Source organism: Nocardiopsis sp. NRRL B-16309 (assembly GCF_001279585.1).
GTDB lineage: Bacteria > Actinomycetota > Actinomycetes > Streptosporangiales > Streptosporangiaceae > Nocardiopsis.
In genome coordinates, this window is record NZ_LGEC01000114.1 from 392262 (window position 1) to 446691 (window position 54430).

58 protein-coding genes and 1 other RNA gene (2 of these 59 only partly in view) are annotated in these 54430 nt (G+C 71.4%); 29 read left to right on the forward strand and 30 right to left on the reverse strand.

What is annotated here, in order from left to right; all coding sequences use genetic code 11:
• Both ADL05_RS26425 and ADL05_RS26430 read left to right on the forward strand, forming a co-directional pair.
• Positions 1-2809, forward strand: the 3' portion of a protein-coding gene (locus ADL05_RS26425) for a hypothetical protein (RefSeq protein ID WP_053619722.1). 23 nt of this gene lie to the left of the window's left edge; 2809 of the gene's 2832 nt are visible here — the last part of the coding sequence; its start codon lies beyond the left edge, outside the window; the stop codon is at positions 2807-2809.
• Between the two features lie 324 nt (positions 2810-3133).
• The gene (locus ADL05_RS26430) at positions 3134-5503 is read left to right on the forward strand and encodes a bifunctional SulP family inorganic anion transporter/carbonic anhydrase (protein WP_053619723.1); all 2370 of its coding nucleotides are present in this window, start codon (positions 3134-3136) and stop codon (positions 5501-5503) included.
• Here ADL05_RS26430 and ADL05_RS31355 read toward each other — a convergent pair.
• The gene (locus ADL05_RS31355) at positions 5452-5601 is read right to left on the reverse strand and encodes a hypothetical protein (protein WP_197285934.1); all 150 of its coding nucleotides are present in this window, start codon (positions 5599-5601) and stop codon (positions 5452-5454) included. The two genes, ADL05_RS26430 and ADL05_RS31355, sit on opposite strands and share 52 nt — an antisense overlap.
• A gap of 262 nt (positions 5602-5863) precedes the next feature.
• On the opposite strand from ADL05_RS31355, the gene ADL05_RS26435 reads away from it, so the two are divergent.
• Entirely contained in the window at positions 5864-6172 is a 309-nt protein-coding gene (locus ADL05_RS26435; RefSeq protein ID WP_053619724.1) for a hypothetical protein, read from the forward strand.
• Between the two features lie 14 nt (positions 6173-6186).
• On the opposite strand, the gene ADL05_RS26440 is transcribed toward ADL05_RS26435, so the two are convergent.
• A complete protein-coding gene (locus tag ADL05_RS26440) occupies positions 6187-7065 on the reverse strand; it encodes a hypothetical protein (RefSeq protein WP_053619725.1) in 879 nt (292 codons plus the stop codon).
• Positions 7066-7246: 181 nt separating this feature from the next.
• Here ADL05_RS26440 and ADL05_RS26445 point away from each other — a divergent pair, with 181 nt between their 5' ends.
• Complete coding sequence (locus ADL05_RS26445; RefSeq protein WP_053619726.1) at positions 7247-8146, forward strand: macrolide 2'-phosphotransferase; 900 nt, start codon at positions 7247-7249, stop codon at positions 8144-8146.
• A 498-nt stretch (positions 8147-8644) separates the two neighbouring features.
• Here the strand turns inward: ADL05_RS26445 and ADL05_RS32335 are convergent, their stop codons facing one another.
• Complete coding sequence (locus ADL05_RS32335) at positions 8645-9658, reverse strand: HNH endonuclease (protein ID WP_053619727.1); 1014 nt, start codon at positions 9656-9658, stop codon at positions 8645-8647.
• 363 nt (positions 9659-10021) lie between these two features.
• Between ADL05_RS32335 and ADL05_RS30880 the strand changes: the two genes are divergently transcribed.
• Complete coding sequence (locus ADL05_RS30880) at positions 10022-10621, forward strand: hypothetical protein (protein WP_156366057.1); 600 nt, start codon at positions 10022-10024, stop codon at positions 10619-10621.
• An 869-nt stretch (positions 10622-11490) separates the two neighbouring features.
• On the opposite strand, the gene ADL05_RS26455 is transcribed toward ADL05_RS30880, so the two are convergent.
• From ADL05_RS26455 to ADL05_RS26465, 3 genes are all read right to left on the reverse strand, one after another.
• The gene (locus tag ADL05_RS26455; protein WP_053619728.1) at positions 11491-11919 is read right to left on the reverse strand and encodes an NUDIX hydrolase; all 429 of its coding nucleotides are present in this window, start codon (positions 11917-11919) and stop codon (positions 11491-11493) included.
• On the reverse strand, positions 11909-12634 hold the full coding sequence (locus ADL05_RS26460) for a GntR family transcriptional regulator (RefSeq protein WP_053619729.1): 726 nt from the start codon (positions 12632-12634) through the stop codon (positions 11909-11911). Before ADL05_RS26460 ends, ADL05_RS26455 begins: the two co-directional genes overlap by 11 nt.
• Before the next feature lie 466 nt (positions 12635-13100).
• Positions 13101-13283, reverse strand: coding sequence for a hypothetical protein (locus ADL05_RS26465; protein WP_053619730.1), 183 nt, complete (start codon positions 13281-13283; stop codon positions 13101-13103).
• 127 nt (positions 13284-13410) lie between these two features.
• On the opposite strand from ADL05_RS26465, the gene ADL05_RS26470 reads away from it, so the two are divergent.
• The 12 genes from ADL05_RS26470 to ADL05_RS26520 all read left to right on the forward strand — a co-directional run bounded on the left by ADL05_RS26470 (position 13411) and on the right by ADL05_RS26520 (position 21627).
• Positions 13411-13869, forward strand: coding sequence for a hypothetical protein (locus tag ADL05_RS26470; RefSeq protein ID WP_053619731.1), 459 nt, complete (start codon positions 13411-13413; stop codon positions 13867-13869).
• A gap of 142 nt (positions 13870-14011) precedes the next feature.
• Positions 14012-14404 carry a hypothetical protein gene (locus ADL05_RS26475; RefSeq protein ID WP_053619732.1) on the forward strand — a complete coding sequence of 131 codons (393 nt, stop codon included), beginning with the start codon at positions 14012-14014 and terminating at the stop codon, positions 14402-14404.
• 77 nt (positions 14405-14481) lie between these two features.
• Positions 14482-14736: a hypothetical protein gene (locus tag ADL05_RS26480; RefSeq protein WP_053619733.1), complete on the forward strand. Its 255-nt coding sequence runs from the start codon at positions 14482-14484 to the stop codon at positions 14734-14736.
• Between the two features lie 11 nt (positions 14737-14747).
• Entirely contained in the window at positions 14748-15260 is a 513-nt protein-coding gene (locus tag ADL05_RS26485) for a hypothetical protein (RefSeq protein ID WP_053619734.1), read from the forward strand.
• A gap of 36 nt (positions 15261-15296) precedes the next feature.
• Complete coding sequence (locus ADL05_RS31360) at positions 15297-15458, forward strand: hypothetical protein (RefSeq protein ID WP_197285935.1); 162 nt, start codon at positions 15297-15299, stop codon at positions 15456-15458.
• A gap of 130 nt (positions 15459-15588) precedes the next feature.
• Positions 15589-15834, forward strand: a complete 246-nt coding sequence (locus ADL05_RS26490) for a hypothetical protein (RefSeq protein WP_053619735.1) — start codon at positions 15589-15591, stop codon at positions 15832-15834.
• Positions 15831-16028 carry a hypothetical protein gene (locus tag ADL05_RS26495; RefSeq protein WP_053619736.1) on the forward strand — a complete coding sequence of 66 codons (198 nt, stop codon included), beginning with the start codon at positions 15831-15833 and terminating at the stop codon, positions 16026-16028. Before ADL05_RS26490 ends, ADL05_RS26495 begins: the two co-directional genes overlap by 4 nt.
• On the forward strand, positions 16025-17296 hold the full coding sequence (locus tag ADL05_RS26500) for a winged helix-turn-helix domain-containing protein (RefSeq protein WP_053619737.1): 1272 nt from the start codon (positions 16025-16027) through the stop codon (positions 17294-17296). Before ADL05_RS26495 ends, ADL05_RS26500 begins: the two co-directional genes overlap by 4 nt.
• A gap of 299 nt (positions 17297-17595) precedes the next feature.
• Positions 17596-19599, forward strand: a complete 2004-nt coding sequence (locus ADL05_RS26505) for an FtsK/SpoIIIE domain-containing protein (protein WP_053619738.1) — start codon at positions 17596-17598, stop codon at positions 19597-19599.
• A 248-nt stretch (positions 19600-19847) separates the two neighbouring features.
• Complete coding sequence (locus tag ADL05_RS26510) at positions 19848-20051, forward strand: hypothetical protein (protein ID WP_053619739.1); 204 nt, start codon at positions 19848-19850, stop codon at positions 20049-20051.
• Positions 20052-20132: 81 nt separating this feature from the next.
• Positions 20133-21320: a helix-turn-helix transcriptional regulator gene (locus ADL05_RS26515; RefSeq protein ID WP_053619740.1), complete on the forward strand. Its 1188-nt coding sequence runs from the start codon at positions 20133-20135 to the stop codon at positions 21318-21320.
• A gap of 73 nt (positions 21321-21393) precedes the next feature.
• Entirely contained in the window at positions 21394-21627 is a 234-nt protein-coding gene (locus tag ADL05_RS26520; RefSeq protein ID WP_156366058.1) for a hypothetical protein, read from the forward strand.
• 417 nt (positions 21628-22044) lie between these two features.
• On the opposite strand, the gene ADL05_RS30885 is transcribed toward ADL05_RS26520, so the two are convergent.
• From ADL05_RS30885 to ADL05_RS26545, 7 genes are all read right to left on the reverse strand, one after another.
• Complete coding sequence (locus tag ADL05_RS30885; RefSeq protein ID WP_156366059.1) at positions 22045-22227, reverse strand: hypothetical protein; 183 nt, start codon at positions 22225-22227, stop codon at positions 22045-22047.
• Entirely contained in the window at positions 22214-22843 is a 630-nt protein-coding gene (locus ADL05_RS26525) for a helix-turn-helix transcriptional regulator (RefSeq protein ID WP_197285936.1), read from the reverse strand. The genes ADL05_RS30885 and ADL05_RS26525 overlap by 14 nt, the downstream gene beginning before the upstream one ends.
• 122 nt (positions 22844-22965) lie before the next feature.
• On the reverse strand, positions 22966-23700 hold the full coding sequence (locus tag ADL05_RS26530; protein ID WP_053619743.1) for a hypothetical protein: 735 nt from the start codon (positions 23698-23700) through the stop codon (positions 22966-22968).
• A gap of 9 nt (positions 23701-23709) precedes the next feature.
• Positions 23710-24003 (reverse strand): hypothetical protein, encoded by a 294-nt coding sequence (locus ADL05_RS26535; RefSeq protein ID WP_053619744.1) that lies wholly within the window; start codon positions 24001-24003, stop codon positions 23710-23712.
• Between the two features lie 236 nt (positions 24004-24239).
• Entirely contained in the window at positions 24240-25655 is a 1416-nt protein-coding gene (locus ADL05_RS26540) for a phage/plasmid primase, P4 family (RefSeq protein ID WP_053619745.1), read from the reverse strand.
• Positions 25588-26133: a DUF2742 domain-containing protein gene (locus ADL05_RS31365; protein WP_197285937.1), complete on the reverse strand. Its 546-nt coding sequence runs from the start codon at positions 26131-26133 to the stop codon at positions 25588-25590. Before ADL05_RS31365 ends, ADL05_RS26540 begins: the two co-directional genes overlap by 68 nt.
• A gap of 361 nt (positions 26134-26494) precedes the next feature.
• The gene (locus ADL05_RS26545) at positions 26495-26695 is read right to left on the reverse strand and encodes an AlpA family transcriptional regulator (protein WP_053619746.1); all 201 of its coding nucleotides are present in this window, start codon (positions 26693-26695) and stop codon (positions 26495-26497) included.
• Between the two features lie 137 nt (positions 26696-26832).
• On the opposite strand from ADL05_RS26545, the gene ADL05_RS26550 reads away from it, so the two are divergent.
• Together ADL05_RS26550 and ADL05_RS26555 are read left to right on the forward strand one after the other, a co-directional pair.
• Complete coding sequence (locus tag ADL05_RS26550; protein ID WP_156366060.1) at positions 26833-27393, forward strand: helix-turn-helix domain-containing protein; 561 nt, start codon at positions 26833-26835, stop codon at positions 27391-27393.
• 61 nt (positions 27394-27454) lie between these two features.
• Positions 27455-28480, forward strand: a complete 1026-nt coding sequence (locus tag ADL05_RS26555; protein WP_197285938.1) for a site-specific integrase — start codon at positions 27455-27457, stop codon at positions 28478-28480.
• A 61-nt stretch (positions 28481-28541) separates the two neighbouring features.
• Here ADL05_RS26555 and rnpB read toward each other — a convergent pair.
• The 4 genes from rnpB to ADL05_RS26570 all read right to left on the reverse strand — a co-directional run bounded on the left by rnpB (position 28542) and on the right by ADL05_RS26570 (position 31310).
• Positions 28542-28924, reverse strand: an RNA gene (rnpB, locus tag ADL05_RS26695) — RNase P RNA component class A.
• A 35-nt stretch (positions 28925-28959) separates the two neighbouring features.
• Complete coding sequence (locus ADL05_RS26560) at positions 28960-29598, reverse strand: histidine phosphatase family protein (protein WP_053619749.1); 639 nt, start codon at positions 29596-29598, stop codon at positions 28960-28962.
• On the reverse strand, positions 29595-30356 hold the full coding sequence (locus ADL05_RS26565; RefSeq protein ID WP_053619750.1) for a zinc ribbon domain-containing protein: 762 nt from the start codon (positions 30354-30356) through the stop codon (positions 29595-29597). Before ADL05_RS26565 ends, ADL05_RS26560 begins: the two co-directional genes overlap by 4 nt.
• Before the next feature lie 90 nt (positions 30357-30446).
• Complete coding sequence (locus ADL05_RS26570; protein ID WP_053619751.1) at positions 30447-31310, reverse strand: Nif3-like dinuclear metal center hexameric protein; 864 nt, start codon at positions 31308-31310, stop codon at positions 30447-30449.
• Positions 31311-31544: 234 nt separating this feature from the next.
• On the opposite strand from ADL05_RS26570, the gene ADL05_RS26575 reads away from it, so the two are divergent.
• Positions 31545-32408 carry a deoxyribonuclease IV gene (locus ADL05_RS26575; RefSeq protein WP_053619752.1) on the forward strand — a complete coding sequence of 288 codons (864 nt, stop codon included), beginning with the start codon at positions 31545-31547 and terminating at the stop codon, positions 32406-32408.
• A 55-nt stretch (positions 32409-32463) separates the two neighbouring features.
• Here the strand turns inward: ADL05_RS26575 and ADL05_RS26580 are convergent, their stop codons facing one another.
• On the reverse strand, positions 32464-32709 hold the full coding sequence (locus tag ADL05_RS26580) for a hypothetical protein (protein WP_053619753.1): 246 nt from the start codon (positions 32707-32709) through the stop codon (positions 32464-32466).
• Positions 32710-32887: 178 nt separating this feature from the next.
• Here ADL05_RS26580 and ADL05_RS26585 point away from each other — a divergent pair, with 178 nt between their 5' ends.
• Entirely contained in the window at positions 32888-33241 is a 354-nt protein-coding gene (locus tag ADL05_RS26585; RefSeq protein WP_053619754.1) for a hypothetical protein, read from the forward strand.
• A gap of 429 nt (positions 33242-33670) precedes the next feature.
• Positions 33671-36076 (forward strand): Tex family protein, encoded by a 2406-nt coding sequence (locus ADL05_RS26590; RefSeq protein WP_053619755.1) that lies wholly within the window; start codon positions 33671-33673, stop codon positions 36074-36076.
• A 200-nt stretch (positions 36077-36276) separates the two neighbouring features.
• Here ADL05_RS26590 and ADL05_RS26595 read toward each other — a convergent pair whose 3' ends face one another.
• The 3 genes from ADL05_RS26595 to ADL05_RS26605 form a co-directional block, all read right to left on the reverse strand.
• Positions 36277-38304, reverse strand: coding sequence for a CocE/NonD family hydrolase (locus tag ADL05_RS26595; protein WP_053619798.1), 2028 nt, complete (start codon positions 38302-38304; stop codon positions 36277-36279).
• A 16-nt stretch (positions 38305-38320) separates the two neighbouring features.
• Positions 38321-39610 (reverse strand): acetyl-CoA carboxylase biotin carboxylase subunit family protein, encoded by a 1290-nt coding sequence (locus tag ADL05_RS26600; RefSeq protein WP_053619756.1) that lies wholly within the window; start codon positions 39608-39610, stop codon positions 38321-38323.
• Between the two features lie 274 nt (positions 39611-39884).
• Positions 39885-41384, reverse strand: a complete 1500-nt coding sequence (locus ADL05_RS26605; RefSeq protein ID WP_053619757.1) for a carboxylesterase/lipase family protein — start codon at positions 41382-41384, stop codon at positions 39885-39887.
• A 194-nt stretch (positions 41385-41578) separates the two neighbouring features.
• Between ADL05_RS26605 and ADL05_RS26610 the strand changes: the two genes are divergently transcribed.
• On the forward strand, positions 41579-42535 hold the full coding sequence (locus ADL05_RS26610) for an NADPH:quinone oxidoreductase family protein (RefSeq protein WP_053619758.1): 957 nt from the start codon (positions 41579-41581) through the stop codon (positions 42533-42535).
• Positions 42536-42663: 128 nt separating this feature from the next.
• On the opposite strand, the gene ADL05_RS26615 is transcribed toward ADL05_RS26610, so the two are convergent.
• Positions 42664-43563: an LLM class flavin-dependent oxidoreductase gene (locus ADL05_RS26615; RefSeq protein WP_053619759.1), complete on the reverse strand. Its 900-nt coding sequence runs from the start codon at positions 43561-43563 to the stop codon at positions 42664-42666.
• A 15-nt stretch (positions 43564-43578) separates the two neighbouring features.
• The gene (locus ADL05_RS26620) at positions 43579-43869 is read right to left on the reverse strand and encodes a GNAT family N-acetyltransferase (protein WP_053619760.1); all 291 of its coding nucleotides are present in this window, start codon (positions 43867-43869) and stop codon (positions 43579-43581) included.
• A 147-nt stretch (positions 43870-44016) separates the two neighbouring features.
• On the opposite strand from ADL05_RS26620, the gene ADL05_RS26625 reads away from it, so the two are divergent.
• The 4 genes from ADL05_RS26625 to ADL05_RS26640 are packed head-to-tail and all read left to right on the forward strand — an operon-like array spanning position 44017 to position 47783.
• Positions 44017-44772, forward strand: coding sequence for an SDR family oxidoreductase (locus ADL05_RS26625; protein ID WP_053619761.1), 756 nt, complete (start codon positions 44017-44019; stop codon positions 44770-44772).
• 1 nt (position 44773) lies between these two features.
• The gene (locus tag ADL05_RS26630) at positions 44774-45556 is read left to right on the forward strand and encodes an SDR family oxidoreductase (protein WP_053619762.1); all 783 of its coding nucleotides are present in this window, start codon (positions 44774-44776) and stop codon (positions 45554-45556) included.
• Entirely contained in the window at positions 45553-46572 is a 1020-nt protein-coding gene (locus tag ADL05_RS26635; protein ID WP_053619763.1) for a phosphotransferase family protein, read from the forward strand. The genes ADL05_RS26630 and ADL05_RS26635 overlap by 4 nt, the downstream gene beginning before the upstream one ends.
• Positions 46572-47783, forward strand: a complete 1212-nt coding sequence (locus ADL05_RS26640; RefSeq protein WP_053619764.1) for an acyl-CoA dehydrogenase family protein — start codon at positions 46572-46574, stop codon at positions 47781-47783. Before ADL05_RS26635 ends, ADL05_RS26640 begins: the two co-directional genes overlap by 1 nt.
• A gap of 59 nt (positions 47784-47842) precedes the next feature.
• Here the strand turns inward: ADL05_RS26640 and ADL05_RS26645 are convergent, their stop codons facing one another.
• The 3 genes from ADL05_RS26645 to ADL05_RS26655 all read right to left on the reverse strand — a co-directional run bounded on the left by ADL05_RS26645 (position 47843) and on the right by ADL05_RS26655 (position 49555).
• A complete protein-coding gene (locus tag ADL05_RS26645) occupies positions 47843-48457 on the reverse strand; it encodes a TetR/AcrR family transcriptional regulator (RefSeq protein WP_053619765.1) in 615 nt (204 codons plus the stop codon).
• 162 nt (positions 48458-48619) lie between these two features.
• Entirely contained in the window at positions 48620-49075 is a 456-nt protein-coding gene (locus ADL05_RS26650) for an HD domain-containing protein (protein WP_053619799.1), read from the reverse strand.
• Positions 49076-49141: 66 nt separating this feature from the next.
• Complete coding sequence (locus ADL05_RS26655; protein WP_053619766.1) at positions 49142-49555, reverse strand: VOC family protein; 414 nt, start codon at positions 49553-49555, stop codon at positions 49142-49144.
• Positions 49556-49631: 76 nt separating this feature from the next.
• Here ADL05_RS26655 and ADL05_RS26660 point away from each other — a divergent pair, with 76 nt between their 5' ends.
• Both ADL05_RS26660 and ADL05_RS26665 read left to right on the forward strand, forming a co-directional pair.
• Positions 49632-50222 carry a TetR/AcrR family transcriptional regulator gene (locus ADL05_RS26660; protein ID WP_053619767.1) on the forward strand — a complete coding sequence of 197 codons (591 nt, stop codon included), beginning with the start codon at positions 49632-49634 and terminating at the stop codon, positions 50220-50222.
• Positions 50223-50261: 39 nt separating this feature from the next.
• Positions 50262-50762 (forward strand): GbsR/MarR family transcriptional regulator, encoded by a 501-nt coding sequence (locus tag ADL05_RS26665; RefSeq protein WP_053619768.1) that lies wholly within the window; start codon positions 50262-50264, stop codon positions 50760-50762.
• A 181-nt stretch (positions 50763-50943) separates the two neighbouring features.
• Here ADL05_RS26665 and ADL05_RS26670 read toward each other — a convergent pair whose 3' ends face one another.
• The 4 genes in view from ADL05_RS26670 to ADL05_RS26685 are tightly spaced (at most 20 nt apart) and all read right to left on the reverse strand, a layout consistent with a single transcriptional unit that may run on beyond the window.
• A complete protein-coding gene (locus tag ADL05_RS26670) occupies positions 50944-51750 on the reverse strand; it encodes an ABC transporter ATP-binding protein (RefSeq protein WP_053619769.1) in 807 nt (268 codons plus the stop codon).
• Positions 51729-52829, reverse strand: a complete 1101-nt coding sequence (locus tag ADL05_RS26675) for an iron chelate uptake ABC transporter family permease subunit (RefSeq protein ID WP_053619770.1) — start codon at positions 52827-52829, stop codon at positions 51729-51731. Before ADL05_RS26675 ends, ADL05_RS26670 begins: the two co-directional genes overlap by 22 nt.
• Entirely contained in the window at positions 52826-53842 is a 1017-nt protein-coding gene (locus tag ADL05_RS26680) for a FecCD family ABC transporter permease (protein ID WP_369800999.1), read from the reverse strand. The genes ADL05_RS26675 and ADL05_RS26680 overlap by 4 nt, the downstream gene beginning before the upstream one ends.
• A 20-nt stretch (positions 53843-53862) precedes the next feature.
• Positions 53863-54430, reverse strand: the 3' portion of a protein-coding gene (locus tag ADL05_RS26685) for an iron-siderophore ABC transporter substrate-binding protein (RefSeq protein ID WP_053619772.1). 473 nt of this gene lie beyond the right edge of the window; 568 of the gene's 1041 nt are visible here — the last part of the coding sequence; its start codon lies beyond the right edge, outside the window; its stop codon occupies positions 53863-53865.

A 54430-nucleotide genomic window follows, 5' to 3' on the forward strand; every position in this document is an offset into this window, starting at 1 on the left:
CATCGCCGTCATCGTCGTGCTCGCCGTCCTGGTGCTTCTGCTACTGGGCATGCGCGCACTGAGCCTCGGCTCGCGCAACGACGACTACGAGGACGACTACGACTACGACGAGGACGACGCGCCCGACCAGGGCGGTGATGACGACGAACGGCAGCCGCGCGGGCGCGCGCGGCGGTCGCGCGGTGACGGCGGCAGGGCCGAACGGCGCCCCAGAGCGCGGCGCCAGCGCGGGGTGGACTGGGACGACGACGATCCCGGCCTGTCCGACAACGACTTCTGGTCCAGCCTGGGTGACGGCGAGGCGGAGCCGGACCGGGGCGGGCGCGGCGGCATGGAGCCGACCGTCACGCAGTACGAGTACGAAGACGACGACGAGTACGAGGAGTACGAAGAGGAGGAGGACGACGCTCCCGAGCCCGCCCGCGGTGGAGCGCAGGCGCCCGCCCGGGCGGTCGACGCCGCCCCGGTCGCGGACGCCCTCCCCTCGACTCCCGCCGGCGCCGACCCCACGAACGACCTCGCCGTGCTCGCCAGCCTGGGCCAGGGGGGACCGACTCCACCGGCCGCACCGCGCGACGTCGATCCGCCGGAGCCGGGCCGCACGTCTGGAACGGGATCGTGGCCGGCCGGAGGGGGGTCCTCCTCGTCCGCGCGGCCGGACCCGCTGGGCGCTCCGACGGCCCGGGCGGCGGACCCGCTGGACCCGCTCGGTACGAGCGGTGGCGGCGGACTGAGTGGCAGCGGCGGGAGCGGCGGTACCGGCTCCTCCGGCACGTACGGAGCCGGATCGGGTCTCGGCACGCGGAGCGCCGACGCGGGCGGCGCGGCCGGGGCAGGCGACCCGCTGTCGGACCCGCTGGGCTACGGCGGGACGAGCGGGCGCACCGACCGCGTCGGCGGCGGCTCCGGCGGCTCGGGGTGGAGCGGCGGGACGGACCGGACGGGTTCGACCGACCCGCTCGCGCCGGACTTCAGGGCGCCCCTGCCCTCGCGGGAGTCGAGCGCGGGCTCGCCGATCTGGTCGAGCATGGACACCGGAGAGCACCGGCGCTCGGACCCGTCGGGCTCGGGCGGACTGCCGAGCGGAACGAGTGGAACGACCGGATCGGGTCTCCCGGCCGGGACAGGTGGAGTGACCGGGTCCGGACTGCCGGGCGGAACGCCCGGGACCGGGCTGCCGGGCGCCACCGGCGGTACCGCCGCCGGGCGATCGTCCTACGGCGGCCCGGGTGCACCCGATCCCCTGACCGGCGGCTACGCGTCGATGCAGCGCCCGGCCCCGTCCTTTGGGGCGGACGTCCACGGCACGGATCCCCTGGCGCGCCCCGAGTTCGACAGCGGCACGTACACCCGGAGCGGCTTCGACACGGGCGCCTCCGACTCGGGCACGCCCACGCGCCCCGAGTTCGACACGGGCAACCACACCCGGCCCTCCCACACCAGCGGCACCCACCTCCGCACGGACTTCGGCACACCCGCCGCACCCGAATTCGACACCGGCCACCACACCCGCCCCGCCTACGACCCCGGCACGCACACCCCGGGCGGCTTCGACACGGGCACACCCCCCAGAGCCGAGTTCGACACCGGCGCCCACAGTCGTTCCTCCTACGGCACCGGGTCCTTCGGGGGCCCGGAGCACGACACCGGCCACCACACGCGTAGCGAGTTCGACACGGGCAACCACACCCGGCCCTCCCACACCAGCGGCACCCACCTCCGCTCCGACTTCGGCACGCCCACCGCACCCGAATTCGACACCGGCGGTCACACGCGCCCCGAGTTCGACAGCGGCACGTACACCCGGAGCGGCTTCGACACGGGCGCCTCCGACTCGGGCACGCACACCCGCCCCGAGTTCGACACGGGCAACCACAACCGCCCCTCCCACACCAGCGGCACCCACCTCCGCACGGACTTCGGCACACCCGCCACACCCGAATTCGACACCGGCCACCACACCCGCCCCGCCTACGACCCCGGCACGCACACCCCGGGCGGCTTCGACACGGGCACACCCCCCTTCGGCTCCGGCCCGCACACACGCTCGGAGTTCGACACCGGCCAGCACTCCCGGCCCACCTACACCACCGACGCCTTCGGCCGCCCCGAGTACGACACCGGAAACCACCTCCGCTCCGCCTACGACACGGGCCGCCGAACGCCCGCCGACCAGGCGGGCAACGCGCCGCTCTGGGGCGGACCGGCCGGCGGCGACCACCCAGGCGCCGTGACCCCGCCCGGCGGTCATCCCGGTCCCGGGGCACCCGACGCGGGGACGCCCGGCCCCGGGCGTTCGCCCTACGACGGCGGCCCGACCGCGCCGCCCGCCTACCCCGGCCCCGCCTTCTCCGGCGGTCCGACCACGCCGCCGTCCTACTCGGAGCCCACCTTCCCCGGCGGCGGAACGGGTGCACCGGTCGACCATCAGGGCTACCCCGCCGGCGGCGGACCGGCCGGCGGTTCTCCTGCCGGTCCGCCCGCCGGTCCGGCCTACCCGGACGTTCCGCCCGGCTACGGCGGCTTCCCCCCTCCGACCGATCCCTACGGGCACCCGGTCGCCCCGCCCGCCCCGCCCGGCGGCGGCCACCCCGACGTGCTGAGCGGCGGCTATCCGGCCCCCCAGCCCGACTACGGCTATCCGCCCGTGGACGGCTGGAACCCCGAGGCGGGCGGCCCCCACGCACCCGGCCCCCAGGCGCCGGGGCCGCGGCCCCAGGGTTTCCCCCCGGCCGAGCCGCCCGGCGAGCAGCGCGGCTACCCCCAGGAGTACTACGAAGGCGGTTACGAGGACGGCCGCTTCCGGTGAGCCGCGACATCTAGCGACCGCCCGACCCGGCCGGGGCCACGACCGGGTCACCGCTTCACACCACCGAGGTGGCGGGGAACTCCCCCGCCACCTCGGTGTTCTTGTGTCCCGATCTGTCCCTACCGGATGTGAACACAGGGCAACGGTTACCGAAAGGACCACAGTGAGTAACACTGCGTCACGAATATTGGCTACAGTTAGTCACAGTCGTGGCACTCTTCGCAGTTCTCGCGAGGATTCGAGCCGCGCCCATCCCCCCTTCGGACACCGACGTCCCCGCGCGCCCATGCCCGCCTTGCCTGGTCCAACCCGAACGGAGCCACCATGCGCAACGACGCCCAGGGAGCACACCCCGCACCTCCGCCGACGCCCGCGGAGCCCACCGGGATCCACGCCGACCGCAAGGGGATCGCCGCCGACGTCGGCGCCTCCTTCGTGGTCTTCCTGGTCGCCGTCCCCATGTCCCTGGGGATCGCCGTCGCCTCCGGCGCCCCACTCATGGCCGGCCTCGTGGCCGCCGCCGTCGGCGGCATCGTCGCCGGCCTCGTCGGCGGATCGATGGTGCAGGTCAGCGGCCCCGCGGCCGGACAGACCATCATCATCGCCGACCTCCTGCTGACCTACGGGTGGCGGGTGACCTGCCTGATCACCGTGCTCGCCGGCCTGGTCCAACTCGCCCTCGGCGCCTTCCGGATCGCCCGCGCCGCCCTGGCCGTCTCCCCCGCCGTGATGCACGGCCTGCTCGCCGGAGTCGGCATCACCATCGCCCTCGCCCAGCTGCACGTGGTGCTGGGCGGCGACCCGCAGAGCTCGGCGCTGGCCAACCTGATCGACCTGCCCGACCAGATCGCCCACAACCACACCGCCGCCGTCGCGGTCGGCGTCATCACGATCGCCATCATGTTCGGGTGGAACCGGCTTCCGTCGCTGGGCCGCCTGCGGCCGTCGATGATCCCGGCGGCCCTGGTCGCCGTGGGCACGGCGACCACCATCGCCGCCCTGGGCGGCTGGCGGGTCGAGACCGTCTCCCTGCCCGACTCCCTGGCCGCCGCCTGGAGCCTGCCGCAGCTGCCCGAGGCCGGGCAGTGGGACGGCATCGCCCTCGCCGTGGCCGCCGTCGCGATGGTCGCCAGCGTCGAGTCCCTGGTCTCCGCGATCGCCATCGACCGCCGCCACAACGGGCGCCGGGTGATGCTCAACCGCGAACTCATGGGCCAGGGAGCGGCCAACACCGTCAGCGGGGCCCTGGGCGGCCTGCCCGTGGCGGGCGCGATCGTGCGCAGCACCGCCAACGTCCGCGCGGGCGGGCACAGTCCGCTGTCCACGATCCTGCACGGGGTGTGGATCCTGCTGTTCGTCGCACTGTTCGCGCACGTGGTCGAACTCATCCCGATGGCCGCCCTGGCCGCACTGCTCGTCTTCATCGGCGTACAGATGGTCTCCGTGGCCCACCTGCGCGACCTGCGCCGGCACCACGAGGCCAGCGTCTACCTCGTCACCATGGGCGGCGTGGTGTTCCTCGGCCTCCTGGAGGGGGTCTTCCTCGGCTTCGCCCTGGCGATGGTGGTGTCCCTGCGGCGCCTGACCAAGCTCACCGTGACCACGGAGGAGTCCGGCGACCGCGTGCACGTCACCGTGCACGGGTCGCTCACCTTCCTGGGCGTGCCCCGGCTCGCACACGTGCTGCGCACCGTTCCCGCGGGGTGCCGCGTGGACCTCGACCTGCACGTCGACTTCATGGACCACGCCGCCTTCGAGGCCATCCACGCCTGGCGGGTCGACCACGAGCGCACCGGCGGCAGCGTCGACATCGACGAAGTCCACGAGCAGTGGTACGCGCGCAGCTCCACACGGTCGGCCCCGGCCGCCAAGACCGCACCCGGGGGCATGGCGCGCAGCTGGGCGCCCTGGGACATGCGCGGCGACGCCGACCGGGAGGTGGACCCGCTCGCACTGCTGGCCGCCGGCGCCCGCGAGTACCACGCCAGCACCGCCGACCGGATGCGGTCGGTCATGAGCCGCCTCGCCCACGGCCAGCACCCCACGGCGCTGTTCATCACCTGCGCCGACTCCCGCGTCGTGCCCAACCTCATCACCGCGAGCGGCCCGGGCGACCTCTTCACCGTCCGCAACATGGGCAACCTGGTCCCCGCCCCGAGCGACACAGGTGACGGCTCGGTGGGCGCCGCGATCGAGTACGCCGTGAACGTCCTGCGGGTGCCCTCCATCGTCGTGTGCGGCCACTCGCACTGCGGCGCGATGCAGGCGCTGCTGGACCGGGCCCACCTGGAGCAGGGCGACGCCGCCACCGCGTACATGCGCCGGTGGCTGGCGACCGGCGAGGCGAGCCTGGCCCACGCCGGCGCCTACTCCGGCGCGCTGGCGGGGCTGCCCACCGCCGAAGCGCTGCGCCGCCTGGCCCAGGCGAACGTGGAGCAGCAGATCGGCCACCTGCTCGACTACCCGCTGGTGCGCGAGCGGGTGGAGTCGGGGGCGCTGGAGCTGACGGGGATGTACTACGACCTGGAGTCGGCCCGGGTACACCTGCTGGACACCGGGACCGGGCGGTTCACACCCGTTCTCGGCGTCCAGGACGTCGAGGCCCCTGTGCCGCACCCGCGCGCGGACGCGGCCGGACAGGATCAGCCGGCGGACGAGTCGTCGTCGGGCATGTCGTCACGCTCGTCCTGTTGAACACCTGAGGCCTGGTAGGCGGCGAGCGCGACGATCACCCCGATCGCCGCGAGCGGAAGGCCGAACAGGACCACCCAGAACATGGTGGAGTCGAACAAGAGTCACCCATTCCCGTAACCGCGTATGCCCGCTGGGCCGTCGACCCCGGACGCCGGCCCACGGGCGGACGCGCCCCGGGACTCTCCGGGGGTACGGAGCGCAGGGCCAATCTACCGGTGCGAGTGGGACGCGGGCCATCACCACGGCGCTGTAGCGCCGTACCCGATCGCGTGCCGCGCCCGACCTGCTGTACGTTGCGTGCTGCCGGGGGGAGGGCGTGCCCTCGCCCCGGCGGCCATGCCCGCAGCGGAGGGGACACCGATGACCAGCACCACCGGAGCCGACTGGACGACCCGGACCCTGCCCACCGGACGGCAGTACACGAGCACGCGCCTGGGCAGCGTATCCGTCGGCGGCACCACCGCCGACGTGGTCGTCTACCTCGACCCGGGGTGGTTCACCCGGGGCCGCGCCAGGGGACGCGCGGAGGAGGTCCTGCACGGCGCGAACCTGACCACCGGGCCGGGGTTCACGGAGATCGGCTACCGCGTGGAGCACCAGGAGATCGACCCGGACGCCTTCCTGTCCCGGGCTCCCGCCGACCTGGCCCGCCTGCGCCCGGGAACCTGAGGGCGGCACCGGGATCACCCACCCGGAACGCGGTGAGCGGGCCGCCAGGCGGACTCCGGTTGCTCGGCCGCGCGCCCCTCGTCCCGGAAGAGCCGCGTCACGGCCGCCCGCACCGCCGGGTCACGGGCGCGCTCCACGAACGCCTCGGGCGTGGTCCCGCACAGACCGCGGAGCGCGGCCGACTCGGCCAGCAGGGCGCGGATCAGCGTCGCCTGGTCGGTCAGCCTCCTCGGTCGGCCGGCCTCGTCCACCAGGCGGCCATGCCTGCCGACGTAGACGAAGCAGGACCGCAGCCGGACGCCGGACGCGAGCGTGACGGAGTGCCGGTCCACGGGCAGGAGCCGCCGCCGGTAGTTGGGCTCGGTGGCGTCCAGCGCCGCCAGCTCGGTGCCGTCCGGCCACAGGACGAACAGGCGGCTCCGCCCCGGGAGGGCGACGGGGGTCGCCGGGACGTAGCCGGGCCGGCTCACGTGCGCGGACACGCCCGCGGTGATGCCGTCCACGTCCGCCGACGTCATGGGCAGGACCGCTGCCAGTGACCGGGCGCGGAGCTTGCGGCGCATCTGGGCGGGCGCGGCGTTCGAGCCCACCGCCAGCACCGGGTACCGGTCCGCCATGGGGGCGCGTCCCAGACGTGCCAGCAGAGCGGCCGCGGTCGTCCGCTCCCCCGCGCCCTCCACACACCAGTCGGCGACGGGATCGCCGTCGTCAGGCCCGCTCGGGGGCCCGCTGACCGGGGGCTCGCCGTGCGGGGGCTCACCGTGCGGGGGCCGCATCGGGAGCCAGGCGTCGTCCAGGAGGACACCCGAGGCTTCGGGGACCGTGCCCGGGTACGTCAGGGGCCGCGCCGCGGGGTCGTCTCGGAACGGTTCGACCGCCTCGCCGCCACGCACCGGATCGCCTCCCCAGGCTGTGCCGTCGGCCTGCCACGGCCAACGCTACGCCGCAGACCATGACAAGGCACCATCATCAGGCCCTGTGATCATGGACGAGGCGATGTACCACGCCGGCAAGCGACACGGCTGGGGAGGGGCAGCGCTGGAAGTGGTGCGGCGCGGGTGAGAGCTTGGCTCCATGAGCACGATCGATGACGTCATCGCCCTGGCCGCCGCCCACGGCCCGCGCCTGTCCGCGCAGGACGCCACAGTGAACGAGGCGGGCCTGGACTACCTCGTAGTCATGGCCTCCGACACGACCGGCCGGAGGTGGGTGCTACGCGTACCGCGCCGCACCGACGTCTCCGAGGGCATGGCCGCCGAGAAGCGCATCCTCGACCTGGTCGCCCCCGTCCTGGCCGAGGACGGCGTCGCGGTCCCCGACTGGCGGATCCGCTCCCCCGAGCTGATCGCCTATCCGGCCCTGCCCGGTACCCCGGGCCTGACCCTGACCGACGCCGGGGAGCCCGCATGGCACATGGACCCCGCCAGCCCCGACTACGCGGAGCGTCTGGGGCGCCTTCTGGCCCGGCTGCACTCCATCACCCCGGAGCAGGCCGAGGCCGCGGGCGTCGAGGTCCGCACCCCCGCCCGGGTACGCCAGGCGTGGCGGGACGACGTCGCCCGTGTGAGCGAGGCCTTCACCGTCCTCCCCGCCCTGGCCGAGGCCTGGCAGGCCTGGCTCGAGGACGACACCTGCTGGCCCGAGCGGACCGTGATGACCCACGGCGAGATCTACCCCGCGCACCTGCTGTTCGACGAGCAGGGCACGATCACCGGAGTCCTGGACTGGACCACCGCCCGCGTGGACGACCCCGCCCGTGACCTGTCCGCCCAGTACGGCGCCGCGGGCGACGAGATGCTGCAGGCGACCCTCGCCGCGTACGAGCGGGCGGGCGGACATGTCCGTCCCGGTCTGGCGGCCCAGGCGAAGCACCTGTGGGACGCCTCCCCGATCGGATACGCCCTGTACGCGCTGACCACCGGAGGCGAGACCGAGCTTGCCACCGCGGCGGCGATGCTGAACCCCGGGACCTGATGCCGCGCACAGCCCGCCGACGGCGCACCTCACCGGGGCCGGAACACGCGCCGTCGTCGTCACCGCAGCCCGCACGGCAGGCGGAGGACGGGACGGTCGATCCCCTCCTGCTCGGGACCTGCCTCAGACCGCGGGGCAGATCCTTCCGCCCGAAGCCCTGGTTCCGCCGCTGACGGCGTCGCCTTCCGGTGCCCGGAGCACGAGGAACTGGGAAGCGGGCCGATCGGCCTGCTGCTTGGCGCTCCCAGCTGATCCGTCATCCGGAACAGAACCGGAACACGGCCGACTCTCACTCGCTACGGCGCAGGTCACAGGGGTGTGAGGGAGGGAGTCGGCCGGTAAGCCGGATTCCACCACGCCGGTCCCCCTGACCTCGAACGATACCCACAGAAGCCGCGCCACCTGCGATGACAGGTCTCGCGGCTTCTCGCTGTTCCTCGGTGCTGCCCGCGCCGTTCCGGAACACAGCCGGAACAAGCGCCCCGGCCTCCCGACAGATCAGCCCACGGTAAGACCGGTGCCCGTCCCGCTCTGCTCCTCCACCAGCTTCCGCAGCTGTTCCGGGGTGAGCCAGTGCTTGCTGCGGTGAATCATCCTGTGGCAGTTCGAGCACAGCAGCGCCAGGTCGGCCACGCGCGTCTCGCTCTCACCGACGTGGTGCAGGGGAACGACGTGGTGGCACTCGATGTACCCCGCACCGTGCGGACCGTAGAACCGCCCGAAGTCGAACGCGCACACCTCGCAAGCGATCGGCAGCCCCTTGCGGCGCACCTGGGCTAGCTTCGCCTTCTTGAGCTTCGGGTTGCGCTCACGAACCTTGTGCGCCCGGAGGAGGAGACCTCCCTCCACCGCGCTGACCTCCTCGGTCTCTTCTGAGTCGTCAACCGGGAGCAGTTCCTCAAACTCCCCCGCCAGCGCTCGGATACGGGCCGCGGCCGCCATCATCCTCTCTGGCTTCTCCCAGAAGGCGAGAACGACCTCGGTGTCCAGCTTGCCGCCCTTGGTCTTCGCCCCCTCGTAGGCGGGACAGCGGGTGGCCAAGTCGGTGGTCTTGCGGGAGACGCTGTTGACCCCGCGGAACGCCTCGGACCTGACGTTCTGCGGGTGCAGGGGAAGCCCACGGAGGAAGGAGGACAGCTCGGCCACTCCTGGGTCTCCAGGACGGAGTTCCTTCCAACCGTTGCCCACCACCAGTGCGCAGGCAAGGATGATCTCGTCCCGCTTCCACGGAGGATCACGAACGAACCGGACCTCGAAGCCCAGGTCACGGAGAAGGTGTCCGACGTGTTGGTCACCGCCGGAGAACTCAGAGGACTTCAGGGGACGGCCAGACACGAACTTGTGAGCGACTCCGGCGATCGCCTTGGAGTCATAGGTTCGGCCCTCGTACTCCAGTAAGTACGATCTGGCCTCCTTGAAGCCGTAGCGCCGAAGGAAGGCGTCCTTGCCAAGGGTGTCGTACTCCTGGATCGCTTGAAGGACAGCGGATCGGGTGATGTCAGACAGGCTCATGCGAGAAGCGTAGGCAACCCTGCCGACATCCGAACGCCCGTCGCTCCACAGCGCTCGAGACCTCAAAGCAGGAAGCACGCCCGATGCAACCCTTCACCTACAGGCGTGGAAGTGAATCAGGGGAGTCGCCTACCTGGGGTTCTCAGCCCGAACAGCCGGTGAACTGAGCCTTCGTCCACTCACCGGTTCTCGCCGTTTCCCGGCCCCGCCCAGTCCTGTGTGCGCTCTAGGAGGTGAGATGCTCTCGTGCTGTTGCATGTCCTGGAATTCTACAAGACACTTAGCTAGAATTTTTTGGATAGGATCTGTGCCCAAAAATAATCCAGAATATTTACTTGGGAGTGATGATTCATGGAGCCAGCCGTGGCCACTGCCCTGATTGCAGGCTTGGCGTCCCTTTTTGGCGGGATACTGGGGGCTACATCAACAATCCTCATCGAGTCCATAAGGTTGCGTGGACAAAGGAAGTTGGAAAGCGAAGCGAGGAAGATCCAAGAAAAAGAAAAGATTGATGACATGATTTCGGTGCGCCTGTCGAAGCTTCATTCTCTGTGCTTCGCCTTCATTGAAAAAATATACAGACTCTCAGCGGAGTCAAAAAGTGGTAGCGCACACAGGGCTAGCGTTGCACTAGATGATGCCAGGGCTGCCTATTTTTCTGCGCTGACGGCTGCCGAGGAGCTGCGCGGCGCTAGCTCAAGCGGGGCTCTGCGCAGGGCAATTGAGCGACTGGTTGTGCAATTGGATCTAATGGGCAAAGCTATGATTTCTGGAGAGCTGGAGATCGAAGATTCGGAAAGGAGTTTGAGGATGTCACTCGTGGCTTGCACACTATCATTTAATCCAACGATCAAGAGGAGCGAGGAGGAAGAGGCGTACGGTCGCTCGCTCATGCATCTAAAGGAAACGCGCGAAGGGATAGCAAGACAGGCGTCCGAAGAGAGGAGTGGGCGCGCAGATTAGAATTTCGCTGATCGTCTAATTTCCTTGCTCTGCTTGTAGTTCTCCGATCCCGGCCCCGGCCTGATTCGTCTGGAATCCCGCTCTCGGTCCTGCTTCCGGTGATCGGTTCATGCCCCCTTGGCTGGTCCTGGACTGTCGTAGCCCCTGGTTCGCTTCTCTCTTGTGAACGAACGCAGTGCCCGCTCCTCTTGGGCTCGGCGGGGCGCGCTGGGGGCGCGCCGCGCGGAACGCTGGCGGCTGGCGCCCCTGGGCACGCCTACCGCCGGACACCCGTCCGGGTGTCCCGCAACTGCGCCTGTGCGCACTCCTGCTTGTCCGCGTACTCCAACACGCTCGCGCCCACTCCTCTCCGAGGAAACCCCTCCCGGGTCGCGATACCCCCGCACCACCCCGGCCCCGGCCTGCCCCGCGCCCCTTCCCTGCGCACACCCGCCGCCCCGACACCACCGATCGCCCCCAACCCCCGCAGCTTCCCGGGTACCGGCCGAATCCCCTTGGTTCGTCTGTCCGCGCCTCCCCTTCTTTCACCCCTCCTCCCCGCCTCTGAACCTGCCGCTGAGGTGGGGAGCAGACTTTGGGCGGTGTCCTGTCCGGGGTGGGCTGAGCCATCGCCAGGGGGCCATTACGCTTGCTCCGCCAATGGTGAGGGGGCTTGCCCCCTCACCCCGTCTTCACCCCTCCGGCCCCCTGGCGGTGGTTCAGGAGGGACCCGCTCCGGAGAGGTGCCTAAAGTCTGAGCACCACCGACCCCACCAGGACCTTCCCGCACCGCAGGTGCGGGCTTGAAGACGTAAGGAAACTTCTCATCACCGCGCCTCCGGGCATGAAGAAACCCGGAAGACTCGAAGGTCCTCCGGGCTCCCCTTGGCTCACACCAGGTTCGTACCGTCATGGCATCGGATGAATGGACCGTCATCCCGCAGAGCGTCCAAGACACGAATCAGCCTCGCTTCCGGCATTCGTTCACGAGCCTCCTCGACGCTGATCCAACGAGCGATCCTCGCCTCATCCGAAGACTGAGGTTCTCCGGATTCGACCGTGCACGCGATGGCCATGCTGACCACGCCGAGTGGCATGTTCTTGTAGACCCCGATGAGGTGTCCCGGCTTCACCTTCACCCCGGTCTCCTCGAAGACCTCGCGCACGACACCATCCCGCGGGTCCTCGTGGAGCTCCAACACGCCCCCCCCCCGCGGAACCCAACGGCCGTCGTCGTCACGCTGGATCGCGAGAACCTGACCGCTGTCGTTGAAGACCACGTCCGTCACGCTGACGGAGTGACGGGGCTCAGTGCTCATCCTGGTTCTCCTCCCACTCGTACACGAGAGACCAAGCGTAGGCATCCAGAACGTTCACGGTCGCCTCGACCAACGTTCCTTCCGCATCGATCGCGGTTCGCGTCACCACGATGACCGGAAGCCCTCCATCGACGCCAAGGAAATCCGCTTCCTCCTGAAGGGGTCGGCGAATCGTGATCTCCTCGCTGAACCGAACCGGCCTGTGGCCTCGCTCCGCAAGTCGCCCGTACATCTGCGTGGGGCCGACGTCCGGGAACGCGATGTCGATGCTCCCCGCGACGGTCATGGGGATGTGGGAGGTCGCAAACTGCACCGGACGGCCAGACGCACTCATGTGACGCTGACGAACGAGGACCTGGTCCCCTTCCGTCAACCCGAGGTGCGCTGTGATCTCGGCTGATGTTGGCTCTACCTCGCACTTCACGAGACTCGCACTCGGCTCCAGCCCGAGCTTCTCCATCTCCTGGGCGAAGGTGCTGCCTGCGCTCTTGCCCCGATCGAACGGGATTCGCCGGACACGCTGGGCTCGTCTCCACGAGCTGACGAACGTTCCCTTGCCCTGACGTCCATAGATGTCGCCAGACGTCTTGAGCGCCTGGATCGCGCTCTTGATGACGGTGGAAGAGACCCCGTACTCAGTGGCGATCTCCGCGAAGGAGGGCAGCTTGTCCCCCGGCGTCAGCTCTCCGCGCTGGATCTTCGCGCGGAGCCGCATGGGGCACGCCTCGATCACGAAGACCTTCGATACCTACGGGCACCTGTTCCCGGAGCACGAGGAACTGGGACGCGGAGCGATCGGCCTGCTGCTGCACTCCGCACGCTGAACGGCCGGAGCAGACGAGGAGCGAACACGGCCGACTCTCGCTCGCTGCACCGCAGGTCACAGGGGTGTGAGGGGAGGGAGTCGGCCGGTAAGCCGGATAACGACGGTACACCCTCTCCCACCTGCGCAGATACCAACCGCATAGCGGTTGACCTGCGCTTTCGCATTCCTGCTTAGACCCGGCTTGACCGGGCAAGTCTGGGGTTCATCCGGGATGGTTCCGGGACGGGCGTGACGGCCGACCGCTCCTCTCGGAAGGCGCGCGGCCGATGCCCGACCACTCCCCCACACCTGACACAGAACGGCCCCGGTTCGGTGGTGCGTCCACCGGCCGGGGCCGTTGTGCTCTGTGGGGGTTCTACTTCTCTGCGGGCTCAGGCCGCTCGGGCATCTTCGCGCCGGCCTCTCCGACGTACCAGCGGGCGAACGACCGGATGACCTTGGACCGGTCTAGCTCCCGGTCCACCCTCTTGGCCGCTCTGTCGAGTTCTTCCCAGAGCTCGTCGGACATCACGATGCGTCGGGCTTTCGTGGGTGCCATGGCATGGCCTTCCTATGGGTGCTGTGTGCGCTCAGAAAGATCATCGCATATGCCTCTTGCCTATGTACATAGCATGTGTCTACTATGGCCATAGGCAGTCAAGCACAGCCCCGGAAGGAACCCCCGAATGAAGCTCTTCGCCCAGGTCACCCGCATCGTCCGCGACGTCGCCCAAGCCCCGCAGGTCGCCCGACAGCTCCGACAGCTCCGCACCGAGCAGGCCACCCCGCCGGCCCCCGCTCGCAAGGTGGTCGAGGTCGAGGTGGACCCGAACAACGTCCCGGACGTCGCCGACATCGAGGCCGCGGCTCGCAAGTTCGAGCAGGCCCGCACCGAGGCGAACGCCGCCGCCCGCCTCAAGCGTCAGGCAGACCGCATCCTCAAGCGCACCCCGTCCGGTGTCCACGGGACGGTAACCGTCGAGCGGGTCGAGTCGTCCCGCCAGACCGCTGACCTCGACACCATCCGCGCGCTGTTCGCCGCTCACGGTCTCGGTGACGTCCCGATGAAGACGTGTGCCCCCTCGATCGTCGTCACGCTCGCAGACGAGCGGGCCGACGCCCCCGCCTTCCTCGTCGCCGCCTGACGCCCTCGTGAGCCGCTACCGGGCGCCCGCCGCCTGACCCGCCTGCGGCCGTCAACGCGACGGACGCAAACCTGACCGGCGACCCGCCCCCGCCGTACAGCCACCGCAGTACCCAGCAACACCCGCAGCACTGGAGGGGAACATGACCGCGATCATCGACACCGAGCCCACCACCGCGCCGGCCACCGTCAACTGGCTGACCATCACCAACGACCACGGCACCCACACCGTCGCGTTCCTCGGGGCCGTCAACGGCATCGCCGTGATGTTGAGCTTCGAGCCCGACACCAACCCGCGCATGCTCGGTTCGTTCGGTGTCGTCCGCGACCTCAACTGTGGCCGCTTGGTCATGATCGCCGGAGTCGACCACCGAGACGTCGACCCGGACGTGATGCGCGCCGTGGCCGCCCGCAACCAGGCGAACTACCTCACCGCCGCTGAGGTGGAGATGGGTGCGCGCGGCATGTACTGCCCCACCTGCGGGACCGTCCTGGACTCGGGCGTGTGCGAGTACGCCGACGTCCACCTCTTCTGACAAGCCCTCGGGCAACCGTGGCGACATGACCACGGTTACCCACCCCCGACCCGCACACCCACACGGAAGGAACCCGAATGGCAACCACCAGCGCCCACGTCCGCGGCCTCACCCCCGACGACATCAGCGTCCTGCGCGACTACCCGGACGACACGGCGCCGTTCCTGCTCAACGTCGCGGACGTGTTGATCGACGTCCGCCCCGGCTCCTTCAACCCCGACACGGCGGTTCTCATCGCCGCGTTGGAGCGCCTGGCCGAACTCGCCCTTGAGGTCGCGTCGGAGATCCGCACCGGCCAGCCCACCACCGACACCCGCACCAACAACTCCTGAGGAGGCACCCCATGCGCTACCCGAAGCCTTACGCCCGCATCGTCCGCTTCAAGCGGGTCGGTCTGCACACCGACGTCCCCGACCTCGTCGCCCAGGTCCGCACCCACGACGACGGCCGCGGCCCCTACATCACCCGTGACCTTCACATGCTGATCGGCGACCACGTCCGCCCGCTCCTCGCCCACGACGGCGACGTGACCGTGGACGCCCACCCCGACCGGCCGCACGGGTTCGTGTACGGCCGCGGCCTGACCGGCAAGGGTCCGGTGCTCGCCGAGTTCTCGGTGCACCTGGACACGGAGGAGCTGCCGCAGCGCGGTGTGGACCACGACGAGGTGCGCGACATCGCCCGCATGATCCTGCCCGCCACCAGGCAGGGCGTGACGATCCGGGCGTGCCGTACCGGGGCCGTGGTGCGCGTTGACGGCGGCTTCACCGAGCGGGTCCGTGACGTCCTGATCGGCGCCGGATACACCGCCCACATCGTCGACAACGTCGTGCTCGTCGCCGTCCCCGAGTCCTAACCACCCAACCGCAGCACCAACGAGAAGGAGCACCCGATGGACAAGAAGACCGCTGAGAAGAACTTGCAGGCCGCCCGCGAGCGTCTGGCGAAGAACTCCGACCGCACCGAGACCGACGCCTACCTGAAGGCAAACCGCGCCGTGGTCGACGCGGAAAAGGACGCGAAGAGCGCCGGCGTCCCGTGGTGGAAGCGGTAGCGGAACAGCAGCGGGGTCCCACCTGACCGGCAAGTCCGGCGGGACCCCTTCACCCCACATCCGGCGGTCCCGGGCTCGACGTACCAAAGCCCGCCCGGGACCGCCCTCACACGAAGGGATCACCTCAATCATGAGGCACAAGCAGATCAACGCGTTCCTCGCGGTCCTGGTCGCACTTCTGGCCGCTGGTATCGCCATCGACGAGGGCACCAACCCGCTTCTCCTCGCGATCTTCGCCGCTGCCTGCGGATTCACGGCCCTGGTCGCCGCGGACAGCTACCGGAAGAACCGGTCCAAGATCCGTCGCCGCATCACCCGTCTCACCGCGCCGACCGTGGCCGGACGCCGGTCCCGCCGGAAGGGAGCGCGCAAGTGAGCTCCGCTGACCTGATCCGCCGCCACGGGTTCGCCGTGGTCCTGGTGGTGCTCCTCGTCGGCCTCTCCATTGCGCTCCTGAGGGTGGTCGCCCTGCCGCTGGCCGGTGTCGCCGTGCTCCTCGATGGCGCCGCGAACAAGGCCGCGACGTCCCAGTTCCTCACCGACCTCGCCGACGAAGGGGGCACCCGATGAGCGAGAGCACCGACCCGCAGGTTCAGCGGATCCGCGACGCCGTCCGGGTCGCCGAAGGCATCCAGGAGATCGACGGCCGGGACCTGCTCGCCAGCGCTGACACCAACCCGGCACCGGCCGTGTCCGGGCTGCGGGAACGCCTGGCTACCCGTCGCCAGCGGGCCTCCCTGCGGTACCGGCACCGTGCCGCACACCGCGCCGAACGCGCCGACGACTTCGACCAGGCCATGGACGAACGAGGACACCGGGAGCTGCGGAAGCGGCAGTTGGCGACGTCGCCGGCGCGCAAGGCCGCGAACCTCGCCCGCATCCAGACCGCCGTCATCCTGGTCGCGGTGCCGGTCATCATCGCCCTCGGGGCGGCGTCCACCACCGCTGTGCACGCGTTCATGGTCAAGTACGCGTCTGCGTCCGCTGCGGTGGCGTGGGGCGTCGAACCCGCGGTCATCGCCCTGGTGTCCGGGGTCATCGTTGTGCGGGCGCTCATGCTCCGCAACGGGGCCGTACTGCCGCCGCTGGTCACCTGGATCGAACGCCTCGCCTTGGGCACGTCGGTGCTGATGTGCCTGCTCGGGTCCGGGTGGGGTGCGATCGTCGCCCCTCTCGGTGTCGCCCTGGTCGCCATCACCGTTGAGCGGATCATCGCTGGGATCGCTGACGCTGACGTCGGTGACCTGCCCGAGGTGGCACCGACCCGGAAGGGCACCCACGTTGTGGGTACCCCTCAGCGCCCGTCAGCGCGCCGCTGGGAGCGTCTGGGAGACGGCCGCCGTAGGCGTGTGGGCGGGCCCCGGTTCGAGGGGTGGGTGCCGCCCCCGGACAACCCGCTCGTGCTGCCGATCGTGGCCACCGACGACGGCGGCGACCAGGGGGTGACAGACGGCCCCGACGACGACCCTGAACCGGCGTGGGTGGGCGAGATCGAGGCGTTCGCGAACCGCCCCGAGCCTCCCGACAGCGGGATCGGGGCACGCACGGAGGGCCCGTCTGACACCCCCACGGGGGACGCGACAGGTGCCGCGTCTGTCACCGGGGGTGACAAAGGGACCGACCTGCCCACCAACGTCTCCGACGACGGAGGTGAGGCCACCGAGCGGGTCGTGTCCGCAGCCGAAGCGAAGCGCATCGAGGGCGAGGAGAACCGGCGCCGCATCAGTGACTACCTCGTGCGTCACCCCGGGGCTTCCGCGACGGAGATCGCCGAAGCGGTCGGGCTGACCGAGCGCACGGTGAAGCGCCACAGGAAGACCCTGCGCGGGGAGGGGTGACAGACGATGCCGCGACTACCGAAGCGGCTACCTCAGGAGCTGCGTAAGGCCGCTGAGAAGGCGCGCGAGGACGGGTGGACCGTGGCCGCTGGCCGTAAGGGACACATGGTGTGGACGGCCCCGTGCGGGCGCCGGTTGCAGACGTCCGGGACACCCTCGGATCCCCGCACGACGAAGAACGAGCTCGCGCGGCTACGTCGCGCCGGCCTCAACGACCGCTGACCACCAGTAGCAGAGCGGCCCGCCCCGACTTTCCAGGGACCGGGCGGGCCGCCACCCCAAAGAGAGGCACCACCACCATGCCCGAACGCATCCCGGACGACGCACCCCGCCTGGTCAACATCGGAGGCGAGGTCATCCACTTCCCGACCCGCACCACCAACCCGGACAGCGCCCCGCCCCTGCGCACACGCGATGTGCCCGGGACCGACCTTGAGCCGCACATAGAGGACGCCGAACTCGTCGACGACCAGGAGGACCAGGGCGCGGGCGCCCCGTCCGACGAGGTGGCCGTCCTGCCCCGGCTCAAGCCCAACGTGCTCGTGCCCACCAGCGTTCGTAAGGCCGGTGACCTCGCCAAGCGCCCCGACCTGGTCGCCCTCGCCATCCTCAAGCACGAGGTCGTGTACGGCACGGTCGGTACCGCCCGGGGCGCTGGCGCGGTGTGGCGTTGGATGACGGCCGCTGAGCTCGACCAGCACTTGGCCACGAACCCGAAGCTGGTGCTGGACACCCGCCGGGTCCGCCGCAACATCACCCTCGTGACCAGCGGGACCCTCGTCGGCGGGGGTATCGCGGCGTGGTTCCTCGTCGGCCCCGGCGCGGTTCTGCTGCCGGTGCTCCTGGTCCTGACCGTGGCCGGGGTGTTCGAGCGTCGCCGCCTCACCACGGCGGGTGCGGACGCCGGTCACGCCGCACTGGGACCGGCCCCCTCGGGCAAGGAGGTGAAGAAGGTGTTCGTGTCCGCGAAGCTCGCCCGTAGGGTCGATGACCTGCGCATCATCGGTCCGGTCACCCGCACCGGCAACGCGTGGGAGTCCACGGTCGAGCTCCCGCCCGGGACGACGTACAAGGCCGCTGCGAAGCGCCGTGGGGAGTTGGCCGGCGCGATCGGTGTCGATGAAGTGCAGGTGGCGATGGACCCCGTGAAGGGGCACGCCGGACGGGTCAAGCTGTGGGTGGCCGATGAGGACCCGATGCAGGGTGACCGGGTCGTGAACCCGCTGGTGCGCAGCGAGGGTCCGGTGAACTTCTGGCGTGACAAGCTGTTCGCCGGCCGGGACCCGCGCGGGCGCGCGGTCGAGACGAAGATGGTCGAGCGGTCGTACATGATCGGGGGCGAACCGGGCGGCGGTAAGTCCGTGGCCAGCAACAACGTGCTCGCCTGGTTCTTCCTCGACCCGCGGGTGAAGGTGTACCTCGCTGACGGCAAGTTCGGGTTCGACCTCATGGTGTGGGAGTCGATGGCGGCCGGGGTGCTGACCAGCAAGGACCCTGACGACATGCTCGACTTCCTCGGTGGGGTACGCGTCGAGATGGACCGCCGGTACGGGCTTCTGCGCAAGCTCGGGGTCCCGAAGGTCACCGAGGACATCGCGGAGCGGCACAACCTCCACCCCATCGTGGTGCACATCGACGAGGTCCAGTACTGGTCAGCAGGCGGGGACAAGAAGTCGAACGAGCGGTTCATGGTGATGCTCGCGGACATCGTCGGGCGGGGCCGTGCGGCCGGGATCATCACGGGTGTGATCACGCAGCGGCCCGCGGCTGAGGTGGTGCCGACCAGGTTGAGGGACATCCTGTCGATCCGGTGGGCGCTGCGGTGCACGACGCCGGCCGCTTCGGACACGATCCTCGGTTCGGGGTGGGCGGGCCGCGGCTACTCGGCTGCCCTGTTCGAGCCGGACCAGCGGGGCGCCGGCTACCTGCTCGCTGAGGGGTCGACCCCGGTTCAGACGCGGGCGGCGTTCATCGATCCGGACCGGGGCGAGTTGCAGGAGTTGGCGGACCGGGCGTATGAGCTGCGCAGGGAGGCGGGGACGCTTCCGGCGACGGCGGACCGGCCCGAGGTGCGGTTGTTGACGGCGATCCTGGACGCGATGGTGCACCCGAAGGGGGTGCACACCGCGGACCTGTTGGGGGGCCTGGCTGCCGTGTCCGACGAGTACGCGGGGTGGGACGCGGACCGGTTGGCGGCTGCGGTGAAGCCTGCCGGACTGTTCCCGGGACAGCTCAACTTGGACGGCTCGAACCGGAACGGGTACCGGCGGGAGCGTGTGCAGGACGCGTTGGACCGGGTCTAGAAGGGGGTCTGAGGGGGGTCTACGGATAGGCCCTGAGGGTCTATCAAATAGACCCTCCCTCTACCCCTGTAGGCCCTCTGTGACCTGCGATGTAGACCCGCTAGGACCCGTAGCGCGGGTGGCAGTGAACGGCCCTCAGGCACGTCCTGGGGGCCGTTCACGTGCGCCTGGTCGCACGGTCAAGCTCTGATCAGTTCAGTGGCGCACAGGCACCAGGGCGCGCACCCTGGGAGTAGGAGGTCACCACCATGAAAAGCGAGCACGACAAGCTCTATGAGCTACGCCAGAAGGTCAGGAAGTCCGTTCGCGAGCAGGTAAGCGGTGAGGCAGCAGACAAGGTGTTGCGTGAGGCAGCCGTGCAAGAAGAGACAGGTGCCATCGCGCGCGACATACAAGACCAAGCCAACCAGGACTTGGCCAACGAGGAGAAGCCCGAAGGCGACAAGGAGTAGGGGGTTCTCATGGCGTACTGACGCCAGCGAGGGCCCCGCCATACGCTGATGGTGCGACCCGATCAGCAAGGCGGAGCCCTCATGCCAAAGCCTACCCCCGCAGTACCGGCGTCCTTCGGTGAAACCGTCCGCGCCACCCTCTCCGACCACGGTCTCAGCGTCCGTGAACTCGCCCGCCGCACCCGGTTCGATCACGCCTACCTGTCCCGTGTCCTCGCCGGGAAGCAACGTCCCTCACCCGCGCTCGCGGACGCTGTCGACCAGGCGCTCAATGCTGGTGGGAACCTCGTGGCCCTGGTCGACGCGCCACCTCCGTCCGACGACCTGGCAGAGACCGGCGACGTCTTGGAGTTCATGCGGCGCGCGGAAACCTCAGAGCTCGGGGCGGGCACCCTCGACGTCCTCGGGGGCGCCGTAGACCAACTCTGCCGCGACTACCCGACCGCCCCGGGGCCGGTCCTGCGGGACCGCTCCAAGAAGCTCATGGGGCACGCCCTGGGGCTGTTGGAGCGTCGTACCACCCTCGCCGAACACCGGGAGCTCCTCGTCCACGTCGGGTGGCTGTCCGCGCTCCTGGGGTGCGTGCACTTCGACGTCGGTGACCGGCTTGCCGCGGAGACCGCCCGCAAGATGGCGCACCAGTTGGGCGAGCAGGCCGGGCACGGAGAGATCGTTGCGTGGGCGTATGAGATCACCGCGTGGTTCGCGTTGTCCGAGGGCCGGTACCAGGCGGTGGTGGCCGCTGCTGAGGCCGGGCGCGCGCACGCTGGGGTGTCCAGCGGCGGTGTGCAGCTCCTCGTTCAGCAGGCCAAGGCTGCGGCGAAGTTGGGTGACGACCAGGCGCACCGGCTGCTCGGTGAGGCCGGGAAGATGCTCGCCCAGTTGCCGACCACCGACCAGCCCGAGCACCACTTCGTGTTCGACCCGGACAAGCTCACCAGCCATGGGGCGACGGCGTACACCTGGTTGGGGTGGGACGAGGCCGCGGGCGAGTACGCGTCGGAGATGGCGGACCGGTACCAGCGCGAGTACCGGCCGATGCGGTTGGCGACGGCCCGCCTGAATCTGGGCATCCTCGCGGCGCGTCGGGGCGCGTTGGACGAGGCTGTGTCGCTGGGGGAAGCGGCGTTCGAGTCCGAACGCCGGTCTGGTGCGTTGACGTCTTGGGCGCGCGGCCTGCTCTCGGAGTTGGAGAGCCGATACGAGGGTGAGCGCCTGGTGGTGGACTACCGGGAGCGGCTGGCGTTGGAGGCGGGCGGGGACCGGTGACTGTGGTGACGGATCGGGTTGTCACCACTGGTCGTACTCGTGTCACCGGCCGCGGGCGCTGATGCTCGACGCCATGGACACCACCACGAAGCAGGATCAACAGGAGCTCGAACGGCTCCGGTCGAAGTTCGGAAACGAGTATTCGGTGTGGCGGTCTGTTGAGGGCCGCTACTGGATCGCGACGGCCCGGGACAAACGGGTCTGCTCTGAGCCGACGTTGATGGAGGAAAGCGCCGCGGCGTTGGAGGAGAAGCTGCGTGCGCCGGGGGATCGTGTCGCGGTCCCGTTCCAGCGGGAGGCGCTGTGACCCTCGAAGAACTCACACGGCTGACTGCGCCTCGACGAGCCGAGCGTCCCGTGCGCTTGGTCGATGGCGGGCCGTTGCCTCGACGTAGGCCGGATGCAACCGAGCTGTACGACGAGTTGTCCGAGGTGCTGCGGATGCGGCCCCGGCACGCAGGGGAGGCCTACGAAGCATTGCGGGATGCGGACCGGCTACTGAGTGAGCTCGATCGGCTCTTGCGCGAAGGTGCGAAGCTTCCGGAACCGTGGCGCCAGGAGAACAGTGCGGACCGTTCGGCGTGACCCTCTCGTGAGACGTCCAGCGGCATTTCCGCAGGTCAGAAGGTAGACCAATCCAGGCGTTCGGAGTGGTCTACCTTCGCCGTGCGCTATGTCCGGTTATCGACCGTTTCTGACCTCCGGTAAACGCGCTTATCGGAGGTCAGGATTCATCGGAAGCGTCCGGCTCCTCGCGCGGCCCGAGCAAGTCGACGGCGAACATCTCCATCTCCCGGTAGTTCCGCGGCTTGGCACGGCCGGCGCGCACCTTGCGCTCGTGCTCCTGGCGCTGGAACTCGCGCACCTTCTCCAAGATCTCCGCACGGGTGCGGTTACCGGTTGGCATGGTCGATGCTCCATTCAGCCCAGCGGATTCGTTGAAGGTCGAGGGGGTGTTCGGCTTCCCGTAGCCACGAGCGGGCCGCCTTGGCGCCGTGTTCGAGCCGGTCTGCCAGTGCGTTGGCCCGATCCATGCGCACGATGGCGGCGTCCATCGCTTCGGCGTCGTTGACGAACGATGCGGTGACCTCGGGCCAAGAGGCTGTGATCACTCCCAACCACGCGGAGGACATCGCCGCAGCGGCGCGGTAGACCCGGGCACGTCGGAGTTCAGCGGCCCTGAGCGCGTTGCGTAGGCGTCTGGCGTGGCGACGGCGCCCCGCTGGGGTGTCGGGGCGTAGCGAGGCGCCCGCAGCCTCTCTGAGGACCGCACACAGCGGCTCAGGGGCCTTGTGATCCAACCCGTAGGCGATCGCCTCCAACACGACCGGACGCGGCCTGCGCTCCCCCGACTCCAACCGCCTGACGGTCGACCGGGCGAGCGCGGACCGTTCGGCCAGGGCCCGTGTGGACAGGCCGCGGTCGGTGCGCATGTCCCGCAGTGCCTTGCCGAGTGTGGACGCCAGACGCTCGCGCTCGTCATCGCCGGGGACTGCCTCAGCGAAGTTCGCCCGGTCGTTCACAACATGGGCGCCTAACGCGCGCACGTGCGCGGGAGTGCTGGTGTGTTCTCGCGCGAGAACCATCGTCTGCCCCCTGGATGTTCGGCGGGCCGCCCCGGATCTCGGAGCGGCCCGTGGTGGTTCTAGGCGGCATCGTCGGGGCCTTCGATGGCATCGACGGTCAGGCCGGCCAACTGGTCAGCCATGCGGACGGCGAGGGCGCCGCCCAGGCTCCCCCTGTGCTGCTCGACGGTCGAGCGCATGGCCTTGAACGACTCCCGTGCCCCGGGGTCGAGGGAATCGGCTTCCAGGCGCGCCCGCAGGAGCGTCCGGGCGTCCCCGCTGACGTGCTCGACCAACTTCTCGTCGAGGCTGCGCATGAGCGGGGAGAAGTCGGGAGCGGTGCCCCCCAGGGGCGACACCGGCCCGTTCTGCGCACTGATCCAGGCGGGCAGCTCCGCACGCAGGGCGTGGACCGTGTCGGCGTCGGCCGCGCCCTTGATGACGCTGGTGACGGAGTGCCCGGCTTCGAGGAGTCGTCGGCTGCGCTCCCATGCGCGGCCCTGGCGCTGTTCCGTCAGGAGGGCGCTGGTGGGGTCGTCCGACGGGGCCAGGGCGCCACGGGCGTAGGCGCGGACGGTGTCCAGCGCCAGAGTGAACTCAGCCTCCAACTGGTCCATACGGGCATCGGCACGGGCGCGCGCCGCGGCGCGCTGTTCCTTGCGGCGGGTGTCGAGCCCTTCGGCGGTGAGGTGGTGGGCGTCGGGGATGGGCTGGTCCGCAGCGGCGAAGTAGTCCCTGCGGACCGCGGGCAGCTCCTCGTTGCGGATCTTGCGGATGCGGCTGAGGGCGGAGTGTGCGCCGTAGACGTTGAACATGCTGTGCTCCTAGAGGTTGCGGTAGTCGGTGTAGCGGCGAGTCGGCTCCATGGCGTCCTGCGAGTCGCCGGCGCCGTGCACGGTGGTCTCGCCCGCCATGGCAGCCGCGCGGGCGGTGTAGTCGCTGGGGGGCGTGGCGTCGTCGTCGACGGTGTAGCCCTTGCGGCCGAAGTAGGCCAGGAGCCGCGAGTCGTCAGCGACATAGGCGACGCCGTCCACGAACCAGGTGTGCGGCTCGTCGCCGAACGGGTTGAACGCGCCGTGGGCGTGGGCTCCGGCGGGTGCGGTGATCTTCTTCGTCATCAGTGGGTCCTCTCGTATGCGGGTGGTTGGTGGTCAGGGTTGGAGGGAGGTGCGCGGGTCGGTGTCATATGGCTTGCCTGTCTCTCGTAAGTTCGCTGGTCAGAGGTGTTCAGGGAGGGTTGGGGAGGGTCCGCGCGTTAGTTCTCTAGGAACGGGTTTTCTGTAATCACGTGACTACGGAAAACCTCGTCATGGTGGATATTGCTGGGACCCTCCCCAACCCTCCCTTTCGCAGGTCAGCGGCTTTCGGTCCACATCAGCCCAAGCCCCTTGAAGACCATCGCGCCGTTGCTCTTCCGCTTGTCGAACCCCCGCTGTTCAAGGGCGAGTGAGAACGCGGTCTGAGTGCCCGGGTCGATGCCCTCGGACGTGCACCACTTCATCCACGTGCTGTAGAGCTGAGTCGAGTTCACCGATGCCGTCGATACCGTCGTGCACGTGTCGTCGATGAACCGCCCGAGGACGTCGGACTCCGCCTTGTAGCTCGCGGTCGCCGCGGTGACAGCTTCGGGTTCAGCGAGCCCGTGTTCCCGCCAGTCCTGGTACCCCCGCACCAGCCACGCGAGGATGCCGTCAGCCTCAAGCCGCAGCCGCCCCGGGAGTTCGCCGTCCCGCTCCTCCTTGGGAATCACGACGTCGAAGGGGACGAGTCGCAGACGGCGCCAGATTCCCTCATCGGTGCCCCTGACGATCGGCCGGTAGTTCGATGCCAGGACGAACGTGTGCGAGGGGTCGAACTCCCAGAAGTCCTCGCGCATCCGGCGTGCCGAAATCGGATCACCACCGGTCAGCCGCTTCACCGTGCCCTCAGCGAGCCGCCGCCCCTCGTCGAACTCCTGGACGATCGCGAGCCGCGCCCCGAACAGGCTCGCGCTGGACGTGGGGTGGAACCCTCCCGACCGTTCGGCCAGGAGTTCGGGGTCCGGAGTGATGGCGTAGTCACCGAGGACATGGTCGATGGAGTTCGTCAACGTCCCCTTGCCGTTGGCGCCGACCCCGTAGAACACCGCCAACACGTGCTCCTGGACTTCCCCGAGCAGGGCGTAGCCGAAGTACCGCTGGATGAACGCGCGCGTCTTCGGGTCGGGCTGGATGCGTTGGAGGAACTTGGTGAACTCCGGAGCCTCTGCGTCAGGGTCGTAGGCCGCGGCGCACACCTTCGTAAGGTGGTTGCTCTGCTCATGCGGCATGAACTCGCTACTGCGGAGATCGAGGGTGCCGTTCGAGCAGTTCAGCAGCCACGGGTCCGCGTCGAACTCGCTCGGGTCCAACGCCACGGGCTCCTCAGTTCCGGCGAGGGTGAGGATGCCGCTGACGCCCCGAGAGGATTCGAGACGCTTCGCAGCGTTGATGGCCTTCTTCCGATCAGCTTCGTCAGCGTCGAGTTCCGCAGCCCAGTCCAGAGCGCCGCGAGCGATGGCCTTGGCCATGCGCTGTGCCTTGCCCGTCGTGTCCGGGGCCCACCGTGCTCCGTCCCAGATCATCCACTTGCGCCACACCGGGACGTGCCGGAGTTGGCTACCGAACGCGGCGACCAGGCGACGGGCGTGTCCGAGCTCGGTGTACGGTTCGGCCGGCTCCGGGTCAAACTGCGGCGGCCTGCTTGGATCGCGTCGTGTCATCGGCGATCGCCCCGTCTCGAACATGTCCATCGGTGTCCTCGTCATCCCCCCATGGCGTTCCGGTCTCCCACTCGACCGGGCCGCCCTTGTACCCGTGCGCCAGGTCGGCGCTGTAGCTGGTCTTCGCCCGGTGCTCCCGGACATTGGTGCGGTGAAGCTGATCCGCGACCATGTCCTTGCGTTCGGCGTGCACTGCTGCCCAGTACTCGTCTTCGGAGCGACGCCGGTTGTACGCCTCCTGGGCGACGTCGAAGGCGAGGTCATCGCCCTCGCGTGCCCACGTTTCGGCTGCTCGGACTGCCGCTGCGGCCTTCCTGGGGTCGTTGTCGGGGAGTTCGCACCACGCCCGGCTTCCGAACAGGGGGATGTCGCCCCGCGCCTTGCCGCGGTCGATAAGGGTCTGTGACCAGGACTGCCGGTATCGCTGCTCAGGTGTGACCCGAGGTGTGGCAGGTCCGCGCTGCCATCGGGTTGCCGCCCACTGGGAGGCGTCTTGTCCGGGGGTCACTGGTGGTCCCCCTTGAACTGGCGAGCGACCACTAGCCACACCTTCCGGCCGCACCCGGAACGTCGAACTCCGGACACGTCGGGCGTGTAGGCGAATCCGAGGTGGTGGCCTCCGCACCGAGGGCACCGATAGGACACAGCCCAGCGGCGCCGGCGCGCGCACGGGGCGAGCAGCGACGCGAACGCAGTGGGGACCCTGTCGAGGGTCGCCTGTCCGTGCTCGGGCGGGTCGGTTAGGCTGTGAGCGGCTTCCTGAGGTTCCATCTGATCCCCTGGGGTGTCCTGGCCGGTCTGCCAACCGGTCTTCGCGGCCCGTTCCTGTTGGCGCAGGGGCGGGCCGCTGTCGTTGTTGTGTGTGCGAGTCATGCGGCAGCTCCGCTCTGCTCGCGCTCCTTCATCCACGCGAGGACGGTTGCCAGCTCGTAGCGGATGCGGCCGGAACGACCGGGGGACGTCTTGATGTACTTCGGCCCGCGCCCCTCGTACCGCCACATGCTGAGGGTCTTGACCGTGTAGCCCGTCATCTCTGCTACCTGCGTCGGAGTCAGATACCTGGTGTTCATCTCCCACCTTCCAAAGTTGCACTGTTTAAGTGCAACTCCGCTTGACACGAGTGCATGTATGAACGAAGCTAGCACATAACCACAGACGCTGCCAGACAGCAAAGGAGGTCACCGGATTGCTCGTTACAGTGGCTCCCATGGCGACTCGAAAGACTAAATTCCATGGCGGAAGCACTAAGACCGTGGCGCGGAACGTCCGCCGATTCAGGGAAGCCCAGGGGCTTTCGGCCGCCAAGCTCTCGGCTCGCACGGCTGAGCTGGGCTACGAGATCCCCCGGGAAGGGGTTCAGAAGATCGAGGCTGCGGCCGATGGCCGCCCCGGAGCTCGGCACATCAACGCAGACGAACTTGTAGTCCTGGCCCTCGCCTTGAACACCACACCAGTCGCTCTACTGCTGGGAACCTCGGACCGCGCGAACGACACCGTTGAGATCACCGGCGTCGGCGAGACCACGGCTGACCAGGCATGGGCATGGGCGACCGGAGACGCCCCGGCGCTCCCACGCGACCCGCAGGAAGCGCCTGGCGAGCAGCACACCAGGCACACCCTGTACCAGGCCTACGGGCGGCCCTGGTGGCTGCCCGAGCGCCGCCACGAGGACCGTCTTCGCCGCGCAATCGAGAAGCACTACAAGGACCGCGGACAGTTCGACGAGTTCGCCGATGAGGAGATGCCCCCTGATGGCCCGAGTACGTGACATGTGGAAGAACCGCGACGGGTCGAAGTCCAGTAGGCACGGCACCGGGAAGCGATGGTGCGTGATCTGGTACGACCCGTCCGGCAACGAGAAAAATCAGTCGTTCGACCGCAAACCCCCTGCTGAGCAGTGGGCTGCCAAGGTCGAGGCTGACATGATGCGCGGCGCCTACGTGGACCCGTCGCGCGGCAAGATGACCCTGTCCGAGTACGTCGACACGAAGTGGAAGCCTGCCCAACACCACCTGGTCGACAACACGGTCGAGACCTACGACCGGCACTGGCGGAACCGGATTCAGCCCAGGTTCGGCGACCGGCCGGTTGGGAGCCTCACCCGCGGCGACATGAAGACGTTCGTCTCGGAGGTCAAGGGCACCGTGAGCGCGTCGACCCTGCACACGGCGTTCGCGACGCTGCGCATCATCATGCAGGCCGCGGTAGACGACGAGATCATCGTGGCGAACCCGTGCACGCGGGTGAAGCTCCCACAGATCGAGGACCGCGAGTTGGTCATGTTCTCGGCCGACCAGGTGCTCGCGCTCGCGGACGCGATTCAGCCCCGCTACCGGATCGCTGTGGTGTTGGCGGCCGGTGCGGGGCTGCGTCAGGGCGAGTGTCTGGGACTGGTCGAGAAGCGGGTCGAGTTCTTGAAGCGGCGCCTGGTCGTGCGTCAGCAGATGCAGAACGGCGAACTGGTCGACGTGAAGACGAAGGCCGGCCGCCGGGTGGTGCCGCTGGATGACGGAATCCTCGCGGCCCTCACGGAGCACGTCCGGGACTACCCGCCGCGGGCCGATGGGGTCCTCATCACCAACGCTGACCGGTCAGCGGTTCGACGGAACCGATTCGGGGACGTGTGGCGGGCCGCGGTGAAGAAGGCGGGGATGCCGAAGGGCACTCGCTTCCACGATTTGAGGCACTTCTATGCCTCAGCCCAGATCGCGGCGCAGGTGAACCCGAAGGCCATCCAGGTTCGTATGGGGCACGCCTCGATCACGGAGACGTTCGACACCTACGGGCACCTGTTGCCAGACCATGAGGACCTCGGTCGCGGCGCGATGGACCGGGCTCTGAACCTGGTCGCGTAGGAACCCATCCGGGATAGATCCGGGATATGGGCCTCTCACAACTGCATATGTGCAGGTGAGGGGAGGGAGTCGGCCGGTAAGCCGGATTCTGTCGGTCCCATCGGGACCGGACGGCCATCCATCTGGGGCCGCCGTTGCCGACGACCTCGGTGCGGTCTACCCGCGGACTCGGGCGGGCCGCCCTCGAACATCCGCGCGGGAGCCCGGAGGCTCCCTTTTTGACCTTGCTCCGGGTGGGGTTTACCTAGCCGACCGGATCACTCCGGCCGCTGGTGGTCTCTTACACCACCGTTTCACCCTTACCACCGCGAGCGGTGGCGGTCTGTTTTCTGTGGCACTGTCCCGCGGGTCGCCCCGGGTCGGTGTTACCGACCACCCTGCCCTGTGGAGTCCGGACTTTCCTCGAACCCGTCTGCACGGATCCGCGACCGTCTGGCCGACTCCCCCTCGCCCCGCATTCTATGCCCGTTCACGCGGGCTCAGGCCAGGTGCGCGGTGTCGTTGAGCGAGCGCACGACCATGGGACCGTCGGCGTAGCAGTCCACCTCTGTCAGGCACGCCGTGTCCAGGTGCATCCGGTACAGCGCCGACAGCGGCGCCAGCATCGCCTGCTGCACCACGACCTTGATGGGGGTCACGTGGCTGACGACCAGGACGGTGCGGCCCCGGTGGCGTTCGACCAGGGCCTCACGCGCGGCCCCCACCCGGGCGGCGACCGCCGCGAAGCTCTCGCCCCCCGGCGGTCCCGTGCCGGTGTCGGCCAGCCACCGGTCAACGTCGTCCGGGGCCAGCTCGCGCGCCTCGGCGAAGGTCATGCCCTCCCAGTCACCGAAGTCGGTCTCCACGAAGCCCTCGTCGACCTCCACCGGCAGCCCGAGCACCTCGGCGGCGTGCGCGGCGGTGTCCCTGGCCCGCGCCAGCGGCGAGGACACCACCGCGTCGATCGGCCACGACGCCAGGCGGTGCGCCACCGCGGCCGCCTGGGCGTGTCCGGCGTCGGTGAGCGGGATGTCGCCCCGGCCGGCGAAGCGCCGTTCCACCGACATCGGGGTCTGACCGTGTCTGAGCAGGACGAGTCGGGTCGGCGCCTCGTCCGGGGCGCCCCACCCCGAACTCACTGTTCGGCCTGGCCGCCCAGCCCCGACTCCGCGGTGCGCACGAGGATGCGGCGGCAGTCCTCGCAGCGCACGACCTCGTCGGCGGGGGTGGCCCGGATGTCGTTGAGTTCCACGGTGCTCAGGGAGAGCTTGCAGCCGCCGCAGCGCCCGTAGCGCAGGGGCGCGGCCGCCACGCCGTCGTACTGGGCGCGCAGCTTGTCGTAGAGCGCCAGCAGATCGGCGGGGATCTCCGCGGCCACGCGCTCGCGGTCCCGGACCATGGTGTCGCGGTCCATCGCGATGCCCGCCGCCGCGGTGTCGCGGCGGGCGGTCACCTCGGTGTACTTCGCGACCGTCTCCTCGCGCTCGGCGGTCAGGCGGCCGACCCGCTCGTTCAGCTCCTCGGCGCGCTCCATGACCTCCAGCACCACCTCTTCCAGCTCGGCCTGGCGGCGGGCGAGCGAGGCGATCTCCGACTGCAGGTTCTGCAGTTCCTTGGAGTTGGTGATCTGGCCCGACTCCAGGCGCTTGGCGTCGCGGTCGGCCCGGCTGCGGACCTGGTCGACGTCGCGCTCGGCCTTGCGCTGCTCCCGCTCGATGTCGGAGACCTTCGTCTGCGCGGTCACCAGCTCGCTGTCGATCTGCTCCACGCGCTCCTTGAGCGCGGCCGCCTCGGCCGTCTCGGGCAGCGTACGGGCCCGGTGCTCCACGCGCTGGAGTCCGGTGTCCAGCTCCTGGAGGTCGAGCAGTCTGGCCTGTGCCTCGGGTTCGGCTTTCACGTATGGCTCCTGAAGTGGCTGGGAAAGGCAGTGACGCCGCCCGCGCCGGTCGCTGTGCAGTTGGGGGCCGCCCTGGTCGGGGCGTGGTGGTCAGACGTGCGTGAACGCCCGTGACCAGGCATCCGTCACCGTCGTCGACACGCGGGTCTCCACGTTAGCCCCATTTGGGCCACCGGCGCGCCCGAGGGCCCCCACCAGGTGGTCCGCCCCGTCCTGGAGCCAGGGCCACTCGCTGGCGAAGTGGGGGGTGTCGATGAGGGCCGGGGCGCCGGGGAGCGCCACGAACTCCGTCGCCGGGTGGTGGCGCAGGTCGGAGGTGACGAACACGTCCGCCCCGGCGGTCCGCGCGGCGTCGAGCAGGGAGTCGCCCGCTCCCCCCGAGACCGCCACGGTGCTCACCGTGCGGTCCAGGTCCCCGGCCGCGCGGATCCCGGCCGGGGTGTCGGGCAGGCCGTCGCGGACCCGCGCGGCGAAGTCCCCGAGCGTCATGGGCTCGTCCAGGGTGCCCACGCGCCCGATCCCGCGGCGGCCCTCGGGGTCGGTGGAGTCCGGGTCGAGCGGCCGCAGCGGACCGGTGAGCCCCACCGCCCGGGCCAGTGCGTCGGACACTCCGGGCGCGGCGGTGTCGGCGTTGGTGTGCGCGGTGTACAGGGCGACGCCCGCGCGGATGAGACGGTGCACGACACGGCCCTTCGGGGTGTGGGCGGCCACGCTCGTCACCCCGCGCAGCATGAGCGGGTGGTGCGTGATGATGAGGTCGGCGCCCCAGTCGAGTGCCTCGTCGACGACGGCCTCGACCGGGTCGACGGCGAACAGGACGCGACCCACGCCCTGGGCGGGATCGCCGCAGACCAGACCGACCGCGTCCCAGGAGGCGGCCCACCGCGGAGGGTAGACCTCCTCGAAGGCTGCGGTGACGTCGGACAGGCTGGGGTGCGGGTTCGCGGTGCTCACGGCCCTGAGACTAGAGCATGCCCCGCGCACTCGACGTCCTCGCCGTGGCCGAGGAGGACGACACCGAGCGGATGGCGGCCCTCGCTCCGGAGCGGCGTCCCTTTGCGCCGACCACACGCTCGGGCGCTCGCTCGACCCCAGTTTCGGACCCGCCGTCACCCGTCGCCCCGACCCGCCGACGCGCGGCCGGTCGGGCGCGCGTCGCGCGTCGGGCCCTCTAGGCTGGACCGCGCTATGAACGAGAAGAAGAAGGAACGACCCAGGTCCCCGGTCGGAGCGCACGTCCCGGTCGCGGGCGGCATGGCCACCAAGGGACTGGCCTACACCGAGGAGATCGGCGCCGAGACGGTGCAGGTCTTCGTGTCCAACCCGCGCGGGTGGGCCACCAAGGAGGGCGACCCCGACCAGGACGCCCGCATGCGCGAACGCACGGACCTGCCGCTGTTCGTGCACTCGGCCTACCTCATCAACCTGGGCGCCCCCAACGAGGAGACGGCGGAGAAGTCCCTGCAGTCGCTGGAGCACGCCCTGGTACGCGGCGGCGAGATCAACGCGCGCGGTGTGGTCGTGCACACCGGGTCGGCGGTCTCCGGCGGCCGCGAGGCCGGGCTGGAGCGGATGCGCGATCGGCTGCTGCCCCTGGTGAAGCGGCTGGGCACGGACGTTCCGCCCGTCCTGCTGGAGCCGATGGCGGGCCAGGGCCAGGTGCTGTGCGCGACCGTCGACGACCTCGTCCCCTACCTGGAGGCCCTGGACTGGCACTCGAACGTGGGCGTGTGCCTGGACACCGCGCACCTGTTCGCGGCCGGACACGACATCTCCACCGTCGAGGGCATGCGCGAGACGCTGGACGCGTTCGGCGAGAAGGTGGGTGCCGACCGGCTGCACCTGATCCACGCCAACGACTCCAAGTTCCCGTGCGACAGCAAGAAGGACCGGCACGAGAACATCGGCAAGGGCTGTATCGGCGCCGAGCCGTTCGGCGAGCTGTTCCGGCACCCGGTCTCCGCCGGAGTGCCGATCGTCCTGGAGACGCCGGGACCCGAGGGTCCGCACGGGGAGGACGTGGCCACGCTCAAGGAGCTGCGCGGGGACTGACGTCCCGCTCGGGGCGACTCGACGTGCCCGGAAAGGGGCGGCCCGGGCCCGGCCCCTACCGGCCCGGCTCCCCGCCGGGGTCGTCGGGATGGTCGGCGGTGGCGCCCGCCGTCCCGTCGCCCCCGGCGGCGCCGCGCGCCCAGGCCCGCGCCTCGTCCAGGTCCGGAAAGAGCGCGGTCTGCAGTTGCACGCTCTCGGTGCCGGGGTGGGACTCGGGCGTGCGCCCGATGTAGCGCTCCGACATCGCCCGGACGACCTCCATGAGCTCCAGACGGAACTCCGCGGCCTCCTCCGCCGTCATCCGCAGGAGGGCGCGGGAGTCACCCGCGGCCGAATCCTTGTCGCTCGCCCGTGATCACACCGCGTCACGCCGACCGCGATCCGGAAGCCGAGCAAGATTCCGGTCGACCGGCCCATGAGTGACAATGGGATCCAGCCCACGGCTGGGCGCGTGGGGGGACTAGGAAGGGAGCCACCCGATGGATCCGGTGTCATTGGTACTCGGCGCGGCCATCGCACTCGGCGGATTCGCCTTCGGCCGCCTCGCCACCAGGCGGCAGGCACGCGAGTCCCTCGAACGGCAGCGCCAGCAGGAGCGGGCCCGCGTCCTGCAGGGCGGGCAACAGCCGCCGCAGCCCCTGTGCGGCTGCGGGCACCACCTGGTCTTCCACGACAAAGAGACCAAGAAGTGCCAGACCCAGGTGGTCATCCCCGGCCGCTGGACGGGACAGCCCAGCTCCACCTACCGCCAGTGCATGTGCCAGGGCTACCGCGGCCCCATCCCGCTGGACGAGTACTACGCTCCCGACCTGGCCGAGGGCAACAACCCCTGACGCCCGGGCCCGGCACCGCGCCGCGCCGGGGACCCGCGCGGCTCCGGTCCCCGGGCCGCCGCCGACCGCTTCCGGCCCCGACCTCACTCCCCGTGACGACGCCCGCCCCGAACGACGCCCGACCGCAAAGACGCGCCCCGCCCCGGCCGCCCGCGCGCCCGGTTCTCGGCGTCCCGACCGCGCGACCCGCCCACCTCCGCACCCGGGACGCGTTCACGCCCCCGGTGCGGGACCCTGGGACACGGGGACGGACGGGCCATCCCACCGGCCCCAGGACCCGACCAGACACGGGGCACGGGGGCGACCGGGTCATCCCACCGCACCCCAGGACCCCACCAGACGCCGGACACGAGGACCGCGGGGATGACATTGTCACCGCCCGGCACGAGAATGTCCCCGCACCGACAGCCAGAGAGTGGACTCTAACCAGTGACGACCCCTGCGACACCCACGATCGACCAGCGCATCGCCGAGGAACTCGGTGTGGGCGCGCACCAGGTCCGCGCCGCCGTCGACCTCCTCGACGGCGGGTCGACCGTGCCCTTCATCGCCCGGTACCGCAAGGAGGCGACCGGAACGCTCGACGACGCCCAGCTGCGCGCGCTGGAGGAACGCCTGCGCTACCTGCGCGAACTGAGCGAGCGCCGGGCCGCGATCCTGGAGTCGATCAGCTCCCAGGGCAAACTGGACGCCGAGCTGAAGGCGCGCATCAACGCCGCCGACTCCAAGGCCCGTCTGGAGGACATCTACCTCCCCTACAAGCCCAAGCGGCGCACCAAGGCCCAGATCGCGCGCGAGGCGGGTCTGGAACCCCTGGCCGACGCACTCTTCGACGACCCCGGCCAGGACCCCCAGGAGACCGCCGCCGCCTACGTCGACGCCGACAGGGGCGTGGCCGACGCCAAGGCCGCCCTGGACGGCGCCCGCTCCATCCTCGTGGAGCGCTTCGCCGAGGACGCCGACCTCACCGGCCACCTGCGCGAGCGCCTGTGGGAGAAGGGGCGCCTGGGATCCACGGTCCGCGAGGGCAAGGAGGAGGCCGGAGCCAAGTTCGCCGACTACTTCTCGTTCTCCGAGCCCCTCACCGCGCTCCCCTCCCACCGCGTCCTGGCCATGTACCGGGGCGAGAAGGAGGAGGTCCTCACCCTCAACCTGGAGCCCGAGGAGCCGCCCGCCGACCTGCCCGACGGCACCACTCCCCGCAGTTCATACGAGAACGCCATCGCCGCGCACTTCGGCATCGTCGACCGCGGGCGCCCGGCCGACCGCTGGCTCCAGGACACCGTGCGCTGGGCCTGGCGCACCCGCATCCTCGTGCGCCTGGACATCGACGTGCGCATGCGCCTGTGGCAGCAGGCCGAGGACGACGGCGTCAACGTCTTCGCCGCCAACCTGCGCGACCTGCTCCTGGCCGCGCCCGCCGGCAGCCGCGCGACACTGGGCCTGGACCCGGGCCTGCGCACGGGCGTGAAGGTCGCCGTGACCGACCGCACCGGCAAGGTCGTGTCCACCGACACGATCTACCCGCACGCGCCGCGCCGCGACTGGGACGGCTCGATCGACCGGCTCGCCAAGCTCTGCGCCGCCCACGAGGTCGAACTCGTCGCCATCGGCAACGGCACCGCCTCCCGCGAGACCGATCGCCTGGCCGCCGACCTCCTCCAGCGCCACCCCGAGCTCAAGCTCACCAAGGTGATGGTCTCCGAGGCCGGCGCGTCGGTGTACTCGGCCTCCGCCTACGCCTCGGAGGAACTGCCCGACCTGGACGTGTCCCTGCGCGGCGCGGCCTCCATCGCCCGCCGCCTGCAGGACCCGCTCGCCGAGCTGGTCAAGATCGACCCCAAGTCGATCGGCGTGGGCCAGTACCAGCACGACCTCGCCGAGGCCAAGCTGTCGCGCTCCCTGGACGCCGTGGTCGAGGACTGTGTGAACGGCGTGGGCGTGGACGTCAACACCGCCTCGGTGCCGCTGCTGACCCGGGTGTCTGGCGTGACCTCCACGCTGGCCCGCAACATCGTCGCGCACCGCGACGCCAACGGCCCCTTCCGCACCCGCGAGGCACTGCGCTCGGTCCCCCGCCTGGGCCCCAAGGCGTTCGAGCAGTGTGCCGGGTTCCTGCGCGTCAACGGCGGCGACGACCCCCTGGACGCGTCAGCCGTCCACCCGGAGGCCTACCCCGTCGTCCGCCGGATCCTGGCGCGGGTCGGTACCGACCTGCCGTCGCTGATCGGCGACAAGGCGGCCCTGTCCGCGATCCGCCCACAGGACTTCGTCGACGACACGTTCGGTCTGCCGACGGTCACCGACATCCTCGCCGAACTCGACAAGCCCGGCCGCGACCCGCGCCCGGCCTTCACCACCGCCACCTTCAAGGAGGGCGTGGAGAAGCTGGACGACCTGGACCCGGGGATGATCCTGGAGGGCGTGGTCACCAACGTCGCCGCCTTCGGCGCGTTCGTGGACGTGGGCGTGCACCAGGACGGGCTCGTGCACGTCTCGGCGCTGTCCCACGACTTCGTCAAGGACCCGCGCGACGTGGTCAAGTCCGGCGACATCGTCAAGGTCAAGGTGCAGGAGGTCGACACGGCCCGCAAGCGCATCTCGCTGACCATGCGCCTGGACGACGAGGCCCCCTCCGGCGAGGACCGGCGCGGCGGCGGCCGCGGCGACGGGGGTGGCAAGGGCCGCCCTCAGGGCAAGGGCAAGGGCAAGGGCAAGGGCGGCCAGGGCCAGGGGAGCAACCGCGGCGGACGCGGCGGCCAGGGCGGGGGCCGCGACGCGGCGCCCTCGGGCGCGATGGCCGACGCGCTGCGCCGCGCGGGCCTGGGCCGCTAGACGACCGCGACCACGGTCGCGTTCACGGCCGTGACCGCTGAGGCGGCCGGGACCACGGTGTCTCGGCCGCCGGACCCCGGCACGGATCCGGATCCGGTCCGCCCGTGCGGCGACCGCCCTCACGAGACGCGCCGGGCGGCCCGGACACAGCCCGGTGCGCCCACGCGCCCCGACCACGACCGCCAGCCCGCCCGTGCGCCTCAGACGCAGTCGCGCGGGATCACCGACGTGTAGATCTTCGTCGCCACGCGCCGCTCGCCCTCATAGGCGTCGATCGTCGCGTGCAGGTGGAAGTCGGTGGCCGTCGATGTCAGCACCGTGCGCGTGGTCGTGCTCACCGACCAGTCCCCGCGGGCGAACCCCATGTTCCACACGGTCTCGCCCCGCACCGAGTCGTAGTCGTTGCCGACCCAGCTGTAGTCCTCCTCCGCCCGCCGGGTCACCTCCAGTCCGATGTCGTCGAAGGACACCGTCCCCAGGTCCTTGACCACGTTCAGCGACGCCTTGTACCGCACCAGGTCGTGGGACAGGTCCCAGCGCTGCTCGCCCGGCTCGATCTGGGTGGTCGGGATCGGGGCCGTGCCCTCGGGCTCCCCGAAAGGCTCCGGGACCCCGTCGTCGGCCTCCGCCGGACGCACCGGGAGCCGGACGCGGGTGTGCTCCCCCGGGTACACCGCCAGCGTGACCGGCTCTGGAGAGGGCCAGGCCAGCGGCCAGTAGGAGGTCGACACCGCGATCCGCATCCGGTTCCCGGCCGGGAACGCCTGGGCCACGCCGTTCAGCGGCACCGACACCCGGTACCTGCGTCCCGGCTCCAACCGCTCCGGCGCCTCGTGCCCCCGGGCGTGGGTGAGGTTGAGCAGCCCGTAGGTCACCCGGGTGGCCTCCCCCTGGGGCGTGACGTCGCACAGGCGCACCGCGATCATCGCCACCGGACGGTCCACCGACAGCTCCAGGTCGACCATCACCGATCCCAGGATCTCCACCCGCTCGGGCAGCGGCCTGCTGTCGAAGACCATCGACCCGCCGTCGTCCTCGCGCTGGTCGTAGGGCAGGTCGGGCGGCGCGTTGTAGGAGCACCACTTGCCGGCGTGCTGCCCGGTCGACAACGGGGAGGTCAGGGTCGACACCGACTCGGGCTGCGGCGACTCCCCCTCCCCCAGTACCCGCCCGCTCCCCATGGCGCGGGAGACCTCGATCAGGTCCGGCGAGGGCCACCGCCGCGCGCTGACCCAGCGGCCCGGCCGTTTCTCGTAGGCGGTGGACGGCGTCACGCTCTCCTGCATCCACGCCCGAAGCGCGGGCGCTTCCATCACGCCGTTGTCCACCCCCTTGAGCCAGTGGTCCCACCAGCGCACCATCTCCTGCAGGAAGCCGATGGCGGGCCCCGGCTGCCCCAGGTGGGGGTACTTGTGCGACCACGGGCCCAGCAGGCCCAGGCAGGGCGACCGCAGCCGTGCCAGCAGGCGGAAGACGCTGTTGGAGTACCCGTCGGCCCACCCGCTGACCGCCATCACCGGGACCTCGACGGCGTCGAGGTCCTCGGCGACCGAACCGTGCTTCCAGTACTCGTCCCGGTGCTGGTGGCGCAGCCACGTGTCGAGCCACAGCCCGCTGCCCTCCAACCGCTCGTGCCACATCTTGCGCCACTTGCCCCCCACGAGTTCGGGGTCGGGCGGGCAGGAGTTGTAGGCGAACATCGTCGAGGCCCAGGACAGGTTGTCCCCGAGCAGGCACCCGCCCATGTAGTGCACGTCGTCGCTGTAGCGGTCGTCCGTCGAACACGCCGAGACGATCGCGCGCAGGCTCTCCGGCCGCCGCGCGGCCACCTGCAGGGCGTTGAACCCGCCCCAGGAGATCCCCATCATCCCGGTGCGGCCGTCGCACCAGGGCTGTTCCGCCAGCCAGGCCAGCACCTCCTCGGCGTCCAGCAGTTCGCGCTCCAGGTACTCGTCGGTGAGCACGCCCTCGGAGTCGCCGCTGCCCCGCAGGTCCACCCGTGCGCACGCGTACCCGTGTCCGGCCATGTAGGGGTGGTGGACCGAGTCGCGCTGGGCGGTCAGGTCCCGGCGGCGGTAGGGGATGAACTCCAGCACGGCGGGCACGGGGCGGTCGTCGCTGTCCACGGGCCGCCAGATCCGCGCGGCGAGCCGGACACCGTCGCTGATGGGGATCTGGACGTACTCGTCCTCGCGGACGTCGTTGGGCAGGTCGGTGACGGTTCGCATCGCGTCCGGTCCCTCCTCACTCTCGCGCCCGGTCGTCGGCACCGCGGATCGTGAAGGGGAGCTCCCCCGCACACTCGCGGTACCTGCGCTCGCACTCGTCGATGTCCCGGGCTCCCACGATCACGTGGGCCAGTTCGAAGCTGTAGCTGTCCTGGATGGGCAGGTCCGAGAGCCAATCGCCCTCCTCCGCCACCACGTCCACCCAGGCGTCGGGTGCCCGTGCCCGCGCGCGGGCCACGTCCCGCTCCGTGGGCGCGCGCTCCACGAAGCCGTCGCCGAAGCGGCGCATGAACCACTTGGCGGCCACCTCGTACTCCCCGCCGCGCACCACCTCGGGCTCCTGCCCCAGGGCCAGGCGCAGGCAGATCTCGTGGTTGGAGACCCCGTTCACGAGTTCGAGCATGCGCGCGTGCGACTGGGAGTGCCGCGGGTTGATCTCCACGAGCGTGATGGCGCCGCTCTCCGGCTCGTGGAAGTACTCGATGTTGAACGTGGTGTCATTGAGCCCGACCCGCGCGATGACGCGCTCGCTCAGGTCGGTCAGGCGCTCCTGGGCCTCCTCGGACACGCGCGAGGGGTACTCGTAGCGCAGGAAGCTCGACGTGCCGGGGTAGTTCGGGGAGTCGATGATCGCGTACACGTGGGGAGTCCCGTCGCGGACGTAGCCCTCCACGGTGAGCTGGTCGCCGACGGCCTCCTCCTCGGCCAGCGCGGCGGTGCCCCCCGCCTCCTCGACGTCCCGCGGCAGCCTGATCCGGTCCATCGCCCACTGGAAGGCGTCGCCGATCCGCCCGGCGCCCTCCCTGATCTCGCCCATGGCCTCCGCGAACCCGGCGTCGTCGGTGACCCGGAAGGCCAGCTCGGAGGAGAAGGACTTCACTGGCTTGACCCAGAGCGGGTAGGACAGGTCCGCCGGTTTGGCGGTCTCGTCCAGATCGACCTCGGCGAAGCGCGGCACGGCCTCGGGGATGACCGCGCGCTGCTCCAGGCGGCTCCAGTACTTGTGCTCGCACCGCACGACCGACTCCAGGGACGTGGAGCGCAGGCCGCGCGGCGCGCACAGCAGCGGCACCAGCGAGCTCACCGGGAAGTCCCAGTAGCCGATGACGGCGTCGACCGTCCCCTCGAAGGAGTCCAGGCGCCGCTCCGCCAGCGCGAGCAGGGCGGGCATGTCCACCTCGTGCTCCTGGCCGAGCTCCTCCCAGCCGAGCAGCGGCCGGAAGCGGTAGCCGTCGGCACCGGGCAGGGACTCCAGCACGTCGAGGTTCTGCTCGTCCAGGCCCAGGACGAACACGTTCCTGGTCATCGCACACCTCCGACAGGGGGCTGTCGTCGGCGGCCGCGCCCGGCGGACGCGCGGGTCACCGGGCGCCGACCGGTCCGGCCCCCTATCTGAGACGGTGCCCAGTGAGTCGGTCCCGCCCTCATGCTCGCGGGGAATTCCCCAGGTTTTACCGCGGGATGACCGCCCCGGGTCGCGAAGCCCAGGGCCGCACCGACCCGGGCCGCGAGGCCGGGGGCGCGAGGCCGGGGGGCGCGAAACCCCGGGCCGCGAGGCCCGGGGCCGTCACCACGACCGGTCACCGGGGCGAGAACGCCGCCTCGGCCCACAGGTCGCGCAGCGGGGACTCGTCCGTGGCGTGCAGTTCGTCGACGGTGTCCCACACCTTGACCGCGGTGGCCTCTCGCGTCACCGCGGGCCAGCCCGGGTCGCCCGAGGCGGCGAAGTCCCGCCAGGCGGCGACCATCCGGTCCGAGAGCCGTCGGTGCCCGGGCTCGGGCGGTCCGTCCAGCAGGAACCGGCCGAAGTCGGTGTCCAGGTTCCCGAACGCGAACGGCAGGTCCAGGGCGTGGCAGGCGCCCAGGCTCCCGCCCATCGCCGGGCTGCGGAAGCCGAGCCGGAAGAAGTGCGCCCGGCCGCCCGCCGCCGCGTGCGCCTCGGCCAGGACCACCGTGTACTGGGCGAACAGCGCGTCGCCCATGATGGCGCTGTACAGGTCGCGGGGCTCGGCGTCGGGTCGGACCCGGCGGTAGCGGGCCAACGCGTCCGGCGGCAGGCCCACCTGCGCGGCCGTGGCCTCCAGAGCGGCGTCGCCGTCGATCTCCACGCTCTGGCCGAGCTCGGTGAACAGGCGGTACTCGTCGGCGTTGTGCCCGAGCAGCACGTCGATGCCGGCGGCGCCACCCTTGGCCACCGCCTCCAGCGGCGGCTCGGGCAGCTCCGGCCCGCCGACCACCGGGGCGTAGCAGGTGAACGGCTTGACCTTCACCCCCGGTCCGCGCGGGGGCGCGGCCAGGACGGCGTCGGTGGCCTCCAGCAGGCGCTGGGGCGGCAGCTCCGCCAGCGCGTCGGCGTCCAGCGGGACGCCGGCGGCCTCGGCGACGCGCTCCGACACGCGCCGCGCGGTCTCCACGGACAGGTGGTCCGCGGGCACGCTGTGCGCGATGACGCGGCGGAAGAGGCCCTTGGCGGCCGGGGAGGCCATGAGGCACAGCACCGATCCCGCCCCCGCCGACTCCCCGGCCACGGTGACGTTGCCGGGGTCGCCCCCGAAGGCGGCGATGTTGTCCCGCACCCAGCGCAGCGCGGCGGCCTGGTCGAGCAGGCCCCGGTTGTCGGGGCGTCCGGGCACGTGGCCGAAGCCCTCGAACCCCAGGCGGTAGTTGACGCTGACCACGACCAGGCCGCTCTCGGCGAGCCGGGTGCCGTCGTAGGTGGGCTCGGAGGCGGCCCCGACGATGTAGGCGCCGCCGTGGATCCACACGAGGACGGGGGCGCGGTCGCCCTCACGGGCGGCGGTCCACACGTTGAGCACCAGGCAGTCCAGCGGGGTGTCGGGGCTCCACGCGGCGGCGCCGATCATCTGGGCGCCCTGCGGCGCGGGCGGGCCGAAGTCCACGCACTCGCGCACGTCCGTCCAGGCCGGTGCGGGGGCCGGCGCGGCGAAGCGGTGGGGACCGAAGGGCGCGGCGGCGTAGGGGATGCCCCGGTAGGCGGTGACCGCACCGCTGTCCGAGCGCGAGGAGGCCACCCCGCGAATACTCCCGCCGGTGGTCGTCACGGTCTGTTCTGCGTCCACGAGTTCCTCCCAGGAGATCCGTGCCCCCTACCTAACAACGTTAGGTAACCCTGCGCAAGACCCGGAAGCGATCCCGCCCGGCGGCGGCGCGACCGCGCGCCCCTCCACCCTGGTGACCACGGGCCCGGTGCCGTACCATCCGGTAACATACCACCCGGTCGGTATGACCACACGAACGACGAAGGGGCTTGCCCATGCGCGCCATCCAGATCACCGAGTTCGGCGGACCCGAGGTCCTCGTGCCCACCGAACTGCCCGACCCCGAGCCGGGCCCCGGCCAGATCCTGATCGACGTCGCGCGCGCGGGCATCAACTACGCGGACACCCACCAGGCGGAGAACAGCTACCTGGCTCCCTCGTCCCTGCCCATGGTGCCGGGCGCCGAGGTCGCGGGCCGCGCGCCCGACGGCCGCCGCGTCGTCGCCCTGACCTCCGGGGGCGGCTACGCCCAGCGCACCGCGGCCGACCCGGCGATGTGCTTCGACATCCCCGACGACGTCTCCGACGAGGCCGCGCTGGCCCTGGTCGTCCAGGGCGCCACCGCGTGGGTCCTGCTGCGGCGCACCGCCCGCATGGACCCGGGCGAGTCCGTGGTCGTGCACGCCGCGGCCGGCGGCGTGGGCACGCTCGCCGTCCAGCTCGCGAAGGCCTTCGGCGCCGGCCGGGTCATCGCCGTGGCCAGCAGCGAGGCCAAGCGCAAGTACGCGCTCGACCTGGGCGCCGACGCCGCCGTGGACTCCGCCGCCCCCGACATGACCGCGGCGCTCATCGAGGCCAACGAGGGCAGGCGCGTCGACATCGTCCTGGACATGGTCGGCGGCCGGGTGACCGACGAGAGCGTGCGCGCCCTGGCCCCGTTCGGCCGCCTGGCCTTCTACGGGATGGCCTCGCGCGAGGCGCCCAAGCCCGTCCAGCTGCCCAACCTCATGCGCTTCTCCACGACCGTGGGCGGCATGTGGCTCCCGCACGCCTGGCTGCTGCCGGGTGACGTGGTCGGCCAGGCGATGGGCGAGCTGATGGCGATGGTGAGCGACGGGCGGCTGCGCCCCGTGCTCGGCGAGTGCTACCCGCTGTCCGAGGCGCGCCGGGCGCACGAGGCACTGCGGGCCCGCGGCACCATCGGCAAGCTCACCCTCGACCCCTCGGCGTAGGACGGGCCCGGCCGTCCGTGCGCCCGCGGCGTCCGTGCGCCCTCGGCGCCCGTGCGCCAGGGGCCACCGCGCTCCACCGGCCGCGCGGGCGCCGCGGACCGCCGGAGCCGGTGCGGCCGGGCGGCCCGTCAGGACCGCTCGGCCGCCACCGCCGCGCGCACGGCCGGGGCGACCTCGGCCGCGAACAGCTCGACCTGCCGTACGGGCTCCTCGGCGGGGCCGAAGACGAAGGTGTCCATGCCGTGGACCAGCACCAGCTCGGTGAGCTGCTCGACCCACTGCTCGACGGGGCCGTCGAGGAACCCGCGGGAGGCGCCGCCGGTGATGGTGCCCCACACGTTGTAGGCGCGCCGGATCGACGCCGGGTCGCGCCCGACCCGGGCCGCGCCCGCGTCGATGCGCGCCTGCATGTCGCGCAGCCGGTCCGGGCCGGCGTATCCGCTGGAGGGGAGCCACCCGTCGGCCATCCGCCCCAGCGCGTCGAGCAGCCGCGGCCCGAGCACGCCCAGCCAGATCCCCATGTCGTGGACCGGTCTGGGCCCCGGTTTGACCCCCGCGAGCCGGTAGTGCCTGCCCTCGTAGCGCACCGAGCGCGCCTCCGACCACAGCAGGCGCACGACCTCGACCGCCTCGATCAGGGCGTCGGCGGCCTCCCTCGGGCCGCGCCGCGGCCCGCCCATGGCCACCACCGCCTCCCAGAACGCCCCGGCGCCCAGGCCGAGCTCGAATCGGCCCCCGGAGAGCACGTCCAGGCTGGCCGCGGACGTGGCGATGACCGCGGGCGGGCGCAGCGGCAGGTTGGCCACGTCGGGGAAGACGCGCAGCCGCTCGGTGCGCGCCAGGACGGTGGCCATCAGGGTCCACGTGTCCAGGTGCCGGCGCTGGTAGGGATGGTCCTGGAACCCGGCGAACTCCAGCCCGCCGTGCTCGGCCGCGGCGATCACGCCCCACAGTTCGCGCAGGGACCCGGCGTCGGCGTTCGGGGACGGGAACACCCCGAACTCCACCTCGCGTCCGTAGTCGGTCATCCGGACTCCCCTCCCCTACTCGGCCGACCCGTACACGAGGTCGGCGTAGTCGCGGTGTCTCTGGATCCAGCCCTTGACGAACGGGCACAGCGGCAGCACCTTCAGTCCGCGCGAGCGCACGTCGTCCAGCGCCGCGCGCACCAGGGCGCCGCCCAGCCCCCGGCCCTCGAAGGCGGGATCGACCTCGGTGTGGGTGAAGGTGACGAGGCCGTCGGTGAGGATGTACTCGGCGAATCCGGCCACCTTCCCGTCCGCCGTGATCTCGTACCGGCGCCGCTCGCGTGCGTCGACGACGTCGTTGGCCATGGGGTCTCCCACTGTCGGTCTCGGTCGCGGGCGTCCGTCCCGCACCGCCATTCTCGCCCCCTGACCGGGACCCGCCCCCTTGCGGCACGCACCCGCCGAGACATAGAGTCTTCCCTGCATACCGACCAGTCGGTCTAAGGAGAACGTATGACTTCCCGGTTCGGCGGCCGTACCGCCATCGTCACCGGAGCGAGCCGGGGCATCGGCCTGGCCATCGCCCGGCGACTCGTCGACGAGGGCGCCCGCGTCTGCGTCACCGCGCGCAAGCCCGAGCCCCTGGCGGAGGCCGTGAAGGCCCTCGGCGGACCCGAGCACGCGATCGGCGTGGCGGGCGGCGCCGACAAGCCCGATCACCAGGACGAGGCGATCGCCGCGACCCTGGAGGCCTTCGGCAGCGTCGACCTCCTGGTGAACAACACGGGCATCAACCCCGTCTACGGCCGCATGGTCGACCTCGACCTGTCCGCGGCCCGCAAGATGGTGGAGGTCAACGCGCTCTCCGCGATCGGGTGGGTCCAGCGGGCGCACAAGGCCTGGATGGCCGAGCACGGCGGCGCCATCGTCAACGTGTCGTCGGTCGCCGGGACCAAGCCCGCCCCCGGCATCGGCTTCTACGGCGCCACCAAGGCGATGCTGAGCCACATCACCACCGAGCTCGCCCTCGAACTCGCGCCCGGCGTGCGCGTCAACGGGGTCGCCCCCGCCGTGGTCAAGACCAAGTTCGCCACCGCCCTGTACGAGGGCCGGGAGGAGCAGGTCGCGGCCGGCTACCCCCTGGGCCGCCTCGGCGTCCCCGAGGACGTCGCCGGCGCCGTCGCCTTCCTGCTCTCCGAGGACGCCGCCTGGGTCACCGGCCGCACCCTGGTCCTGGACGGCGGCACCACTCTCACCGGAGGCGTGTGACATGGACCTGAACAACACCGGAGCCGTCATCACCGGGGCCGGCAACGGCATCGGCGCCGCGCTCGCCCGCCGGCTGGCCGGTGAGGGCGCCCGCGTCGTCGTCAACGACCTGGACGTGGGCGCGGCCGAGGCCGTGGCCGCCGAGATCGGCGGGATCGCCGTGCCGGGCGACGCCGCGAGCGAGGACGGCGTCACCGCACTGATCGCCGAGGCCGGCGCCCACCTGGGCGCGATCGACCTGTACGTGGCCAACGCCGGGGTCGGCACCGGCGGTTTCCAGGACGCTCCCGAGAGCGACTGGGACCTGTCCTGGCAGGTCAACGTCATGGGCCACGTGCGCGCCGCCCGCGAGCTGGTGCCCGGCTGGCTGGAGCGCGGCCACGGCCGGTTCGTCTCGACCGTCTCGGCCGCGGGCCTGCTCACCATGCTCGCCAGCGCGCCGTACTCGGTGACCAAGCACGCCGCCCTGGCCTTCGGCGAGTGGCTGTCGGCCACCTACGGCGACCGCGGGATCACCGTCCAGTGCGTGTGCCCGCTGGGCGTGCGCACGAACATGCTGGACTCCTCCGGCGAGGTCGGCAAGGCGCTGATGGACGCGAGCGCCATCACCCCCGAGGAGGTCGCGGACGCTGTCATGGCGGGCCTGGCCGACGAGCGCTTCCTCATCCTGCCGCACCCCGAGGTCGCCGACTACTACGCGGCCCGGGCCGCCGACACCGACCGCTGGCTGTCGGGCATGCGGCGCCTGCGGTCCAAGGTGTTCGCCGAGGAGGGCAACGAATGAGCGGTGACCTGCCCGGCCTGGACCTGGACCGGCTGCGCACCCATCTCGAAGGGGCCGTCCCCGGCCTGGTCTCGGGCCCGCTGAGCGGCGAGGTCGTGGCGGGGGGCAAGTCCAACCTGACCTACACCGTCACCGACGGGACCGGCCGGTGGGTGGTGCGCCGCCCGCCGCTGGGCCACGTCCTGGCGACGGCGCACGACATGCCGCGCGAGTACCGCGTGATGACGGCGCTGCGCGACACCCCCGTCCCCGTGCCGCGGACCTACACCCTGTGCGAGGACACCGAGGTGCTCGGCGCTCCCTTCTACGTGATGGAGCACGTCCCGGGCACGCCCTTCCGCACGAGCGCGGAGATCGCGCCGCTGGGCGCCGCGGGCGTCCGGTCGGTGGCCGAGGAGCTGGTCGCCACCCTGGGCGCCCTGCACGAGGTGGTGCCCGAGGAGGTCGGACTGGGCGACTTCGGCCGCCCCGCGGGCTTCCTCGAACGCCAGGTGCGGCGCTGGGGCAAGCAGCTGGCGGCCTCGCGCAGCCGCGACATCCCCGGGATCGACGAGCTGCACGAGCGCCTCGCGCGGACGCTGCCGGAGCAGTCGGCCCCCGGGATCGTGCACGGCGACTACCGGCTGGACAACGTGCTGGTCAGCCCCGAGGGCAAGCTCAACGCGGTCCTGGACTGGGAGATGGCCACGCTGGGCGACCCGCTGGTCGATCTCGGCCTGATGCTGGTCTACCGCGACCAGCCCACGGACGTCGGCGGGGCCTCGGCACCCGCCACCTCGGCGGAGGGATTCCCCTCCTCCGCCGAACTGGTGGAGCTCTACACCGCCGCGACCGGGCGCGACGTCTCCCGGCTCGGCTGGTACGTGGCCTTCGGCTGCTTCAAGCTGGCCGTGATCGCCGAGGGCATCCACCTGCGCCACAGCAAGGGGCTCACGGTAGGGGCGGGTTTCGACCGGATCGGCGAGATGGTCGCCCCCCTGGTCCGACGCGCCCACGCCACTCTCAAGGAGGACTGATGGACTTCGCCTACGACAAGGAGACCGAGGAGCTGCGCGAGAAGCTCCTCGGTTTCATGGACGAGCACGTCTACCCGGCCGAAGCGGTCCTGGAACAGCAGCGCGCCGAGCTCCCCGACCCCTGGGCCACGGCGCCGATCGTCTTCGAGCTGCAGGCCAAGGCGCGCGAGCTGGGCCTGTGGAACCTGTTCCTGGCCGGCCACCCCGAGCACGGGGGCCTGCCCAACCTCCGCTACGCCCCCCTGGCCGAGATCACCGGGCGCAGCCCGCGCCTGGCCCCCATCGCGCTCAACTGCGCCGCGCCCGACACCGGGAACATGGAGGTGCTGACGATGTTCGGCACCCCCGAGCAGAAGAAGCGGTGGCTGGACCCGCTGCTGGACGCGAGCATCCGCTCCGCGTTCGCGATGACCGAGCCGGCCGTGGCCTCCTCCGACGCCACCAACATCGGCACCACGATCGTCCGCGACGGCGACTCCTACGTCGTCAACGGGCGCAAGTGGTTCATCACGGGCGCGCTCAACCCCGCGTGCGAGATCCTCATCGTCATGGGCAAGACCGACCCGGACGCCGAGCGCCACCGCCAGCAGAGCATGGTGCTGGTCCCGCGCGACACCCCGGGCGTGCGGGTCGAGCGCGGCATGATGGTGTACGGCTACGACGACAGCGACCACGGCGGGCACGCCGAGGTCGTCTTCGACAACGTGCGGGTGCCGGCGGAGAACCTCATCGGCGGCGAGGGCGAGGGCTTCGCGATCGCCCAGGCGCGGCTGGGGCCGGGGCGCATCCACCACTGCATGCGCGCGATCGGCATGGCCGAGCGGGCCCTGGAGCTCACCTGCCGCCGGGTCCTGGACCGGGTGGCGTTCGGCCGTCCGCTGGCCGACCAGGGCGTGGTGCGGGAGTGGATCGCCGAGGCGCGCGTGCGCATCGAACAGGTGCGCCTGCTGGTGCTCAAGACGGCCTACCTGATGGACACGGTCGGCAACAAGGGCGCGCACACCGAGATCCAGGCGATCAAGATCGCCACGCCGCGTGCGGTGGAGTGGATCCTGGACAAGGCGATCCAGGCCCACGGCGCGGCCGGGGTGAGCCAGGACGTGCCGCTGGCCGCCTGGAGCGCGGCCGTGCGGACGCTGCGCCTGGCGGACGGGCCGGACGAGGTGCACCTGCGCTCGCTGGCCCGCGCCGAGCTGCGCAAGTACGCCTGATCCCGGTGTGCGGGCGGGGCCGGGGAGCGCTTTGGCGGCGCTCCCCGGCCCCGCCCGTGTCAGGAGCGCGGCCGCAGGCTCGTCAGGAGCAGCTCGGAGAAGTGGCGGGCCACGTCCTCCCCGGTGAGCGGGCCGTCCTTGCGGTACCAGGTGCCCAGGTGGTGCACCGAGCCGAAGAAGTAGTCCACGACCAGGTCGGCGGGCACGTCGTCGCGGAAGACGCCCTCGCTCTGGCCCTGCTGGACGAGGTCGCGGAAGAGCTCGTGGTAGCGGCGCCGCTCGGCGCGCACCGTCTTGCGCTTGGTCTCGCCCAGCTGGTGCATGGAGCGGAAGAAGATGACGGTGTCGTCCAGGTTGGCGACGCTGGTGACGATGACGTCGGCGGCCGCGGCGCGCAGGCGGTCGGCGACGGGCTCCTCACGTGCGGCGATCTGCTGCAGGTGCTCGGTCTGCATGCGCAGGACCCGGGCGTAGACCTCGTACAGCAGGTCGTCCTTGGATCCGAAGTAGTGGTACATCGCGCCCTTGGTCACCCCGGCCGCGACCACGATCTCCTGGACCGACGTGCTCTCGAAGCCTCGCTCGGCGAACAGCCGGGTGGCCGCACCGAGCAGGCGTTCGGGAACCGACCCCCCGTCCGTCCCGTTCCCCGCCGTTCGCTGTCCTCGCGCCATGCCCGTCCTCGCTTCGTACCCCGACGCGCCCCCGCCGGGGGCTTGGTCATCGGGACAGCATACCGACCGGCTGGTACCCCAGGGAGGGATACGGACCAGGCCGCCGCGTGACTCCGCGCTCATCGGCCGGGGCGGTGGAGGGATGCTCGCGCCCGCGCGGGCTCACGCGGGGCCGCCGGGCTCACGCGGGGCCGCCGCCAGCAGCGTCTCACGGGCGCGGGCGTACTTGGCGCGCAGGCGCTCGGCCTGGGCCGCGGGCAGGGCCGCCAGGCGCTCCTCGTCGGCGTTGTGCGCGTTGTCGGCGAGCTTGACCAGCCGGCCGAGCGGATCGGCCGCGGCCCGGCGGACGAGGTCGTCGTAGGACTCCCCCGGGCGGCGCGTGACCGCTTCGACCGCCGCGACCACCGCCTCGGGGCAGCCCCGCGCCCGCAGGTCACCGGCGGTGAGCCGGGTGTCCTCCAGCACGTCGTGCAGGACGCCGGCCATCTGGGCGAGCTCGCCGTGCCCGGCCAGCCGGTCGCGCACGGCCAGGACGTGTTCGGCGTAGGGGCGCCCGGCCTTGTCGGCCTGGCCCTCGTGCGCCCGCTCGGCCAGTGCGGTGGCCTCGTCCAGTGTCATCGCCACGCGGACCCCTTCCCGTCGATTCTCCCAGTGTGGCGCCCCGCGCGGGCTCCGCGCTCCCCGTCACCGGACATAGGCGTCGGCGTACTCGGCGGAGGGGGGAACGGGGGTGATGACGTCGATCAGCACGCCGTCCGGGTCGGCGACGATGAAGTGGCGCTGGCCGAAGTCCTCGCTGCGCAGCTCCAGTTCGGGGCGAAGGCCCTCACCGACGACGAGCCGCTCCCACTCGGCGTCCACGTCCTCCACCTCGACGTTGAGCAGGAGGCCGCGGACGGGGTGGCGGTAGGCGGCCGGGAGCGTGGGGTGGGTGTGGTCGAGCAGGGCCAGTTCCAGGTCGGGCGGGCCGGGTCGGCGCAGGCTCACGTACCAGTCGGCGGCGAAGGTCTCCTCGAAGCCGAACAGGCGGGTGTAGAACTCGCGCGACTCCGCCAGGCGGGCCGTGCACAGGACGGGATAGAAGCCGGTCGGCGTCATGGGTGGACCCTTTCACATACTGTCGGTATGTGAAAGTACGCTAGTGACGTACCGCCGGTATGTCAATGGAGGACCGATGGCCACGAACGCACGTGCCGAGCAGCGCGAGCGGACCCGCAGGACCCTGGTCGCGCACGGCCGCCGGCTCTTCGCCGAACGCGGCTACGCGGACGTGGGGCTGGCCGAGGTCGTCGCTGCCGCCTCGGTGACCAAGGGCGCGCTCTACCACCACTTCACGGGCAAGGCCGACCTGTTCCGCGCCGTCCTCGACGAGGTCCAGGGCGAGGTGGCGGACGCGGTGGCCGCGCGCGCCGACGCCCGCGAGGACCCCTGGGACCGGCTCACGGCGGGCTGCCGGGCCTTCCTCACCGCGAGCACGGCACCGGACGTCCAGCGGATCATGCTCGTCGACGGGCCGGCGGTCCTGGGGTGGAGCGAGTGGCGCGCCCTGGACGAGGCCTCCTCCGCGCGGCACCTGCACGAGGCGCTGAGCGCCCTGGTGGCTGCGGGCGTCCTGCCCGAGCAGCCGGTGGCACCCGTGGCCCGCCTGCTGTCCGGGGCGATGAACGAGGCGGCCCTGTGGCTGGCCGGCTCCCCCTCCCCGACCGGGCTGGAGGACGTGTGGGCGGCGCTCTCGCGCATGCTGGAGTCGCTGCGCGCCGACTGAGGTACCGGTCCGCGCCCGCCGAACGCTATCGTGACGGGCATGTCGGAGACCTCGCAAACCGAGACCCCACAGGCGGATCAGGAGTTCCGGGCCGACTTCGTCCGCCGCTTCTCCGAGTTCTGGCAGTCCCAGGGCCGCCCCCGCGCCGAGGGGCGCATCGTGGGATTCCTGCTGGTCGCCGACCGGGAGGCGGTCGGCGCCGAGGAGGTCGCCGAGGGGGCCGGGGTCAGCCGGGGATCGGTCTCGGAGTCCGTGCGCCGCCTGCGGGACCTGGGGTTCGTGACGCTGGTCGAGGCGCCCGACCGGCGTTCCCGGCTGATCACCATGGACGAGGACGTGTGGGGCGGCTTCCTGCGCAACGAGCGCGGCTACCTGCGCGACCAGCGCGATCTGGCCGCGTCGGCGCTGGAGCGCCTGCCGCACCTGGGCGCGCCCGCGCGCACCAGGCTGCGCAACATGCACGACTACATGGCCTGGCTCGACGACTACCACGACACGCTCCTCGCCCACTGGGAGGAGTACAAGGCGCGCCGCGACTGAGCCGACCCGGTCGCGGCCGGCCGAACCGGACGGGACCGGCCGGGGCTCACGCGCCCTCTCGTACGAGGTCGGCCGCGGTGCCGGCCGCACGGGACGGGCGGAGACCGGGACGGGCGGGGCTCAGCCCCTCCGGTGTGCGGTGACCGGCGGTCGGTGTGCACGAGCCGGACGGGTCCGGGGCTCAGGCCCTCTCGTGCGGGATGACCAGCGGTGTCCGCGTGCGCGGGTCCGGCACGACGTCGCAGGGCAGCCCGAACACCGCCTCCACCAGCTCAGCGGTGACCACTGAGCCGGGCGGACCGTCGGCGACCACTCGCCCGCCGCTCATCATCACCAGCCGGGTCGCGAACCGGGCGGCCTGCGCCAGGTCGTGCAGGACGGCGACGACCGTGCGGCCGCCCCGGTGCAGGGCGGCGAACAGCTCCAGCAGGTCGTACTGGTGGGCGATGTCCAGGAAGGTGGTGGGCTCGTCCAGCAGCAGGACCCCGGTGTCCTGGGCCAGCACCATCGCCACCCACGCCCGCTGGCGCTGACCGCCCGAGAGCGCGCCCACCTGCGAGTCCGCCAGCGCGGTCAGGCCGGTGAGCTCCAGGGCCCGGCCGATCGCCTCCTCGTCCTCGGGGCTCCACTGCCGCAGCAGGGTCCGGTGCGGGAAGCGGCCCCGGGCGGCCAGCGCGCGCACGGTGATGCCCTCGGGGGCGATCGGGCTCTGCGGCAGCAGCGCGAGCCTGCGGGCGACCGCCTTGGCGCGCTGCGCGCGGATGTCGGCGCCGTGGAGCAGCACCCGGCCCGCCGTCGGCGCGTTGACCCGCCCCAGCGCCTTGAGCAATGTGGACTTGCCGCACCCGTTGGGGCCGACGATGACCGTGAACTCGCCCTCGGCCACCGCCAGGTCCAGCTCGTGCACGACCGGCTCGCCTCCGTACCCGAGCGTCAGGCCCTCCGCCGCCAGGACAGGTCCCTCGTTCACAGCTTTCCCCTTCGCCATTCTCTGATGAGCAGGTAGCCCAGGTAGACGCCGCCGAAGCCCAGGGTGAACAGGCCCACCGGCAGGCCGTTGCCGATCGGCGACTGCTGGACGGCCAGGTCGGCCAGGACCAGCAGGAGGGCACCGACCACGGCGGCCACGGCCAGGTTGGGCCCGGGGGCGCCGGTCGTCCTGCGCGCGATCTGCGGCGCGGTCAGGGCGACGAACGCGATCGGCCCGGCGACGCTGACCGCGGCGGCGGTGAGCACGACCGACAGGCTGATCGCGGCCGTGCGGGTGGACCGGGCGCGCCCGCCCAGGGCGTCGGCGAGCTCGTCGCCCATCTCGTTCACCGCGACCGCGCCGGCGATCAGCAGGACCAGCGGCACCGCCAGGACGAGGACGCCCCAGATGACGGCGGCGTGCTCCCAGGAGCGGGCGCCCAGGCTGCCGTACAGGTAGGAGTGGAGGACGCTGGCCTGGTCGCGGGCCATCACCGAGACCACGAACTCGCTGACGGCGTGCGCCATCGCCGCCACGCCGATCCCGGCGATGATCAGGCGTCCGGGGTGGCGCAGCCCGGTCCCGGTGGCGGTGGCCACGATCACCATGGCCAGGGCCGCCCCGCCCAGGGCACCCAGGGGCACGGGCACGATGCCGGGCAGTACCAGCGCGGCGATGGCCGCGCCCGCTCCGGCGCCGGCGCCCAGGCCGATCACGTCGGGGCTGCCCAGCGGGTTGCGGGTGACGGACTGGAAGAGCGCCCCGGCCAGGCCGAGGGCGGCGCCGGTCCCGGCGGCCACGGCCAGGCGCGGGCCGCGCAACCGGTCCAGGACGAAGGTCTCGGTGGCCTCGCCTCCGCCGGCGACCACGGTGGGCAGCCGGGTCAGCGGAACGCCCAGGCGGCCCAGGCTCAGGGTGGCGGCCGCGGCGGCGGCCAGCAGCACGAGCAGGACCGCGGCGACCAGCAGGGAGCGCGGGTGGACGGGCAGTGCCACCGCGCGGCCCAGCCGGAGGACGCGCTGCCCGGACGCCGCGCGATCCGGGGCGGTGGCCGGTTCGGCCGCCGACGCGCGGCGGGTGGACAGGGCCGGTCTCATGTGGTCTCCCGCATGCGGCGGACGGCGTACAACAGGACGGGGGCGCCCACGAACGCGGTGACGACGCCGACCATGAGCTCGGTGGGGCGGACGATCGTGCGCGCCACGACGTCGGCCACCAGGAGCAGGGTCGGGCCGGCCAGGAGCGCGAAGGGGACCTGGGCGCGAAAGTCCACGCCCACCAGGGCGCGCACCACGTGCGGGACGGCCAGGCCGACGAAGGCGATGGGGCCTGCGGCCGCGGTGGCGCCGGCGGCCAGCACCGTGGCCGCCAGGAGCCCGCCCGAGCGCACCCACGCGGTGTTGGCGCCGGTGGCCACGGCCGCCTCCTCGCCCAGGGCCAGGGCGTTGAGCCCGCCGGAGACGGCCAGGCCCAGGGCGGTTCCCGCGGCCACGACCGGCAGGACGGAGACGACGACGTCGAAGTCCCGGCCGGCGAGCGAGCCGACCACCCAGTGGCGGTAGCTGTCGAAGACGTCGGGGAAGGTCAGCCCGAGGGCCTGGACGTAGGCCGTGAGCACGGCCGAGACCACCGCTCCCGCCAGCACCAGGCGGACCATGCCGCCGTCGCCGCCCCGGCTGCCCACGGCGTGCGCGGTCAGTCCGGCCAGGACGGCTCCGGGCAGCGCCCACCACACGGTCGCCGTGACCGACGTGGGGCCGAGCACGGCGGTGGCGGTCACCACCGCGGCGGCGGCGCCCGCGTTGACGCCCAGGAGCCCGGGGTCGGCGAGCGGATTGCGGGTCACGCCCTGCATGAGGGTGCCGGACAGCGCCAGCGCCGCCCCGGCGACGATGCCCAGGACGGTGCGGGGGTAGCGGCTCTCCACCACCGTGGCGGTGAAGCCGTCGGCGTCGCCGGTCAGGACCCGCCACACCTCCAGGGGCGTGGTGGGCTTGCTGCCCAGGACGAGGCTGAGGAGGACCGCCCCCGCCAGCGCCGCCGCACCCGCGCCGATCACGGCGAGGGTGCGGGCGGGCCGGGTCCGGGGCGGTGTCGCGATGGTCTTCACGGTCACCCGGTCGGTCGGTGTCAGTCGTCGAGCTGCGCGGCGGCCTCGTCGATGAGGGGGACGTAGCGCTCCAGCACCCACGGGACGGTCAGCGGGTTGATGATGGAGGAGGCGGTGACGAAGGAGGGGTCGTCACTGGCGACCACGGAGCCGCGCTCGATGGCGGGGATGGCGCCGTACAGGTCCTGCGCCTCGATCTCGGCGCGGGTCTCGGGGTCGCTGTAGAACGTGAAGACGAGGTCGCTGTCGGCGATGGTGTCGGCGTTCTCCAGTCCGATGACGGCCGAGTCGGTGCCCTCGGTCTCGGGCAGGTCCTCCACGACCGGGTCGACGGTCAGGCCGAGCCCCCGCACCATGGCCACGCGCTGCTCGTCGGGCAGGAACACGCCGAGCGTGCCCGGGCCGTCGGTGTAGATGTAGGAGAAGGTCAGGTCGGCGAAGTCCGGGTTGGCCTCCGCGGCCTCGGCGAACCGCCCCTCGATGTCCTCGATGAGCCCGGCGGCCTCCTCCGGCTGGCCGAGCGCCTCGCCGATGATCTCGATCTGCTGGTCCCAGTCGGTGCTCCAGGGCAGGTCGGGGTAGGCGACC

What these genes read in the sequence shown, in the direction of transcription:
- ADL05_RS26430 (WP_053619723.1), top strand. Translation starts at nt 3,134, where the DNA reads ATGCGCAACGACGCCCAGGGAGCACACCCCGCACCTCCGCCGACGCCC.
- ADL05_RS26435 (WP_053619724.1), top strand. Translation starts at nt 5,864, where the DNA reads ATGACCAGCACCACCGGAGCCGACTGGACGACCCGGACCCTGCCCACC.
- ADL05_RS26445 (WP_053619726.1), top strand. Translation starts at nt 7,247, where the DNA reads ATGAGCACGATCGATGACGTCATCGCCCTGGCCGCCGCCCACGGCCCG.
- ADL05_RS32335 (WP_053619727.1), bottom strand. Translation starts at nt 9,658, where the DNA reads ATGAGCCTGTCTGACATCACCCGATCCGCTGTCCTTCAAGCGATCCAG.
- ADL05_RS26455 (WP_053619728.1), bottom strand. Translation starts at nt 11,919, where the DNA reads ATGAGCACTGAGCCCCGTCACTCCGTCAGCGTGACGGACGTGGTCTTC.
- ADL05_RS26460 (WP_053619729.1), bottom strand. Translation starts at nt 12,634, where the DNA reads ATGCGGCTCCGCGCGAAGATCCAGCGCGGAGAGCTGACGCCGGGGGAC.
- ADL05_RS26465 (WP_053619730.1), bottom strand. Translation starts at nt 13,283, where the DNA reads ATGGCACCCACGAAAGCCCGACGCATCGTGATGTCCGACGAGCTCTGG.
- ADL05_RS26470 (WP_053619731.1), top strand. Translation starts at nt 13,411, where the DNA reads ATGAAGCTCTTCGCCCAGGTCACCCGCATCGTCCGCGACGTCGCCCAA.
- ADL05_RS26475 (WP_053619732.1), top strand. Translation starts at nt 14,012, where the DNA reads ATGACCGCGATCATCGACACCGAGCCCACCACCGCGCCGGCCACCGTC.
- ADL05_RS26480 (WP_053619733.1), top strand. Translation starts at nt 14,482, where the DNA reads ATGGCAACCACCAGCGCCCACGTCCGCGGCCTCACCCCCGACGACATC.
- ADL05_RS26485 (WP_053619734.1), top strand. Translation starts at nt 14,748, where the DNA reads ATGCGCTACCCGAAGCCTTACGCCCGCATCGTCCGCTTCAAGCGGGTC.
- ADL05_RS31360 (WP_197285935.1), top strand. Translation starts at nt 15,297, where the DNA reads ATGGACAAGAAGACCGCTGAGAAGAACTTGCAGGCCGCCCGCGAGCGT.
- ADL05_RS26490 (WP_053619735.1), top strand. Translation starts at nt 15,589, where the DNA reads ATGAGGCACAAGCAGATCAACGCGTTCCTCGCGGTCCTGGTCGCACTT.
- ADL05_RS26500 (WP_053619737.1), top strand. Translation starts at nt 16,025, where the DNA reads ATGAGCGAGAGCACCGACCCGCAGGTTCAGCGGATCCGCGACGCCGTC.
- ADL05_RS26505 (WP_053619738.1), top strand. Translation starts at nt 17,596, where the DNA reads ATGCCCGAACGCATCCCGGACGACGCACCCCGCCTGGTCAACATCGGA.
- ADL05_RS26510 (WP_053619739.1), top strand. Translation starts at nt 19,848, where the DNA reads ATGAAAAGCGAGCACGACAAGCTCTATGAGCTACGCCAGAAGGTCAGG.
- ADL05_RS26515 (WP_053619740.1), top strand. Translation starts at nt 20,133, where the DNA reads ATGCCAAAGCCTACCCCCGCAGTACCGGCGTCCTTCGGTGAAACCGTC.
- ADL05_RS26520 (WP_156366058.1), top strand. Translation starts at nt 21,394, where the DNA reads ATGGACACCACCACGAAGCAGGATCAACAGGAGCTCGAACGGCTCCGG.
- ADL05_RS30885 (WP_156366059.1), bottom strand. Translation starts at nt 22,227, where the DNA reads ATGCCAACCGGTAACCGCACCCGTGCGGAGATCTTGGAGAAGGTGCGC.
- ADL05_RS26530 (WP_053619743.1), bottom strand. Translation starts at nt 23,700, where the DNA reads ATGTTCAACGTCTACGGCGCACACTCCGCCCTCAGCCGCATCCGCAAG.
- ADL05_RS26535 (WP_053619744.1), bottom strand. Translation starts at nt 24,003, where the DNA reads ATGACGAAGAAGATCACCGCACCCGCCGGAGCCCACGCCCACGGCGCG.
- ADL05_RS26540 (WP_053619745.1), bottom strand. Translation starts at nt 25,655, where the DNA reads ATGGACATGTTCGAGACGGGGCGATCGCCGATGACACGACGCGATCCA.
- ADL05_RS26545 (WP_053619746.1), bottom strand. Translation starts at nt 26,695, where the DNA reads ATGAACACCAGGTATCTGACTCCGACGCAGGTAGCAGAGATGACGGGC.
- ADL05_RS26550 (WP_156366060.1), top strand. Translation starts at nt 26,833, where the DNA reads ATGGCGACTCGAAAGACTAAATTCCATGGCGGAAGCACTAAGACCGTG.
- ADL05_RS26575 (WP_053619752.1), top strand. Translation starts at nt 31,545, where the DNA reads ATGAACGAGAAGAAGAAGGAACGACCCAGGTCCCCGGTCGGAGCGCAC.
- ADL05_RS26580 (WP_053619753.1), bottom strand. Translation starts at nt 32,709, where the DNA reads ATGACGGCGGAGGAGGCCGCGGAGTTCCGTCTGGAGCTCATGGAGGTC.
- ADL05_RS26585 (WP_053619754.1), top strand. Translation starts at nt 32,888, where the DNA reads ATGGATCCGGTGTCATTGGTACTCGGCGCGGCCATCGCACTCGGCGGA.
- ADL05_RS26595 (WP_053619798.1), bottom strand. Translation starts at nt 38,304, where the DNA reads ATGCGAACCGTCACCGACCTGCCCAACGACGTCCGCGAGGACGAGTAC.
- ADL05_RS26600 (WP_053619756.1), bottom strand. Translation starts at nt 39,610, where the DNA reads ATGACCAGGAACGTGTTCGTCCTGGGCCTGGACGAGCAGAACCTCGAC.
- ADL05_RS26610 (WP_053619758.1), top strand. Translation starts at nt 41,579, where the DNA reads ATGCGCGCCATCCAGATCACCGAGTTCGGCGGACCCGAGGTCCTCGTG.
- ADL05_RS26615 (WP_053619759.1), bottom strand. Translation starts at nt 43,563, where the DNA reads ATGACCGACTACGGACGCGAGGTGGAGTTCGGGGTGTTCCCGTCCCCG.
- ADL05_RS26620 (WP_053619760.1), bottom strand. Translation starts at nt 43,869, where the DNA reads ATGGCCAACGACGTCGTCGACGCACGCGAGCGGCGCCGGTACGAGATC.
- ADL05_RS26625 (WP_053619761.1), top strand. Translation starts at nt 44,017, where the DNA reads ATGACTTCCCGGTTCGGCGGCCGTACCGCCATCGTCACCGGAGCGAGC.
- ADL05_RS26630 (WP_053619762.1), top strand. Translation starts at nt 44,774, where the DNA reads ATGGACCTGAACAACACCGGAGCCGTCATCACCGGGGCCGGCAACGGC.
- ADL05_RS26635 (WP_053619763.1), top strand. Translation starts at nt 45,553, where the DNA reads ATGAGCGGTGACCTGCCCGGCCTGGACCTGGACCGGCTGCGCACCCAT.
- ADL05_RS26640 (WP_053619764.1), top strand. Translation starts at nt 46,572, where the DNA reads ATGGACTTCGCCTACGACAAGGAGACCGAGGAGCTGCGCGAGAAGCTC.
- ADL05_RS26645 (WP_053619765.1), bottom strand. Translation starts at nt 48,457, where the DNA reads ATGGCGCGAGGACAGCGAACGGCGGGGAACGGGACGGACGGGGGGTCG.
- ADL05_RS26650 (WP_053619799.1), bottom strand. Translation starts at nt 49,075, where the DNA reads ATGACACTGGACGAGGCCACCGCACTGGCCGAGCGGGCGCACGAGGGC.
- ADL05_RS26655 (WP_053619766.1), bottom strand. Translation starts at nt 49,555, where the DNA reads ATGACGCCGACCGGCTTCTATCCCGTCCTGTGCACGGCCCGCCTGGCG.
- ADL05_RS26660 (WP_053619767.1), top strand. Translation starts at nt 49,632, where the DNA reads ATGGCCACGAACGCACGTGCCGAGCAGCGCGAGCGGACCCGCAGGACC.
- ADL05_RS26665 (WP_053619768.1), top strand. Translation starts at nt 50,262, where the DNA reads ATGTCGGAGACCTCGCAAACCGAGACCCCACAGGCGGATCAGGAGTTC.
- ADL05_RS26670 (WP_053619769.1), bottom strand. Translation starts at nt 51,750, where the DNA reads ATGGCGAAGGGGAAAGCTGTGAACGAGGGACCTGTCCTGGCGGCGGAG.
- ADL05_RS26675 (WP_053619770.1), bottom strand. Translation starts at nt 52,829, where the DNA reads ATGAGACCGGCCCTGTCCACCCGCCGCGCGTCGGCGGCCGAACCGGCC.